This window comes from Enterobacter cloacae complex sp. 402C9 (assembly GCF_050030745.1).
Lineage (GTDB): Bacteria > Pseudomonadota > Gammaproteobacteria > Enterobacterales > Enterobacteriaceae > Enterobacter > Enterobacter intestinihominis.
Genome location: NZ_JBLGUW010000002.1, coordinates 1 through 57,671, shown reverse-complemented (window position 1 = coordinate 57,671; position 57,671 = coordinate 1). Strand labels below are relative to the sequence as shown.

Sequence of the window (57,671 nt, the reverse complement as noted above, 5' to 3'; positions counted from 1 at the left end):
TCCACACCGCTGCCAGTGAGAGTAACAACACGATGCACACCATAATGCCCAGTTCCATGATCCTCACTCCCCGTCGTTTTTATATTTTGTGTTTCTGATTTGCCTGCTTTGGTTTTGTTTTTCGCCTTCTTTTTGGGTTTGATATGGTGGAACAGGAAACAATCCACCAGCACCCAGCCATTGGCATACCGGGCCAACAGCAATTTCTGCCCCGGATAATGAGCATGAAAAAGCATTTTCACATCGGCGGTATTCATGATCTGTTGCTTACGCTTCAGCTCCTCCTCAGGCATCTCATATTCCTGAATAAATGGTGATGACAACCGCTGGCGAAGCATACGAATAGCGCTGGCATTTTCATCGTGTTTAGCCAGACGGCCAAAACGCACAAGCGCCTTATGAGACACCTGGACAGGTCCCAGATGGGAATCAACCAGTTCATACTGCCAGAAATATCGCAGATCCACTTTCACCCAGCTGATACTGTCTTCCTGTGCAGCTTTCATTATGGTTCCCGACATCGGGACCATTGTCAGTTTGGTCAGACGTATGTGAATATAATCAGCCAGGGTCCTGAGGGACTCCGGTACATTATTGTTCAGCAGAAGCTGCTGAAGCCCCGGGGTCGACGTCTGCCAGCTCAGGTTGCGGCCGTCAGGTAAAAATTCAAAGTTTTGATCCGCTGGCGCCGATTTCGCATTGTTTTCCTTCCTCATGAGAAAGTAATGGCCACACAGTAACTCGGACCGTACCTTATCCTCTCCCGGGTCATGTCGGGCTTTACTGAGATCCACCGTCAATACAACACGGTTAATAGCGTCCTCGTGGTATTTTTTCACCCAGACACAGACACGATAAAGTCTCTCATCGAGCTTCTGGCTGGTAGTGGAGATCCATTGCATGCTTTTCTCCTCAGACCTTACTCATAATGAAAATGCCAAGATCCGCACCGGGTACAAGCTCCGTGTAGCTATGGTTGATCCTTCGTGCATTTGACGGTGCGTCATCCGACGCAGGCACCCAGTTCTGAAGACCTTTAAATGCTGGCTTTTGTCCAACAGCGAAAATGGGCAGTGAGGCTTTCACCACCTTGTAATCCGTCTCGGCGTATTTGCTACTTCCACGCTCCGTGCCTTCAGGACGGTATGAGAACAGATGCGCGATCGGAACCGGGAAGGTATTGGTCCGACAAAGACGTAACGCATCCCCGTCTTGTAGGACCTTTCTTTCAAGTAATGCCTTCGCCCTATCGATGTTCGCAACCACTGTCAGGTCAGTGGTCGCTGGCGATTTGACCGCTGCCGTACGACGCTTATCCAGCATCGCGATGAGCTCACTGGCGTTGGTTTTTACCTGGTTCCGGTTTAGTCGCCAGCAAAAAGTAACTTTTTTAAGCCGTGCCTCCACAAACATAATTTTGCGAGTAGACGCCACTGTCACAAGGCCGGGAAGTTTACGGTGAACTTCCTCAAAGCGGATGTGTTTCTGATCATTTACCCTTTTCATAGCTGAGGCAAAGTCAGTTTTGGCGTCGTTGATATCGCGAATAATTCTGCTCAGCAGTTCGGCACCCTCAGGAACAATAATCAGCCCCGGATATTTGGTCGTTACTTTCGTTGAATTCCTGCTGAGTACATCGATGTCATCGATACAAAAATCCTGAAATACACGGATAATGTCATCTACAGAGGCATCAGAAATAGTACTCACCTCAATTGGGGTAACCTCTTTCAGCCGCTCTTCGTGGCGCGTGACGGCCCCCACAGTCATCAGTTCCGCCATCACCGGCTGATGGTTATTCAGAAAGGCTCTGAGCTGTTCAATTCGCTCCAGAATCCGATCACGGTAGAAAGGTAAATTTTCACTGGACATTCATCACTCCGGTTTCAATAAAACAGCGCAACACCGTTACATCCTCAACCACTTCTGAAGATGCGATACGCAGCCGGTAGCTGTACTTTTCCAACACCTTCCGCAGTTCATCGGAATTGCCTGTTGTATAAAGGGGCAGAGGTTCAGCCTGCTGGCCGTCATGCCTGAAACAACGATTAAGGTCGGACAAAAGGCCAAAACTGACAGGCCTGTGTTGCAGATTGATACGCTGCCAGTCCAGCGGTACACCGAACTTCACCCACCAGCCCAGTCCAATAAGTTCATTTCGTATACTCTGCACATTACCCAAATCCGATACTGTAACATCCGGGATAACGCCATTACCTTCCACCAGCAAATGCATCACGCTCTTAAAATCAGGCTGACGACACTTTCTGGCTTGCTTCAGAATGGTTCGGATCGAACGCAAACACTGACGAGAATGCAAATTACGACGTTCAGCCGAACTAAGCCATCTGTTGATGAGTTCATTCGAATACGCCACCGGGCATTCCCCGAGGCCTGACCTTCCGTTTTCACGGACATACAACAGACAGGAGGTAGCTGCACTCACTACAGCGTCATATTTTTCATTCATGTTTACCCCCGTTAATATCAGAAATCTGGTTATCCGGAGTCAGGAACAAAGGCTGATAATGCAAGCGCCACGGATAATGTACCGTTAGGCCATCCGTGCCAATACGGTTCAGCCTGTAGCGGCCGTTCATTCGATCAACAGACCAAATGCCGGGAACTACAGGACGGCTCCACCGACAAACCGGTAAACCTCCGAGCTGAAGGGTATTCACCAGCCCTTTATCAATCTCGGTCACGCGTACCTTCAACAAGAAGCATAACCAGGGAGAGCACCAGATAAACAGCCAGACGGGCGCTAGGACAAACTTGTTTAGCAAATGCCCTGTCATCAACATCGCAGATAACAGCATAAAACTGATGATCAACCAAAAAACCATCCATCCTAACCAGGCTCGTGTCTCACAAAGTTTCCATTCCAACAGGTAAAGTCGCTTTTTCATCCAGAGCCCCCGGAACTCAGTGAATGACTGAGGTGTGCTGCATCAAAATAGGTGTGCGTGGCAAGATCTCGTTTCGCCACAGCTCTTGCGCTGACGTCCATCCATGGAGAATTCCGTTGCCACAGTGTGAATTGAACGCCATTACCTCATCATTTAGCTGATAGACAAGCCTGTCTGGCATCTCAAGGTACTCAGGCAGAGAAAGCAGTACGCCGTGGATCATTTCGCCAGTCAGCCTGGATAACGTCTCTTCTTCGTCGAGATTTACTGTTGGCATTGCAGATAGTGGGATAGAGAAACAGCAGAGATCCATACCCACAGCGTCATAACCAACATCAAAACCATCATCATTAAGCACAAATCGAAAGATAGCCTCAGGTGCCTGACCCAACTCGGGCATCGGTGCTTCAGGCACCTCTGTGCCGGTAAAATATTTTTCGGTCCAGTTGCTAAAGGGACTGGTAAACATCCAACAGAGCAGCGACAACGCAATGTCCGTTTTGAGTACTCGTTTCGTGCCAGACGCTCCAAAAGGATGAAGATTGCTTTTCATGATTTACCTGTAGATTGCTTTATTTACAGCTATTTAAACACATTCCGGATTTTCCCCAATAGGTTGCAAAACGCTAAAATTCGCAGATGCTGGTCCCCTTCTGTTTTAGTCGATGCTCAAGATAGATGCTGGCCAGATCGAGAGGATGATTTTCTTCGAGGCATGCCCGAACGAGATCTTCAGTTGATACAGATTCCAGTCCCCGGGTTTCAAGAATTTCTTTCGCCGTCGTCAGCGCCCGGGAGGCACTTCGACTTAACTGAATTTTCACCTGAGAACTGCTTTCACACAGGGTGTCAGCTGGTACGGTCTGTGAATCGGTATTGTACATAGGGGTATCACTCCATATCAGGGATCGAATGAAAATTGACTGCAAGAGACGTCTCTGGTTCACCGTTTTCCACAGTGCTTAGCCAGGTTCGGGCAGGAAGTTGTTGCTCACAGAGAAGCAGGTAACCTTCGCCCATAAGATGCTTTTGTCCCAATGCATGCAGTAGATCCCCTGAATATGGACCCAGAGCAGTTTGGGTATAAAACAACGCGCCTGCGGGTATTTTTTTAGACAACATGCTCATTAATACGATCTTCTCGTCCTCATTTTCGGGTAAAACGAGGATTATCCTGAACCCCTTGTTAACGTGTGATTGCAGACCTGCAACCAGCGACCGAAACCTGAGCGCATAAATGACCATCCTGAATCGGGTCATTAACAGTGTTGTAGCAGCAAAAATAACGACGACTGAGCCGAATTTTGACCGGTAAAACCACCAGTTCAGGCCACCGGCCACAATCAAAACAACCAGAAGCACAATGCTTCCGTAAAAAAATGCAGCCGGGAAACGGGTTCTTTTTCCTTCGAGGAGCGCCGACGCCATTATTACGCCCGTGATGCAGTACACAACCCAGTCATAGAACGATTCAGTCATCATTAGGTGCTTGTGTCTCGTATTGTTATAAAATCGGACGCCTGCCTTTATAAAGCCCTCAGCAATCGTGTCCCATACAGCCATAGACTTCGCTAAAATTGTCGCAACTGTCTGTTGTCACAAAGAGTTCCCCACGGCCTAAACGACGCTGTAGATCGGCCTTTACTTCAGCTGCCGGTTTGAGAAAAAGATACTCCAGCTGTGAGTCACTTCCCGAAGAAAGCAGCAACTCAATACTGAAATCAACATGCCGATAAGAGAACTGGCTTTGGTCGTGGGAAAAGACCGAGTTCACAGGGATATTGCTCAGACTTATGGTGGCAGGCATAGTCACTCCTTTGTTTTAAACAGTATACAAATCTCTATCGTTCCATTTTTCGGATAAGAGACCTATTTTCGCGAAACTAAAACAAAGTAAGTAAATTTTATTTATGCAGTCTCCAGCATGTAGACTGATTGCGGCCGGAAACGGAAACACGTGTCAAAAAATTGAAACTAACCGGAGCAGGAAAGGAAGCAGCAGAAAGAGTGTCATTTTGGATTGGAGTTGATGCGGAAGGTAACGGATGGTTTATGAAGAGCTGTGACCGGAGAGCAATGCAGTTAATCATATCGGTCAATGAGTACGTTGAAATATAGCGGATTAAAGAACAGATTTGAGGAATAAAAAAAGGCACGGATAACCGTGCCTTCTTGGGAGTATAAAAAACTGAAGATATAAAACTATCTTCAGCACTCATGCCGCAACGGAGACTTTAACCTCTGTAGCGGGGATGAGTTTACGTAATGTGGAGAATACTTCATAAATTAGATCCTGACGGTCATGGATTTTAACCCGGCCACCAGTCAATTCAGATACATTCACCCCTTGGTAAAGTTCATTAACGACTTCACCATCTTGATCAAGGACTCGAACATGAGCAACCATATGAAAGTAAGATTTTGCAGCATAACTTTCATAAATATCAATAATCGATTCATTATTACGACGTAAAACTACTTTGCCGGACGGCAGCGTTGTTTCATCCATATAACAATCGGTTAATTGATCGTCGAAATCGTCCTCTTGAAGTGAAATATGCAGACTCAGTTCGTCGGTAATTCGACGTGAATATGAATACTCACTAAATGTATAAGCGGCCATGCTTATATCACTGAAAGTGCGATAAGCATCATGAAGACCGGATGTTATTTCATCTGATACATAGTTGATAAGCCCAATAAAATGCGTATTCCAGAATTGTTCCAGTGCAAAACGGGCGATTAAAACCTGTCCATCAACTTCCATCAGTTTTTTGTATTCTTCACGATCATAGCCACCAGGTTGTGTGCTATCCGCAGAAAGACTTAGGATATCACAACAGACATCATCGTATTCAAAGCGGCTAGTCGCGTAGTGTTTACCAGAGATATCCAGATACTGACCGGAAACTTGGTCGAAGACCTCAAGGAAGTAAACCAGGCGCTTCTTGAGGGTATTAGCATCCAGTCCATCCAGTTGAGTAGCATTAAGCGTTTCCGCATAATGGTCCACAGACTGTCTTAATTCACTGGCTGATATACTGCAAGAAAAAGAAACCTCGTCGCCCTGGCAGTGAGAGACATTGATATGAATCTCTGTCTCATCAAAATCAATGCCAATGTCTGCCAGTACTGCACGAACGTAGTTTTGATTATCAGTATAATTAGTCATTTTCACTTCCTCAGGAAAATTGAAAGGAAGTGCCCCATAGGGGAGCAACTTCCCCAGTGGGTGGATAAAAATATGTTTTTCTAAATCATTCTATCCTGCCAGTTAAACAGGAAAGTGAACGCAATCATTTAGTCGAACAAAGTTACTTTTTACGATGAGGTGAGAATGAGGACCGGTTAAACACCGTCCCGAAACTCTTCAATCGCTTCATGGATCAACGCTGCTCTGTCACAGATTTGTACTCGGCCACAAGGTCCCACAGAAGAGAAGGTTCCGTGCGAGGATTCACACTTAACACTCCCATCACTGCCAGTGAAACGAACGTTCATCATAACCGGCACATCGTGTCCGGAACTTACGCAGGTATAAAGACGAATGAGTTTTTCATCATCGCAATACGCCCCCGTCGTGCCTTCAGACTCATTGAAACCAATGTAAAGATCAGGCATGCAAGCCGGGTATTCATCAGTGTTCAGCTCAAGATGCAACATCAGTTCATGATTTACACGACGGTGATATTGATATTGACCTAAACTATGAAATGAATTTTTAACAGACTTGATAACCTGAAGAGAATTAAATAGACACTCTGTTATTTTTTTCTCAAACTCATAGATAAAGTCGCCAAAATCAGAATGGAAAAATTGCTTCAGTGCATACCGGGCAATAAGAACTTTCCCGTCAACACTCATTCTATTCTGATAAATTTCCTTTCTGAGACCTTTCTGAAATTCATCATATTCAGGCAACGATTCTGAGGCCGCCAATATTGATGTTGCTATATCGAAAAATTTCATAGTGCTATGCGCATTATGATAACCACGAATTGTTATTTTCTGAAACCCAGACTTTTCATATACTTTAAAAAGGTATTTGATTTTATTCCGGAGAACTTCGGTTTCAGAATACGGCGCTTTATGTTTTATCAACTCTTCGATATATGAATCAAGATAGAATAACAAATCATCAGTCGCCACTTCTGCTTTGAATGAGAGTTGTTCAAAGAAATTAGACTTATCAAACAGTTTAATATCCTGTTGAATTACTGTCAGACCAAGTTGTTTTTTAAGCATGGCGCTAACAAAATTTATATCATCGTTTTCATTAAACATATCTACTTCCTCTTGAAAGAATAAAGGAAGCATCCCCTAAAGGGATTGAGCTTCCCTTAGGGTTATTTATTAATTACATGTAAAGCAGATCATCCGAATGCTCTGGAGCATACGAATTGATTTGCTTAAGCGAGTTATTTATAGCCTTTCTGTACAGCGATGAAGAATGCGATTGAACCATTTTGTACTCAGTGACGAGAAGAGGTGAAGTAAAGCAACCTAGATTCGCGTCGAGAGTTAAAGGGCCATCGTTGCAAGATTCAATAACAGCGTAAATGCGCCGCTTCATCACCCTACCCGACAGGTAACGATTAACATGGTTCAGGAACTTGTCAGCCCCAGAAATACTACTCACATCCCAGTTGGCAGAAATTATCTGGTCTGCAACTGAAACGGGTACCGGTTCAACTACTATCTGAGTATTGATTTGATGGTCAACACTGAAGAACCTGGTTAACACTTGTGGAACTGAACTTTCCGCAACCTTTTCTGTAACTGCGAAAATAAGCGGAAGAACCTGAGATAAGCGTGACCGTAACTGGCCATGAAGATGGCTGATGAAATTGTGACCGTTTTCAACCATACCAAGGATTAAATCCTTGTCTGCATTGCTGGAACGATAATAGACATAGTCCAGTTTTTCACGGTTCACACCTTCATTCAGCCAGTCTGGCTCAACATCAACAAGACGCAGGTGAGCTGCTGACACTGAAACCTCAAACTGCAAGGTTTCAAGAGTGACCGGCCCAGCCTTCAACAACGCAGCTCCTGAGCAATATTGTGCAACAGGATGGTTATCCACGTCAGGGCCCCATAAAGGCTCCCAGTCGCGCAGATAACGCATTAAATGCGGTTTTAAAGTCCGGACTGGAATATCAACCTTCACAACAAGACTCTGAATGACTCCGGTTTCCAGATTGACACTTTGGATCGCAGCACCTTCAAAACCCATCTTCACCAGCATCGCTTCAATTAATTTATAAATAGCTTTCATTTTATTGCCCTCGGTTAAGAGGGAATTCTCCCCAAGGGAAGAGTTCCCTCAGGGATTAGATAAGTTGAAAATAAGTTTTAATACCCGTAACGAATAGCGTGTTGTCTTTCTTGAAGGTAGGCTTCGTATTCATCTTTTCCGGATGCGAAGCACTCTTTAACAAAGACACCGCAAAACATTTTAAGATCATCTCTGGCATGCATTTCTTTATCTGACATGACTTTAGCATAATCAGACGTGTCGATATCCGCTAAGCGCCAACCGTACTTCATGTAAACACGATTACTGTGGGCAAAGCCTTTAAGATAGCGGCGTGCATTTTTGATGATCTGACGACTACCAGACATGTCGGATGACAAAAAGTCAGGTGCGATCATCGTTTCCAGAATATCAACTGGCAACCCCTTACAAAATATTTGAACATTATAACTATTGTAACAGTCATGATATTTAAAGTCCTTTATAAGACGGTCAGGTTGGTCAGTTGTTATCTTATTTAAAACATCAAGTGCTAAACGAATACCTTCCTTCATAGTTTCATGTAATTCTACATTCACAAATGAAAAGAAGGGACTCAGTCCTTCTTTGTACGTGAGATAGTCTTCACCAAAACGTCCATGTCGAGTTAAATGCAGCAATCGTTGCTTGTTATATTCACTATCAGTCACGTCGTAACTACCACCGCGCTGTAGAGTGAATCCTTCCTTGACAGTAACCGGGAATCTAATATGGTCAATAAAGAAAGACCGATTCTGCTTATTTTTCACTACATCTAACTGACGTTTAACACAATCCGTAATGTTCTGGTCTTCGAACCCAGGGAACGGGATATCTAAAAATATTGAACTGTATGCGTTAGCATACGAATGAAGAAAATCAAATGAAACATCGGCGTCACAGCGTATACCAGTAAATTTACCGTCACAACCAGTTAAGCAGATAACATTGCTGACCTTCACAGCGTGATTGCGTGACATCAGAAATGCATTAATGATTTTCTCGATAATTTTCATGTAATCCTCTCGTTATAAAAAGGGATTACGCCCATCAGGGGAGTAATCCCCAGATGGGTAGTGTTAATCAGAAATCAGAAAGACCTAAATCTTTATTTCGCCCTGATATCGTGGAAGATATAAGACGATTTACTCGTTTCTGTATACTGTATTCAGACGTCTCACTTATAAAAAGTGGTAATGACTTACCAAGAGACTGTCCATTTCGATAATAGTGACAGACTATATAACCATGTCTCCACCCTGTACTGATATAAGACTTAACACATTTGATAAAACCCGAAGCTGCCGCTTCTGTTCGTAAAGAGGTAAATGATTTCAGATACCGGTCCATTGAACATAGTGCAATAGCTTTAAGAGTTACCTCCAGCATTTCATTCCCGTACTTCACTCTCTTAATTAACTGATCTTCATTACGGTGCAAGAATGCATTCCGCAGTCCGGCAATCAGTATTAAAACTTCTCTGAGTAAAGTACAGAGTCTATTACGCACATATCTCATGAAGTCATCAAAATATAAAAGCCAGAAACAAGCAGCCTGGCTAATCAAGAGATCATGGGAACAAGCTAGCATCTTAGCCAGCTCGATATCTTCGGAACGAAGAGAAAAGTTACTTTCCTCAAACCGTTGTTGCTTTGAATTACACGTATAGAGTTCTATCCATACAGAGATAAATTCAAGCGATTCCATGTCTTCGCAGAGCAATTCAGCACTGCTGATACACTGCTGAAGTTCAAGGCCGATATCATACGATACCGGACAATCTTTCAGAGTCTCGACATAGTCAGGGACGAACCGCGATAAATGCGTTGTTTTCAGGTACAGGCTGAGATGCACTTGTGTCAAAGGATTTACAAGAGACTGTACAGGCATCTCAGTAATGGAAACCGGTACAACACCATCCTTTATCAGAACTGCATTGACAAGATCTGTAGCTAATTTCATAAGGCCTCCAGGTTAAATGCTGAGGGCCCCCCCGATGGGATTGGCCATCAGGGATGTAGTTAAAATATGTGATATGTTTATGCGCAAAGAGCTATGACATTGTCGATATAACTGACAAGAGATGGTCGCTCATCCTTTACTGCAAAATGACGAAGTCCATCCAGATTATATGCCGGTAGAAAATCGGCATAACCACGGGTACGAAGATCATCAACCACAAGTTTTAAATAATCAAATCTTCCAAGAGAACCTCTCAATGGGGGCCTTCCCGGTTTGGACAAAACTTCTAAAGCTTGTTGCCACGTGATATCTTCCGCTTTTCCTGTAGCAAGATTAAAATGCACATAAATGAATGCTTTATAATCTCCACGACAGGTAAGATAGTAATTCGGAAAAAAATATTTATCACAGCGTAACAAACATGTACCTGAAGGGCGAATTACATACAACAGGTTTTTGTCCTTATCTATTATGCTGTGTTTTAAAATCGTAAGGTCAACTTCACTATCATGAAGATAATAGCATGATGATGGTTGCTCAACGATACGAGATGAAATCACAGCAGCAAACTTATTAAATAAGTCTTGATTTTCAGTTTTCATAACAATGCTCTCTTATATTAAACGATGAGCATCACCCTAACGGTAATACTCCCGTCAGGGGTTTTGAGTTATATGGATATACCACGTCATACAACCGACCGTAGCCAGATGTACCGCACATTTATTTAACTGAGCAAGCATCTCAGCCGTAAAAAAAACCTGAATAACAGGTGATTTTCACGAAGGAAATCTAATTATCTGTTTAGTATTTATGAAATTAAACACTAAAGAGATAACCCCCCCCGACCTAAAAAGGCGGGGGAGTTATCGGGTTTAAAGCTGAGCAAGACATTCAGGAGCCCATTTTACTGGGAAGCCATCAGGTCCTGTTAATTTCAATACTTCGTTCCAGTCGATTCCTTTCGTCCCTTCAGGAATATCGAAATCTGGTTCAAAGACTTTAATTGTCAGCTCTGAAGTGGGATATCGCTTTGCAAAAAACTCTTCCATTCGGGCCTGAAGTCGTATTGCTGACTCCATACCCGGGCAAGCGCCTCTTGAATTCACAACATCCTTATCCGCCCAGACGTAAAACTGTATTTCTTTCACATCCGGAGGAGGCAGTAGACTATCCGGCACTTCAACGTTTTCAAGACACCAGGCAGAGCTCGCAGCCCAACACGGTGTTGAAGTCGCTTCAGTTACTGACAGCGCGTTTTCTATGCCTTCAGCCACACCTAACGTCCAGGTACGGGTACCTGAGTTGTAGTGTGGGTCGTACAGCTGAATTGAGCCGCCGGTCATATCGGCAGGCGGTTTCATCATCAGTTTCGGATTCTCTACCCGAGCCTTATCACCATTTTTCTCTACGAACGTTCTATGGATTGTCAGAGGACGTCCCCGTGTATCACGATAAATTGCGATCATTCCCGGGTAAGTTGACGGTTTCTCTAGTGACTTATCCATATAGTAAAGTCGGTTGTTCAGACCAAGATCCTTAGGCAGATTACTCAGAATTCGTTTAAGACCACGATTTCGGAGATACATGCCCACAGGACTCCCTGGCTTGATTTCACCTGTATAGTGATATAACACTTCAAGTTTACGCAGCCGTTTTTCAACTTCATCGCTATCAAGCGTTTCGGTTGCACGAACTGTTGATTTATAACGCCGTTCACTTTCGAGATCCGCATCAGTTAACGGAGCGTACAGATCCATACCAAAGAAATCAGTCAAGATCTTCTTACAAGTCTGGGTTTTGCTCAACTTGTAATACTCTGCCAGCACATCAATACCGTCACAAAATGCATTCACAGGGAAATCATTGTGAATAGCACAACCGGTATAGAGGTCTTTTTTTCGGAAACGGAACTTTGATTTCCCGTCCCCGGTGAAGGGGCAAGGAACCTGGCTAGGTGCTTTATCACAAGCATCTTTAAATGCCGGTATTCTATCGAATACATAGCGCCAGCCAGAGGCTTCCGCAACACGAGCGTGAACCATTTTAATAAAGTGCTCAGATACTTCATGTGGTGTACGCTTAACAGCCGGTGATGCATAAGTCATTTTGTTCTCTCTTATCTGGCATTGTGGGTTTCTCAATGCCCTCTGCGATGCAGAAAACAGGGAGAAACCCACAACGCAGAATCTAAGAATAAGGGCCATAATGGCCCTTAACAATTACGCTTCAGACTTGAAGCCATTATTTTCAAGACGCTGGATAAAACCATCAACCATTGATGTTGCCATTTTTACATTACCCTCCGGTATAGATACATCCCGGAGAATTACTTCTTTTGGCAATTCACTTTTGACAACTTCACCCATGCGACCAAAAATACGGACACGATGCATCATCCCGACTTTTTCATACTCGACACGGTAAGTCTTTATCTGAGTCATATATTGCTCCTTAATCCTTCAGGGAGCAAAACGACCCAACCGGGCGTCATTTTGCCCCGATTGGGTAGAGTTAATTAGATAGAATTTGATGTACTAATTTACTGACCACATTCGGCAGTAAAGAAATATCATCAACATTTACGAAGGTGCCCTCATCAAAACCAATTAACTCATCAGTTTTAATGCCTACACCAGCGATTTCAATACCGTTACTTTCAGCTACCGTAAGAACATCACTAATGGTGTAATCAGACTCTGTCGGATAACCATCAGTAATAAGGAAAACAATTTTCCTGTCAAACTGGCTTTCAAGTAACAATTCTACAGCAGCCATTAAGGCGGAACCCGTTGGGGTATTATTCCCTTTACAGCCGAGTGAAAATTTTGAAAGCGTCTCTTCCGCGTTTTCATCAAACATTTTGATAACTTCAAAGTCTTTGTCGACAAACGGATAAATCACATTAGCAACGTGCATTTTTGAATTAGCTTCAATCGCCAAAGTTAATGCAAGGTCAGTCTTAATTGCGTGGATATAACGGTGATCCAGAATCATAGAACCTGAAATATCACGAACAATAACCAAGCCGACGTGGCCCCGGTTTTTAGATTCGCTTTGCGACCGGAATACATCCCTCACACCCATCGGAGACTGGATCAATCGATTAATGTCGAATGACAAGCCTCTATCACGGGTTTTAAATTGACCACGCATTTTTACCTGCTGTAAAACAGATAAGTCTGCCCCAAGAGTCTGACTGATATTTAATGCTTCATTGTAGACATTCAGATCAATAAGCAAATCTGGAAGATCCCACTCATTTGCACCAAATTCAGCTTTAACCTCATCCGACACACTGGCAGCAATTACGGAGATTTCATTTGCAAGAGCCTCATGAAAATCTTCACTTTCCTCATCGCTGTTAAGAAAATCATCCAGCAATTTGGCAAGGATACTCCACTGCTCAGGAGAAAAGTTACTTTCCCCATCGGAAGGATTTCCATTGGAACTGTCGATTTGGGAAGGAGTTCCGTCAGCATCATACGAGTCAGGGTTAGCCGATTCATCGGTTTCGGGCTCTCCATCAGGTTCACCGTTACCGCTCTCAGCACTTTCTTCATCCCCTTTAGATTGCTCTGACGGCTCATTATCTTCCATAGGTGCTTTACCATTACCAGCATCATCGTCTTGCTCTTCGGAATCTCCATCCCCTTCACCCTGGTTGTCACCATTGGTTTCGGAATCAGGTTCATTCTCAGAGCCAGATGAATTGTCTGTGTCGTTTTGCGGGTCTTTATTCTGATCCTCTTCTTGCTGTTTCTCTTTGGCTTCATCCCGTAAACGCTCTAAAAGAGCCAAGGTTTTACGCGCCAGAGAATCGCAATTTTGCGTACTTTTGCAACTTAGAGCCTGATGAATAATCTCATCAACTTCTAAAATTACAGGCTCAAGGATTTTCTTTGCATAATCGAAAAATGGATCAAGCGTTTCTTTATGCCCTTCTTGCTGGAGAACGTTAACCCGCAATGTATTAAGCAGGAACATTTCAATAAACTGAACAGGGTTTTGAGGGCTTGAAGAAACATCAACCGTCATTCGCCCAGCTTCAACCATCAAGGCATAACTTACCGCGAGGCGCTTTTTTGCCTCCTGATAGTTAATACCCGTTTTCTCTTCCATCTGGACATCATCAAAGAGATTAATAAGTCCATGTAGACGGTAAGCCCGGGCATATGCGATTTTCTTTTGTTTAAGGGTTTGAAATTCAGCGTTCAGCTTATCATCTATACTGATGAAGCCATCTGCATTAATCAGTTCCCCAACAAAAGCTTCACGGTATACTTCATGTTCTGTATAGCGACCGTGTCCAGCTTCATGACATATAAACCCTTCAATTAGCTTGACGAATTTCTCATCGCTATAATCACCATTAGGTAATACACAAACGTTCTTTTCGCTGTTGAAATAAGGTGTATGTACCTTATTGTCTATTACAACATTAAGACCACTTATACCGCTTATCACGCTGGCTATATTCGTCAGGCGTTGAATATGGCGGGGTGAAGATTTCAAATCAAATTTCATTTGAGTACCTTTAATTAATAAAGGGTACTCACCCAGATGGTGAAGTACCCATCTGGGGTTATTTTTACAAGACTAAATCACCAGCCGTTCAGTTCGAGTTCGCTGTTAAAAGCACTATTACTACCACTGGCCTGAAGGGAAACATCTTCTTCAGGGACAACAGCAGACAAAGGTGCAGTTACTGCGTTTTTCTCAACTTCTTCAAGCGGATCTTCTCTGAACACATTTGCTGAAGAAAAAACATCATCCTCAAAAGCATTCTGAGAGTTAGCCGTATTATCCTGTGAATCAATATTGAATGACCGGGTAATGGAATCCAGCCAATCTGTTACTTTCTGCTCACCAGAAATAATACGTTTCAGCATTGACGCATCACTCATGAAATAGAACCATTGCTTTAACACCGCAACATCACGGGGAGAAGAAATGGCGCCTTTGGGTAAATTATTCATGACGTGCTTGATAGCTTCTGCAAGAACAACCGCCTCTTTATGAATGAACATAAAGCTAATGATTTTATCTTGCATCTGTTTTAATCGGTCAATCGTGCTGGAACGCAAATTATCATTTTTACTGATTTTTGCATAAACCTTCATAGCTTCATCGGCCAAATCGATTATCAGTTGTTCCTGATAAAAGTCCTGTGTTTCATCCCCCTCCACACTAATCGGTGAAAACGGAATGAAATGCGCCAGATTAAACCGGAATGATTTAATAAAATCATCTTTCGTTAATTTCAACTGGTCGATTAAATCTGACATCAACGGACTGCGATCTTTCTCAGCCTGAATATGAGTGTCATAGTTATCAACCACATTCTGGATACCGGCTTGAAATTCACGTTCAATTTCTTGTGCCTCTTCCAGAAACTCCTCCATTCTTTCGACAGGCAAAATCCACATATTGCTATAGCGGATACACAACCGTGAACAGAGTGTTGAAATTCGACTAGTGATAGTGCTTTTGAAACTCAGTGCCTTTATGTCTATCCAGCGAACTTCACTTTTAGACACGCTCTTCTGGTCCGTTATATCATCGCCGCCATAGGACAGTTCGATTTTATCGGTACGCCGAGAGCCCTGACAACCACTGATTTCGATTTTTGTTATAACAGCACCTTCCAACAAATCAGGATGTGCTTTTACAAAGTTATCACAGATTTGCTTAGCGGAAACTTTATTAAGTTTAGAAGTATTGAAAGTCATAGGTTTTCTCCAGATTAAAAAAATGGGAAAACCTCCCTGTCGGGAAAGATTTCCCGATAGGGTTAAGATTATTACTTCTCAAGTGTTGTTAAAAGAATTCCAGGAAATTCACTCTCGACAGACGTCGATTGAATACTTCCTTGATACATGAATCCTTTTGATTCAAGGCCCTTAATCATGGCTTCCATATCTTTGTCACAATCTTGATAACAAATAAATGAATAGTCATTATTGTGCTGCTTAAGACCTATATATTGATTTCCTTCCTGTGCAATCGCGAAAGTTTCATCCCCGTCTGCACTCAAAAAACCGTAAAACGAAAGATGAGCAAAGTCTGTCACAAGGCATTCAGCCTTCTGATAACTCGTCCCATCTATAACTACTTTTTTGCAGTGTAATACTCCATTGTACGGTTCTTATCGTCACCGAGTTTTAAATCGATGGCTTCCAGCACCATACCACTGGCATGTGCAGGCAGAGCCGACGCAAAAGCAATTTTAAACGTATCCAGTAAGGACATGGTCTTTAACGTCATCGACGTTCCAACCCATGCCACAAGCTGACGAATATCCATTACACTGTCTTCAGTTCCTATGTTGTTTACTGCAACGGCTACCGAAACGAATTTTTCAATTACCAGCATAGGCAGGCTATTGTAGCGTTTAAGCAAAACGTTGGTTAATGCAACCTCTGAAGGCCTTTCCATCTCCACAATCAGGAAGCGTTTAATAAACGCTGCATCCTGCCGCTGTGATGAAACGAACTTACGAGATCCCCCACTCATGTTTGTGTTTGCTGTACCCATAAACCGCGTAAACTTATTGGCATTAACCACTTCGCCACCGTTGGCGGCTAGTGACCAGGGCTTACGCTCTATAGGCATATGCAGCTTCGCGGCGGTATCAGGGTCAATCTTGTCCACTTCATCCAGAAGAATGAGGTGGCCTTCCTGAAACGCCGTTACAAGCTCGCTGGGCACAAAACTGGTGTTTCCGTTAATGAGACTACGCTCACCTTCAAGTTCATCAGCACGAATATTACTGTTGATTTGCTTTATGGTTAGCGGCCAATTCAGCATATGGCTAATGTACATTGCCATTTCAGTCTTACCAGAACCAGACTCCCCTTTCAGGCATACACTTAAATCTATATCGTTACTTACGAGCAATTGTACTACTTGCTCAAGTATACGAGCATTCGGTATATAATCCTTATTCAGGTTTGCACGATGTGGAGATAAACGTTTAAATACTGGAACTATCATATCCTCGGACATTTCAGGAATACCAAACAAATCTTTGGCCTTAACCAGGTAATATTGTTCCTTATTCGCATATGCTTTTGTAGATATAACATTTGCGGGTAACAGATTACCAATATTTTCTTCCAGTAATGAATTTTCGGTTTCTAATATAGTTGCGGCGTTAGTCATTTTTAAAACTCCGGTAAAATGCAAACACCGCCCGCTGGCAGATGTTTGCCAGTGGCATATTAGTTGAAGGTCATCTTACACGCTGTAACCATCTGTTTTCTGATAGCATCAACGTTGTAACCAAGATGAGTCCCTACAATTTCGAATACTTCAGATTCAATCCATTCGAACTGGCGCTCAAATGTAGGGTTTACGATAACCCAACCTGATGTATCCCTTAATGTTAACTTGTTATTTACGACAAGTTTTTCAAACAAATTAATTGTTGATTTAAATGCTTTAGAATAGACATCCATTATATCCCGATCAGTCCATTTTACTGCCAGTTTATTTTCTGCCAATAAATAGTCACGGTCGAAAAAGATATCCCATCCCATATCTTCCTTACAATCATGCAAAATAATCTCTTTATCCTGATGATATTGAGATAATTTAACATTTTCACTTTCAAAACTGTGCGTGTATTCATACAAGCTTTTTTTAAGCTCTGACCTAAACTCAATAGCATCTATACCATGAGTGGCACATGTAAGCTCAAATGACTGCGACATATACCAACGTGTTTCTGCTTCAAGAAGCGGATTCACTTTGATATTTCCGAATTCATCAGTTGTATAGAGTGATTTTGTAAAGACAAGATATTTAACGTTTTCCAACGACTCTTCCATTGCGACGACGTATAACTGATATACATCTTCAGGAGCCCAGTCGATAACCAGACCACCTAATTCTGCATTGTATTCTTCTAAAGTGAAGAGATAATCAGTTTCAGAAGCAAAACTAATTCCATGCAGAATTTGATTGTTGAGTAATTTGGAACAATGACCTAGCAATGCAACATCATCCGACACATGAGGCACCAGTTCCGGGCCAGAATGTTTTTCTTCTGATTGCATGCTTTGCTTTTGGGCTATTGCATTATTTATATATTCAAGCGGAGACTCAACTATGGGTATTATTTCATTTTCCTCTTCTTCAAAATCGAATATAGAGAAAAAATCCATTTGTTTACCAATAAATGATGTCGAGCTAATTTTTTGTTTCATGGGGCCTCCAAAGGGAGATCTCCCATGAAGGGATTTCTCCCCTTTAGGGTGGTTTAAATGTCAGATCTGTCTAAAGCTACTTTGCCCAAAACCCTTGGGGGGTTTAGGTATGTGAGCTAACTTACTTGTTGCAACGACTCTCATGTAGTCAAGAGGGTGCTCTCTCCCTTCCAACGTGACAATATCCACAACAAGATAACCGGAGACCATTAACTCATCACCTTGATTTATACCAGTGAAACAGCCTGAATACATTTCTGGTGACACTTTGATTTGAATAGAAAATTCTCTCTCAGCGATTTCACCATTAATTTCAGTCTTCATTCTGTTTTTGAGCTTTATTAATAACCCAACGTTACCGTCAGTCATTTCTTTCTCCATTGCACTGATAACTATCCCGGACACTTTAACTTCATTAACATATTCAAGATGTGACATTTCTTCTCTCCTCATTTTAATCAAAGAGAAGCCCTGTCAGGGTTCCCCCTTAACAGGATTAAATAAATTTATTTACAATGAACATCAATGACATCATGCCAAGAACAGCAAAACAAAACGTCTGACCAAAAGGTCTTGGTTCTTTAGCTGTTTTAGCGCTATTGACTTGAGTCAAAAGTTCATCAATTGTTAACTGCCGTTTTTCTGCCTTCATTTTGTCATCTAAATATTGCGCTTCTCGTTTTGTGAGAAATTCAATTTTAGATTTGATAGCATGGTCCCAGCCTTTGGAATCGAAAACGCTCAATTCACTAAAGGTATGTAGCATGAGTTCATCAGGAAAACCTAATTCTTTCATTAAGGGACGGACGGCTGCATACAATGCATCTACAGTTTCATAATGTGCCTTTGTCACTTCATTAAAGCGATTACGCAATGCTAATTTATCGCGCTTCACAATAATTTCAGAAACCCAGGCAATCAACTGATCATTTTTTAACTCTCTGGATTTATCGAGTGAATAATCTAGGTCATCCACATCAAGGAATGTGTTCAACCCATACTTTTCAAACTCTTCATTTAAAAACTTATCCAGTTCAGCTAAAGTTTTAAACATGGGAATTGCAGGTGCTTCTTTGAGTAGCTTATAAGCCTTCTCAAAGTCAATTGGATTGACATGAATTTGCTGCATTTCTACATGATAATAAGTTGAAAAAGCTGAAAGCTTTTGGGCCAGCATAGAAACCGATTTTAAAGAGTTCAGTTCAATTATAGTTGGTCCGTCTTCATTCAAAATAACAATAAGGTCATTATCATGCCCTGAGTAAATAATCAGAGATTCCAATAACTTCTTGTTAACTGCCTTGTCCATATCCGGAATCAGATCGGCGAAGGCCAGAAGAAGGGCTTTACTGCGTGCTTTGCTTTTAGACATTTGGGGTCACCTATATATAGTAAGAAGGAAGGAATAATGGAATATTCCAACACAAAGGCAAAGCCTGTCATTCATCTCCCGTAAGCTATGAACCGCCTGATTTATACTTTCTGGCATTAGAAGTACGCAACGAAAATAGCTCAATCAAGAGCTAAATTAGTTACGATTTGGTAAATTCGGTTTGCCTTTTTACGGGCATAGGAAAGGCACCAGCGACAAAGGTGACATTTTGCCGGTGGTGCCTTGCAGCTTAAGTAAGCTGGCCGCTTTTCACGGCTGAATCCGCGCTTAATGCGCAAAGTAACTTTTGTCAGTTACTTGAAATGTGGGAGCGATAATACAAAGCTCAATATTCTTATACAACATAGAGTCATTATTGTAAATACTGATTGGAAAATTCTTCTGTTAAATTTGATTCTATTCTCATATTCGCTGCCTCTTTCAATTTTTCTTCGGCGCATTCGCTTAAAAAGAAGGACGGATCACCGTACCACATTACATGCAGCTGTTGTTCTGCTCGTGTAAATCCTACAAATAGAAGTCTTCTCTCTTCTTCAATCGCTTCCTGCCCCACTGATCTCTTGCTTGGGATCTGGTCAGCATTGCAACTCATAATAATGACTTTTTTCCATTCTAGCCCCTTCGAACCATGCAATGTCGATAAAACTACTTTATCCGGCGTATATTCCTCATCCTTCTTTTTAGGCCCCAAACACATCGCCGCAGCTCGATTTATCATGTTTTGCCAGCCATTTTTCTCAGCCCATTGCTTACAGGTATCTAACGCAATTCGTGTCAGTGAAGGTGAACCTTTCTGAGTCCTCATTTTTATTGATGACAATTCCATCCATTTAATCAGATTTGCGAAGCGCTTTTCGATTTCAACTTTATCCCGAGTCTCCTGTGTAAACCGGGTGAAGTTTGAGTGAAGTGTTCTTGTTTCCAGGGAACTTGCATCTGGGATGCTCAGTTCACCAAAAGTTACTTTTCTCCCTTTCATGCTAAATGCTGTTTGATCCAAAACTTCTTCATTTTCACCGAAAAGCGCCAGCACCCTCTTCATTAATCGAACATCGTTGGACTGCCGAAAGAAAGCCATCAGATGCAGTACGTCGCTCGTCTCTTTCTCATCCCAAAAGGACTTGCCTCCATAACGAAGAACCGGCTGCTCTATGAGGCTTTCAAGCTGATCAAGATGTGCATTACCTCTGCTAAGGATTGCCCAGCCATTTGGGTCTTGGTTAATTAGATTGAGGATGCCTTGAATCTGTTCATCCATATCAACATATGAGCGGAAATTAACTTTTCCACCACCACTTTTAGCTGAACGCAGATCCTTAACGTATCTGTAAACATTTTTTTCAATCAATGCCCCTGCAACCTTAAGAATTTCTGGTTCACACCTGAAACAGGTATTTAGATAAAATATGTTTGGCCTGAATTGTTTTTCAAATTGCTGGAATATTTTTACCCCGCCGGAGGCCCTGAAAGAATAGATTGCCTGATCATCATCCCCTACGATGCTCGTGTTAACACCACCCCTTGTATGTAGTGCGATCCAGGCATACTGAATCGAGTCGGTGTCTTGCACCTCATCTACAACTAAATGCGTCAAATTTAGTGGCTGCATTTTTCCTGAGTGCATCTGGCCCACGACAAAACGTGAGAGTGCATTTAAGTCAGCTACGTGGTCTTTCTGACATATTGCCTGGTATGTGTTGAACAAGTGGATTTGTTGACGCGTATGGCGAACTGAAATGATGTCTGTATCCATTTCCCTTCCAATCGCATCAATAGCAAATTCAGCTTCCGGGTAACGGAAAGGCGCGCCTGACTCCTTTAACGCACGATGAATTACAGAACGCTGTGCCGAGCTAATCAGCATCTTGCCCTTCCAGTTGACCATGTCCAGTTGCATCCGGATAAAGCCGTGGAAAGTATTTACCAGCACCCTATCCTGGTCTTTTTTACTTAACCGACTTTTCAGCTTTTCAGCCAATGAATTTGTTGCAGCGCGAGTAAATGTGACCATTCCAACCTTGGCATATGGGAACTGCCTGAGGATTGAGATCACAGCCTCGATCATCGTAAATGACTTCCCAGACCCTGGTGCTGCAATAACCATATTATTTGCGTTTGCATTTTCAATGATGACCCTTTGCTCATCTGTTGGTTTACCCATAAAAGCCTCTGAATATTTAGTCCCACTGATTATACGATTTAATTTAGAGGGATTTTTCTTTACAAGGCTGGTTTTTGTTCGCTTCACATTTTTTCATTTTTTCTGCATTTTGGTTGTTTGAGAAACTGACGAGTATGAAATAATGCTTCTAGACAAAAAAATCATTCAAAGAAGGGTCTCAAATGAAAACTAAACGTTTTGTATCTCTGGTTTCTGCTTTTGTTGCCAGTGCATCGCTGGTTGGTTGTGCCCGGGATGCTGGTAAAACCCCGAATTCTGCACAGCACAGCGACACTCATGGGCTCTACTGGCATGCTAATTCTAAAGACTCGGTAGCCAAAAATGCTTACTCTTTGGCCGGTTTTGACGTTACTTTTAATGAAGAAACAGTCCAGCCGGGTGGCGATGCAGATAACTTGCTTTCCAAACTGCTAATTAGTGGCTCTATGGGCTATGTTACAGGAGGGCTCAGTGGATTAAGTATTATGAGTTTGGGATCAATGTACAGCTCCTCTGACGCTGAATATATCCAGGTTAACCAATACGTCGTCTTTGTCCCGAACCCTAAAAAACTTCCTTATAACGATGAAAGCTTAGTACGTGCCGGTGCTGCATATGTTTATAATCACACCAAAGAGTCACAGGTGGCACTCGGGTTCAATCCTTCGAAGCAAAGTGCGGCTCTGGCTTCATGCAAGATTGATATGGCAGTGATGAATAAATGGAGTACCTGCGACCTCCCTTCAAAGCCAGCTGCCGACGTAATGCCGACTAAGTCCATGTACAGCTTCCAGGTTATTCGCCCAGCGTCTGGATCTGAAATCCCTCAACTTAATCTACCTGCCGGTGATTATTCAGTAGTTCGTTACGTATTCATTCCATTTAAAGGCAATGAATCTAGTACTAACTTCTCAGGTATTATTTTCCGTTCTGACAGTCCAAAATTCACTACCCCAGGTGGCGTTGCTGCATCTATTAACGGTAAAGATTATTATCTTTTCGCAGGAGAATATGGTCAGAAGGGTTTCCCTGAAAAAACTCTTAAAGCAAAATAAAAATAAAGGGGCTTTACAGCCCCTACATTTAGTATTTTGGTAATTCCTTCCCAGTAATTGGGTCTACATAAGTTGACCCAACTTCACAAATCGCGGGCCGTGGTAGATAGCTACAGTCCACATTCTCCTCTTTAATTGCCTGATTATTTTCCTGTCTAGCTTTTATCATATTATCCTCACCACCCATTGATTCTTTCGTTCTTTGGGATGGAAGTTGGTAATTTTCATTTTTAAATGGCAAATTTTCTGTTATCGATGACTCGGAGAATGTAGCGTACTGATCAGGAACTTCTCCGACCTGGACGGCATCGTTAATCCATTCAGTTAAATCGATCTTATCAAAATCTAATCTCTGTATTTGACTAATTGATAATCCAACGCAACTCGAAGCAACCGGATCTATTCCAAGTTGAGGATACGCCTGCTGCATAATCACGCGAGATAACATTGAATTGTAGCAGCACATGTCTGTTGCTTTTTTAACACACTTCTTTGTAAATCCCATATTGAGATATTTAACACAGCGTTCAGTATCCAGTGTGAAACAGGATTTCTGATTTTTATGAATAGACGCTTCCATTTCTTTTTGATCACAGGCCACAAGCATTTCAAGCAACATTTTTGTTATTTGATATGCGGTATAAATCCAGCCAATGACATTTAATGCAAGCATAAAGTTTTGAATTGCTGCTGAAAAGACTACTTCGCCACCCGTTGTCGCTACATTTTTAAAAACGAAGTCCCTTACTGTATCGGGAAGCAAGTCATATGCTTTTTCCATGGCCATCTTCTTAAGGGTACCAAGCCCGAAAGAGCTCATTGTCTCCTTAGCAAGTTGACCACTTCCACCAGCAGTGGATGAACCTACTGTTCGCCCAAGGTTACCGGCCACATTTTCGTAGACGCTGGTTAGCGAACTGGTGACATTGTTCCACATCTGACCAACAGTTTTACCTGCCGATGCTGTCCATTCACCAACCGAGTTAGCCATTGAAGCCCAGGTTCCACTCTCCCCACCGGTCCAGCTTACCAGCTGAGCATTCACTCGTGTCCAGTTCGTGTTTCGGATCATCGACCCAGCCAGCATAATCGCCTCTAGTGAGCCAGCGGTACCCTGTGGCTGTTCGCAGCAATCTGTTTTGGCCAGCCCGTTCACAAAACCAACGGACCTGCCGCACCATTCTGCTTTCCCCTCAAAGACGGAGCAGGAATTAGGGTCGTTGGGATCTTCGCATTTTGCCTCACCCTGCATGTACTGAACCATGTTTGAGTACGCGGCCACTTTCCCAAAATCATTGTTTTCCTCTTTTGGGCCGGTTTCGCATGTTCCACCAGAACATGGGATCATACCTACACAGGCGTTAGTCTGTGACTCTACCTCTCTGACGACGTCCTTACCTCTGTCACACGTATATTTCTGCTCATACATGTAGCATGTATTTGTGCCTTCATCGAACCAACCTTCTGCACAAGTCTGTGTATCGAGCACACACGCAGCATCATTTTTATATGTGCCGCAAGCGTCAGGCATATTTTTAATGTCGTCGTAGTTGTAGCAGAGGTCTTTTCCTGCGGCGTCTTTCATGATGTTTCCCTTCGCATCATATGAGCACAGCTTTTCCTTCGCCAGGGGATCACAGAAGTAACCTTCAAGGTTTGTTTTCCAGGTTAAGAACCCGGTATCGCCTTTATAAAGCGGTGTGGCCATTTTAAGCACAGTTTCCGGGAGCCGCTTTGTACCGACATCCATGTTCACAAACCGGTCAAACCGACAGAATGAATTCGGCGTTTGTACTGCATCAAAACAACCTGCGGGTTCCTGTATATGTTTATCCTCCAGCTTCATATTTTCAAAAGTCAGCTCAACTTCAAAATAGCCTTCCCCACCGCCACCTACCCAAACGCGTGACGCCATTGTCACTTCACGGTCCACCTCCTGATATACAGAGTTTCTTACCTGGTCGGTAATATCGTAGACTTTGTCAAGCTTCCATGATTTTTTCAGCTCCCATGGCCCTTGTGGTGATGGATAATTGCTACTTCTATATTCTCCATCTATGTGAGCAAAAATCTGCGTTCCATCAAGCGTGACCCTCATATGATCATCCCACTCTGCATTAATTATTTTCGCAGTTGCAAGCTTTGCATCAGGATGAAATTTTAAGGTTAATGAGTTGTCATATACTCCATCGTTCCAATAGTTGTCGTCTCTTCTGCCGAACCAGACCCTCACACAATTATCCCCGCACATAGACATATCACCATTACCACCTGAGATATAAACAGGTACGGAAAAATCACGAGTTATTGTGCAACTATTAAAGTTATCTTTCTTGGGTGAGTTGCAGTAAAACTCTTTATAATCTGGATAGTGTGTAGTAATAGTTTGTTTTTTTGTTTCCGTATTGCAACTCTGTAGCCAGTTGCCTGTACCGGCTACAGCATTACCAATTTCATTTCGGCCAGCATTGAACATAGGGTCGTTAGGTTTAATATTAGATGCTGGGTTGTCTTTATTTGCATTCACCAGTGTACGGTAGGCAACCCCATCGTAACTCTGCGCTTCAAACAGCTGACTTTTTCGATTTTTGATGTCATTGATGAATCCATCCTCATCTCCATACCGGCCACCGGAATTAAACTGAATATCACTGTGCTTCTGCTCTGAGCTGAATAGCTCTCCTGTACTGGTTTTGGTTCCTGCCGTTGTATTCGTGTTGTTACTTATACCAATGTTACCGCTACTGTCTCTGGAAAGTAACTTTGCCCCCTCTTTCGTATAATTAGAGTTGATCGTACCGCCCGTCATGCTCGGTAACTGTACGGTCTTACCGATCGACTTGCCGTCAGATGCAGCATTACTCATAACACTTTCGTTTGAGTTCAGCGCCCCGTACTTCCCAACGTCTAAGTTTATTGAATCTGCTTTACCTACATATTTATCTGATATTTTTCCGCTCAGGTTTTCCCCGGAATCAGCATTCTTGTACTTCTCTACAATATCCTGAGCACTTGTTGTTGCATTTCGATTTGCGTTGGGGTTCGCAAGGTCAAAATTGTTTTCCAACTGATCAAATATCGCATCAGCTGCGTATATTTTTGGTGTCATAACCATGTTAATGAGCGAAACGTAAAATGCCCAACTCATAGTATTTGCGAGCATAGACGCAATAATTGTTGAAGCAATTAATTTCCTAGTTTTCATATTAAAAGCCTCCTGCAATTAAGCGCCGGGATTAAAACGCACGCAACAGTCATTATATCTCCATAGCATATAGACATAATTATCTATGCCTATTTTCTTTCGTCCACCTTTCAGCGTTGACCAATCATGTACGGAGTCACCAAGCCTATGGCAGCAATCAGGCCCTTTAGCTTCTGGCGTTGGGTAAAGCATTGAAAGTCTATATTGTGAACGAGGAGTGAAGTATTCCCATGTTTTCTCACACATTGCATCTGCTCCCATTGTTCTCATTAGCATTCCTTGCCGATGTAACTTAGTTAGTAGTCGTTGTGTAATAAGGGAACTGGTTCTGACGGCATCATCATTCGCATAGACGTGCCCTGTAAGCGGGTACAAGTTACCATCACAACCGGCACAAAAATAGGCAGCCAAATTATCCTTTCCGGCAGTCACTGCCACGCAGTCAGCAGCACATACCATTGAGGCAATAGGGTTTGCAAATACCACAGCTTCGGGGTTCAGCACGAGCGTCAACAGATCACTTTCCCACATTGGATCAACTTCGCTGATATACGTCAGACTGGCATCAATATAAGGTTCTGCTGTACATTCACCGATTATCAGCAATTTCAACATTGTCATGATCGGGAATTCCCAGAGATGTACGTCGTAGAATCCGGCTTCTGTAGCAGTCATAGGCTGGTTAGTATTGCTCTTGCCAATATCGAACTGTGATTTTTGCAACATGGTTCCCTCCAAAAATGGGCTGCACCATGGGCTTTTCACTACTTCTACGATTTTAACTGGCTGGAAAAAACTTAACTGCCATCCGATTTCTGGTATCCCATTTTGGTCTGTGCAATAGCAGCCGGGGCGTGAGGGTGCGGCACCTTCAGGTGCCGCACCAATTCCCATGATCCGCATCGGGAAGATGCAACTCCAGCAGATATTTTTGATTAGTCCCTGCCACACACCAGCTGACTGGCACATTGCTCCCGGGACGCCGGTATCTGCGGCCATGGTCATTGCAGGCAGGGAAAATGACAGCATGACAGCAACCAAAATTTCCAAAAGTAACTTTTTTAGCTTCTTCACCGGCACGCTCACTATTTAGTAATGAATGTTGTCACGCTTTCCATATACGTAACCACTTTGTTGAAATACTCTCTCATCAGGTCCGGGTAATTCAGAGTCAGCCATGTGGCCAGCAGCGCCCCTAAAATAAATCCGATCTTCATATCAGTTCTCCTCTGCCGAGATTTTTTCTCCAACACCACGTATTTCAGCTTCACTGAATTGCGTTATCCGGAATTTATCTTTTTCAGTTGAAATCAACACTGGAGTGTTTTTAATCTGGAAGCGGGAAATAATTTGCTCATTGACTTTGAATACTTTCCCGTTAAATTTCTCGCGCAGATCATTCAGATGGTCCCAACCATTTTCCTGTTTAATTCGCGTAAACATCGGCATAACCTGTCCGCTGCCAAGAAGTTGGCGATATTGCTTCTCAGCCCAATCAAGCTGCCCCGGATTCAATGGGTCAAAAATTATCATGGTGAGGTTCTGCGGGAACCTGCTCAGCGGGTTAATCAGCTCGCCCGCAGAAGCAATGACGCGGCCCTGCTTATCTTTCACGTCCTGAGTGACCCTGATAGTCGGGTCAATTAACCATTCCTTGTGCTCCTGAGCCGGAGGCAGATTAACCATGAATTGGTTCTTCCATGTGTCTGCAACAGCTCGCTTCTTGGCGCCCTCCCAGTCATACTTTTGTGCTCGCTCTTCGAGCTCTTTAATAATGCTTTTCTCTTCGACCGGATAGGTCGTACCAGCATTAGGTAAAATATCCTGATCGGGATTTCTGGCCAGTTCTCGCTGGAAGAAATCAACGTTAAACGAACCGACCATTTTAGCGAATCGGGATTCCTCACGGGAGATAATTGTCGGGACCTGCGTGACCTGGTACTGGTCAAACGCATCAGGGTCAATCGTAATCAGTGGAGAGTCAAACTTCCCCTTCACCACCAACTGATTGATTGCAGCCTGAGTCTCCGGAAGACGCGTCGTGCCTTTCTTCAGACCATTAAAAACCACTCTCGCCTTATTTTGTGACGCGGTACGGAGTAGATCTTCTAGGACGTAATCAGGCAGGCTAAATGACGCAAAGATAGTGATACCGTTTTCTGTCGAAAGCACCTCTTCCCGTCTGCTATCTATTTTTCGTTCGAAGTCAGCGGCGGTGATCCCTGAGGTACCAAACATTTTTTCGATATTCGTCGACTGGCTGCGCATTACTTCTGGTTTATTTTCGACAGACTTCAGTGCTGAGTCGTTCAGCTGAATATTTCCCTGAATTTCATCACGTCTGCGAATAATGTCATTAACTGCTTCAGAATTATTATTCTGAGCGCGTATAGCCTGAGTATGATCGATAACCGCCTGCACACTGTCAGCATTCATACCCGGTACATAGCCCCGATTCGTTGGCTGACTGATGTCCCTGTTTTGCTTCAAAGCTTCAGCCTGGCGGACGTACTTCTGGACATCCGGAGAATCCAGAGAGCCTGACGAGAGCGGGCCTTCTGCTGTTTCCGGCGGCGTTGACTGAGCGCCCAATACTTGAGCTTGCCTAGCAATGTCGTCAGCAACCTGTTGATACTGGGGGCTAGCCGTAGCGGTGGACATCAAGGCGTAAAACGCCAGGCAGGTGGCCAGAGGCTTAATCGTTGTTTTTAATTCAATAGATCGCATATGTTTTCCCAATAACTGAAGTCAACTTAACCGGCCCCCAAAATCGTGAGTCCCATGAGTGATCCGTTTGGCCAATTAAAAAAACTTCTCCTTTCGGAATAGTTAATTCTCTTTCAATAGACTCAGCAGGTATGTTGTATTTCATTGAAATACGTCTGGCATTAGCTTTATAAAACTTGCTCCCGTTATAAACGCCATCCATTGTGACTCTTAGGCGATCTCCGCCTACCCCCGCCACAATTTTAATAACCTTCTCATTTTCACGTATAAATCGGACTGATTTTGGCATATGAAATGCAATGATGTTTCCTGCCTTGACAGATTTATCCTTCAAGTCAATCATGTAAAAATCAGCAGGTAAACAACCATTTAATAGCCCATGTCCAAATGTAAATCGAGTAAAGAAGATGGCCAGTACCAGTATCAGAATTGCCAAATTGATCGGCACGTACCAATCAAAACTCAGTAACCCACGCTTCTTAGGTATGTATTCGCTCATAACCTGCTTCTCTCAGATACCGGAACCAAAGGACTAATTTTTACATTACCTTAATACCTATTATCCATGTTTTGGACCGTCATTATTTCTACAAAGCCAGTTATTTCTGATAATTTACGCCCCTCTTTTTCTTTCATTATTGCCATTGATTGGTGATTCATGAGACTTGTATCACCGTTCATGCAAAGTAACTTTTCCGACGAAATCAATTCAAAAGACCAAAGACAAAAAGCCGGGACATTACTGTCCCGGCTTCTATTTCAGTACATAAATTTGTCTTACTGCGATGTACCAGTTGTTTCTACAGCCTTTGATTTTTCCTCATCTGGGCCATATACGACCGTGCGCTGTGTTGCTGAATCTCCACTATCATCATATGCGACTACACGGATATCTTGCTTCCCACGATTAAGATTTTTCGATAGTGTCGCAGTGCTGCCAAAAACATTCCTTAGTTCATCATTGATATACCATTCATAACGAACCAGTTTGCCATCAGTATCGACACATTTATTTGTGAAACTCCAGCTCATATTGGATTCTGTATGGCTTAGCACACATTGCGGAGCGGCGTTTTTTACAACATCAAAATCTACTGATGCTGTACCACGCTGTCCCATTTTACTGACAACATCCAGCGTGATTTCATATTTTTTCTCAGTAAGACCGGGAATTCCCTGAGCCCAATAGTTTTTACTACCCTGGACAACCTCTCCATTTACTTTATACGTCACCGTATCAATACTGTCAGCAGAGTGCGCCAGTTTAATATTAGATCTTAGTGTGACATCAAGAGGAGCCCTCATGAACTTATTAGAGAATTTTGGGGTCATTTCAACAGTCATCGGAGTTTGCTCATCGACGACGAAGGTATTTTCAATACGCTGTTCGTTATTACGGTTATCGCGGAAAACGATCATCAACGTATATTTACCCGGCTTCGCAATTGCAAACTCTTTCGTATCTCCTTCATCTTTTGAAATGGAGATATTTTCCTTATCGTAGATCCACTCCCGTGAATAAGTTACTCCCGGATAGTCACCGTCTTTTATTCCGGTCAGGGCGACGTGTAAGGTCGACGGGGCCATAGTGTATTTTAGCTTCGTACTGACTTTCATTTCAGGGAACTTATACACCCAGGACTTAATCGATACTTTCCGCGTGGAAATGGTACTTTCCTTGCTGTCAGCGAGCCATGCACTGTATGTAAATGCCGCATAGCCTTGCTTATCCAGCATCTCCTCTGTCAGCGTCATCGACAACTTAGGCCCTCTGATTTTCTGTCCGTCAGGGGCAGTCCATTCTTCAATGACGTCATTTCCGTTCTGGTACCGACTGTTCGGGTTGGAGTATTTACCATCTAAAGTAACTTTACTTCCCACCTCTACCTTTGAAATGCTGCTCACTGAAACGGAAAGGCGCTTGGGTTTAGCGACCGTTAACCGCGCAGACGTCTCTTTCCAGGAGGACTCTTCAGCCAGGTCGTCTGAATCCAGATAGCGCATCCGGGCGTAGATAGTTGGCGGAAGCTTCTCAGCGGCAGTCACGGTATAGGTAGTGTCACCCGCGACCCAATTAATTTTATCTTCCGACCACATTACTTCAGCCGTACCCTGCGGAATCGGCTCATCATTATCCAGCAACGAGACTGGTAAATCATCGCCTTCAAGAATTTCCGCAACATCAATACTTAGCTTAGGCTGTTTGTACGTTACAACTGTCAGCACGTCGCTATAAGACACTTTTGACGTAAACTTGTTGGTCATCTTGGCCCTGTAGAGCCACTTACCGACGTCAGTTTTTCTGATTGAAATACTTCTCTTCCCAGTCATGTCCGAAAGCATCGTCCATGTCTGCCCATTGTCTGACGACTCCTGCCACTCGGTAGGAGCAAGCGCATCAGAGTTAGCTGTGCTGGCCGATTTGAAGTTCACAAGCGTACTGAGCGGGATACGGCCGATAATCAGGCTCTTTGAGAGATTACCCTCCAGCTCTTCACCCTTATACACACGTATGCCGACCGCACTTGTTTCCCGGGTCAATTCAAAATCAGCGAAAGGCGAACGGACTTTAGCTATCCCGACAAGACGCATGTTCCCAAGGTCCATATTCTCGATTTTGATTTTTGTTTCGACTACCCCGGCATCATTCACCGGCAATGCCTCGGTTAATGGGGTACGTTCATACGTCGTTTTAAAACGGCCTGTTTCTGGATCTTTACCATAGATACTTTTCTGAGCGTAAATGGTTACATCCCAGTCACCCATTGTCGTCCGGCTAAATGAGCTTTTGCGAGTTGAATTGTTATAGCGCCCAACTGACACCTTCAACGGTAATTCCATTGTAGTAGCCGTCTTTTTGTCTTCGACTTCCATCGTAGCCCGAATGCTGAAGTCGGGGACCGTATACACGTTAAGTGTATCGGCGGTCCGCATTGTCGGGTCCTTCGAGTACTCTACAGCAATGTCGAATACATTTTTCGTCCACAGTGGGGCTGCGGCTACTTTCAGACGCTGAACGAATGTAGTTGCATCGTTGTTTGATGAACGGTTTTTAAACGTCGTTTTTGTGTTCTCACCCCCGTTTTGCGAAACATAGACTGTCACATCAGCAGGTACCACTTTTGCCAAGAGGCGAGCAGCTTCCCCACCTGTCGTGTACGCTAGTGCAGTGTTAGGGTTGATCCCAGTTACCAACTTATTTTTCTTGTAAGTAAGGATTGGGTTATATGGCAGTTGAGTTGTCAATACGCGGCGGTATTTGGCCGACACAGCTTTAGAGCCTCTACCGTTTATCATATAGACTTGGTAATCGAGCAGGTTTTCGCCAGTTTTATTGAAGAACCCCGTAAGTCCTGGCGTCCTGCCTTTAAAGTAAAATTCAAGCCCGTCCGGTACATTGTTCCACTGAGGGTAACAGGCAGTGATATCAGATTTGCCGCCATACCACTCAAGATAAGCCTGCGCGTTCTCTTCCGTAGTAAAGAGAGTGCATTTATCACCGGCTGTCTGACTCATCAGATCGGTATATTGCCGAACGCGAGAATACAAGGTGACGTCTTTTTCTAAGTTTTTAAGCGCAAACCCTGTCGGTTGATACGTGAAAGTGGTATTGAATGTCACAATCTTGCCATACAGGTTTTCCGCCACGACTGTGATTTCGTGGTCAGCATTCACATCTAGATCATCCCCCACCGGCAGATAATAAATGCCTTTGTAGTTCGTTGGGGTGAGTTCAACAACTTTGTTATCGATAGTAACGGCTTTAATATCCGCAACCCCGGCCTGCCCCTGGAATGCGGCAACAATAATTTCATTTAAGAAATAAACAGGTGCTCGTTTTGCCAGCGCTGCCCCATCCTTAAGTACCATGAGTGTGGGGTTATCAGAAAGCATCAGTTTGCTTTCGGGCTCATTGTACGTAGACGTATTCTTGCTAGTATTCTCTATAGTGAACGTGGCGGCATAAGAGCCATTCGTCAGGTCTGTTAAGTCAAAGATATACAGATACTCATCGCCGACCTTCTGGGGTCCGCTCACGGGCTGGAGGGTACGCCGTATCGGTGTTACCCAGGATTGCTTAAAGTCGATAACCGTACCGTCATCCAAAGTTACTTTTGTTGTCGGCTTGAAAACCCCGTCCGGCACCATCGTCAGCGTCATAGCTGTTGGTAGCCACCACTCGCCTTCAGTCTCTTCCTGGGGCACTTTGACGGCTACAGCTACCGTTTTAGCGCCGGTATAGATTTGCTGACCGCCAATACTGATAGTTTTAGCTTCATCAGTGAAATTCCAGAGAGTATGGTCAACAACAGGAGGACGGTAGTCCCAGGTCAGCGTAAGCTTTTGCGCTTCAGGAGGGGCAAAGTAATTATTTTTCGAATTAGCGGTGACAGTTATTTCCCGTGAACCTATCAATAAATCCGAATCACTTACTTTAATACTTCCTACATCGATCGTGCAACTGGTCCCACCAATAGGGACTTCACAGGCAGAACCCGATCCGATAGAAATATATTGCACAAAATTGCGGGGTTCTACTGAGACGGCAAAACTCCTGATCACTTCATCCTTAATATAAGATTTAAGTGTGTAACCCTCTTGAACCAGCCCATTCATAGACGACTTTAGGCCGGTGATCGTCGGTTTAACCGGTACGAGAGCATTAACTGTATACTCCCCTTTCACTACTTCTACTTTTTGCCTTTCTGTACCGGAAAAATAGGAAATTTTGTAAGGGAGTTTTAGGTCTCCTGAGCTGTTTGGAATCCCGGTTAACGTGAACCCGTTAGCAGTAAATCCAGAGCTATTTGGAAGCCACTCAAAGAAGCAGACAAGATTATCCACCGTTGATGTCGCACGATCATCAACCGTCACATTACATGCGGTTCCAGAGCCTGAGGCAGTAATTATATTATTGTTTACGAATGCAACAAAATCGCCCGGGCCGGGATTAAACGTGACGGCAGGCATATCAGCCTGGAGTTTTCCGGAAATCATAATTGCCTCGGCATGTACCGACTTAATCGAGGCAATTAAAGAAAACAACAGGGTTAAACATAAACCTGATTTTCTCATGACGAACACCTGTTTTTTTTACGCAGAATTAAAATTACTCTACGATAAAAAAATCTGAAATCTTGTTCGTTAAGAGGAAAAAAAAATATTAATTTTTTGCTAAAAATTGAAGATTTTTAACTCACTGACAGCTTTTCGACTCCGAAAGGCGCAGAGCAGTTATTATCGATTCTGAGGATACCCATGGCATCTTAAGCGTCAAGAATCCAAGCAAAAAAAGTCCTGTTGAAACACAATCCATTTGCGTTACGGGAAGATTATAATTTATGGGTTTAAATGAACCCCTTTCGACCGGAACAATGCCTGACGTGACTAACAAGCCCCCACGGTCATTTGGGCCGATAGTGATATTTTTGTAAGCCTGGTGTGTGCGATGCGTGGTTTTTCTCTTTTCAATTTTAAGTGTAGGTTTAATTCTCAGGAAGACAGAAGCCAGCGCCATGGCTTCGTTTTGGGATAGTTTCATGAGAATACTTCCCTCTGAATTCCACCCATATTCTCTATTGTCAGCCGGAGGGGCGAATTGGAGAGTAAGGTAATATTTTTCAGCCTCGCTTATGAAGGCTGAATTATCAGCAGACCGACTTATGTCGACGTTCACTTCAAATGCCATCGCCACTGACTGGCTGAAGACCCTAGCCCGTAGAGCCTTCGTTCCAATAGCTTCCAGTTCTTTCATTGCTATGCTCTCTTCTTAAAGAACCATATACCGGAGATGACTTCATTATCCTGGATGCGTATCAAATCCGAAATAACAAAACCACCTTTTCCTTCCGAAATTATCATGGTGTAAGAGCTCGTATGCACAAGCCGAGCATTTTTGATTGGTAACCCAGCACACTTAACAGAAATTTCATCAGGCGAAACTTTTTCAACAAAAGTAACTTTTGATGCAACACCATTGATATGTATGTTTCCGTTATCTGCAATTTTAACGTTTAACGAAGGTGTGGATTCTTTATCACAGGGTTGGAAAACAGACGTGGCTTTAAGAACTTTGCCAGTAAAATCGTACAAGTCGGGCTCCGCCGGTCTTGCGTTGAAAAGCGAGTAAGCCCCCGCAATTGTTAAACCGAGCACTACAAGAGGTAATAGTTTCTTGTAATTAACTTTCATCCTCCAGTTCCTCTCCAATCAGGTGTAAAGCACTCACGCACATAAGCCTAAGCTGATACAGCAAATTGTCGGCGGTGATACCACCAACAAATGTCACTGTACGGCGTATCGATACACCACCAGGCTCGCATTGAATATGGCCAATACCCGCATCGCGAAGAAAATCATTCTCGGCGCTTACGAGGTCTGCTTCCGCAGGTGGAATGACCACTTCGATGAGTATTGTATCAATTGGAGCCCATTCCCAGTCGTACTTAAGGGAGGAAATTGGAGCGATAGAAACATGAAATTCATCAATATTAAAAATTACAGGTTTTTTGCCCGTTGATTCAGGCTGAATGAAGGGATTCTCGACCAGGACAACTGGGAATTCAGAAATAGACAGAACTTCGATTAACTGATCTCGACGTAAACCATGTATTAGTGAGTTGCGTGATAACATTCAGTCAGCCTTCATTATAATAATCAAACAGTTACACATGATGCCGTTAGTTTCTTTACGCTCATCCAGATTGCACGGCAGAAACTCTTAGGATCATAGGGTGCTAGGGTAACAAAAAAACCTAACTTGACCAGTAAAGCATAGAGATTTTTTACATAAAATAATAAATAAGTACCAATTTTAGTAAGATATTTCTTACTTCAACCAATACTTTAGGACAAATCTGTACCCGTTTTAACACCTGTTCTTAAATCGTGCAAACGAACAACCATAAACAGGAGCTAAACCACCTTTTTTTTAGTAGTATACATAACTAAAATTAGGTTTCATAAAACAAACTGGTTAGACCTGAAACAACCAAAGAGGTTCATAATGAGTTTTTGAGTTGGATCTATAATTCTACGAAATTATTTAACTTGCTATGCAGCATTGAGTGTTCCATTAACTACATGTAACCGGTTCACCATCCAACCTCATCTACTAATAATATACCAACAAAAAAGCCAGCTGGTAAGCTGACTTTTTTGAGAGATTACAAATTTTAATCAATTGATACTTCTATATTTACTTTGCAAGATTTGCGAGGTTTGCATTTGCCCTTTTCTTCTGCTTTGTTGTCACACCCTGCACTTGCGCTTGTTCACTGAGCGCCATGGTTTCGGTTTGAGCTAAGTTAACGTCCGGAGAACCATGATTAGTTTTTAGAACTGAATCATTCTGATTTGCGATCGCAACAGGCGGCAAGGTCTCTACAGTCACAGGCATGGAGTTTTTGGCCAGTTCTGTAGACATTAATTCCAACCGCTGTTCCTTTGCTGTCTCAGGCTTTACTGCATCACTGACATCAGTTTGACAATTAGTTGAAAATACAGCAGCAGGATTCTTGCAATTATTAATCTTTAAAATTAAATCGTTGAATTTCGAATCAAGCATAAGACTTATTTGTTCTTTCAACTGTTCATTACTTAAATCACTCTTTTTAAATTCATCATTAAAAAACCGATTTAGATCAGCAGCCGTTAATCTCTCATTCAGTCCATTAATAAAACTTGATAGCTCGGGGAAGAGGTTATTTAGCACTAACCCCGTAGTGATTGCAGACCTTATTATGGAAAGCTGTTCGCCACGATGTGTTAAGTCACTTTTTTTTAGAAAATTATAGGCATACGGAGATTGCCTTTCCGATAACCAAAACGCGCTAATCTGGATGCGATCGTTTTCCTTCTCAGTTTTTTTTGTCATACCCCCCCCCCTTTACAAAACCATCATCACGCAAAAACAGTATCTGCAATAGCCAGTGAGAGAGCGAATTGCGGATTATCTACCATGATGATTTTCGATTTATCAAAATGTTCACGCACTGCCGGTTCAATCAGGTAAGAACCCCCACCGACTAGGAATACATTGTGCGGACGTTCTTCCACCTGAGTGACTGCTTTGATCACTTTTTCTTGAAGTTGCGCTACGGCACTATTTACGGCTTGGAAGACACCATCAAGATCATCGGAAGAAACCTTTAGTGAGGCTTTGTTATCACGATTGTCGACCAAGTGTTGAATATACGCGTAGCTTGCGTTCAGCTTTGAAGAATCCAGATAACGACGGACTTCATCATATACGATAGAACAACCAATACGGTCAAAACCCTTGACTCGGGAGATCTGTTCCAGCTGACCAGTAATGCTTGCTACATCAAGTGTTGTCCCACCTAAATCGATAACCAGGCTTGATTCAAAAGATTCAATTAACTCAATTTCATCTGCACGAGTTACCGCCGGAAGTGACTCAGGAAACACGGTAACTGAAACAACATTAAATGAAACACGCTTACCATCAATATAACGTTCAACCGGCTTCATCAGGTTGTCTTTTTTCCGTTGGATGTTTTCGTCATTGGTTTCACCCAAAGCGGTATAAAACTGACTAAGTGGCAATGTTACATAGAGATGAACATCCTGCGGCTCTAAACCAGAGGAATGAAGAGCATGGTGAACATTCAGACGACTGATCTCATCGTACTGATGCGCAACGTCGGTAGTTTCAAGGGCATTACTAGATTCACTGTGATGAGAGAATCGTTGAAGGCCATCAATAAGGTAATTAAACGGAATAAGCCCGTCATGGCTTACCCGGAAATCTGCAACGAAACTATTTTGAGTCAATAAGGGAACAAGGTCACCTTGATTGTTAACACAAACCAGTTTTGCCGCTTTACTACCATCATCAATAACAACTTTAAGTGTCTCTAATTCAGTAGAGTTTGATTCAGCTACAGCCAGTTTTGTTTTTACTAATTCAGTCATGCAGAACCCCTCGAATTGGTTTAATTAACCCACCACTTTTGATATGGGATTTATACACTAATGGTTGCTTTAGGTCAACAAAAACGAGGCAAGAAACACACGTAAGTTATTGTTAAAAAAGAATCCTTCGTTTTTAAAAATTGTCTTGCTCTACTTTATGTACACTTGATAAAAACACACATAAATGACGTTTTCTTCAGCTTTACGACACTAAAAAATCCTATCCAAAGACGGCACTTAAAAGTCTCTCTGTGCGGATACTACAGATGAATTCAACTTCTATTTTGCCTAAGCGCAGAAATTAGCCCTCTTAACGAAAATATTGCCGACACTCATCCGGTATTATTACTGTACTTTCTAGAAGAGGCATTTATGGCATCTGAGCACGTCCAGACAATTGACCTGACTAATTATTCCGGAAGGGTTTTCTTTCTGGCAGACCCCCATGGACATTATTCGACGCTTTGTAATCTTATCCATTCGATATCGAGCCCAGATGAGGAACTAATCATTTTCCCTACCGGGAATCTCTTTGATTATGGTCCTGAGCCCATGGAGTTAATGACAGCGATAAACACTGGTATTTTTGATGGACGTTCTGTGCGAGTGTTCTCAGCAGCCGGGGCTGGTGAAGAGATGATGAAGAAGCTCTTACCCACAAATAATGATCGTAGGACTTATTACCCAAGCACATTTCTTAACGAACGGTGGTGTGCAAGAGGCGGACGTTGGCATAAACAAATTAACCGCAGTTATCTTGAAGAGGAGATCAGCAAACTGCTCTCCACCCAGCTGGCCACGGTGATGAAGGTGCTTTTTAAAGGAAATATTACTATCGGTGTTTGTCCATCCGACTACACGGACATACGACAGGGTTTCGACAATACCTATAACGCTCTCCTCGCGTTTAATCAGGCAAACGTGAATATCTTTCAGAGTCAGTTTCTTTTTGGTATGGATCACGCAGTCAGCCCAATGAATATTAGCGATGTCAACCTCGTTGTACTGGGTCGGAATCCGGTCAATAGCATCAGAAAGGCTCATGGGTTACCTTTGACTAACTTACCTGTACTCGTCGGCAACTGTCTCCATATCAATACTGGCTCGCTGTTCATGTCAGCAATTAGCGATCCAGCACTACTAGCCCCAGGTATACCTCGTACTACAGTTCCGGCAATAACGCTGGTCGAGTTGATACTGGCCTCAACACCAACCCTAATTTGCCACCAAATGATCCTTAATAAGAACGGCATTTACACACAAAACACAACACCACTTGACCTGGATTTAAAAGATAACAACATAGAGGCTGCTTTATAATGCAGAAATTAAAACTGATAATTTTACCGGTGCTGGCATTTGTGTGGCCATCAATCAATGCAACCGCATCGACTAAAACACCAATGCCTACTTCTCAGCAGTCAGTTGCTAAATCTGAGGCTAACTATGAATTTATTTCTATTTCTGCAAAATATGTCGACGGTATGTGGCTTGTTAATGGTCAACAAAGACCTGTAATTAAAACAAGCATGACTAAGCGTAACTATCTCCAGATCGCAAATCAGTCAACACTTACGCCTTTGAACCTTGTGATACCCAAAATTGCATTTGACGTTATAGCCAAAAATGGCGTTTTGTTATCAAATATTGTATCCCTGGATGAAGATGCAGCCGGTAAAAAAATTCTATGGTTAGAGCCGGGTTCCAGCCTGACAATCTCTTTCGTCAATGACCTATCCAGTACCCCATTACAGGCGATAGTGTCCGTAAGTAAATTGAATAAAAGCGTTATTGCGATTTTTGGACCAGACCAGGGTAAAAAATTCACCCTCCCCCAAACTTCAAAATCACAGGATTTTTCAAAGGAGTATGACCCTTCACCAGAAGTCGCACTACGTCTCAATGTGCCCAAAAAAATTCACTCTTCCGTCACAATCCCAGATGTCGCGACTGCATCATTACCGTCCTCACATACCTACGAGATTATAGCGACTGATAAACTCAGGTCTTTTATGTTTTCAGAGTTTGTTTGGGTTGGTAAACGTAACAGCTTCCTCGTTGGTTCTAATTATTTCTCCAAAAATTTGACGGTTTACCCAGGTGAAGAATTCGATATCAGCACCATACAGAAAACGATTATGAGGGCTAGTAATGATTAAAGCAGCCGGAGTGATTTTTATCTGTCTTTTGACTGGCTGTCAGTCGGTTGGAAGCAAAATTGCAGACCTCCCCTCAGTAGGTTTCGACCCTGTGATGAGCAACAAAAGTGAATCCTATACCGACGGAAAAGTTACTTTTCTGATTGAGAGTTCAGGCACTGATGTCTGGCTGCTCGCCAAGAATGGTACCAAGGAATTTATTGAGTTATCGGATCTAAATCTAGCCGGAAGCCGTTGCACCTATTCATCGCGTGGGAAACTGTTATTAACACCTGGTTCAGTTTCATTGTTTACTGTTCCGACTGTTGGTTTACTCGGCCTTTGCTACGACAACACTGACCAATTAACGTTTATTAATAACGCATTTACCAAAATTTCACAAAAGTCGAGTGATGGACCCACATTGCCATTGTTGTTCAGTATTAGATATGAATTTCCCGGCTCGGGTGAAACAAACACAACGCTAGTTACGCAATCATTAAGTCTTGCATTTTTGGAACAGGAGCAATCATGAAATCTATATTGGCCGTCATCTGTATTTGCTGCTGCGAGGTGGCTTTTGCTTATCCTTATCGCATCTACACAGCACCTGATGGTGCCATTGTGAAAAATATACTGACCAATGAAGTGATCGGTAGGACACCGGTTGAAGTTGATGTCAGTAATACTGAAGCAGGCTCCACGTTCGGGATATCTATGTATCGGCATGAGAATGTTGCAATAAAAATATTCACAGTAATGCCAAGCGCGGAAAATAACTTTACTGTTTCAGGTCCCGACGTTGCAACAATGTCTTTACCAGGTAAAGCCCCTTTAAACGTAATTAATGACAGTAATGCAGCAGCAGTTCACATAGATCTCAGGCCTTTTCTTTCTGAACCTGTACATCAACCCATTCAATAGTTAATTTAGGTCCCTGTCATGGGGACCTGCAATCTCATTTATAAGGATATTTGTTCTAAAGATCATGCAGTTACACGCATCTAGAATGATTAAGGCTTTACAGTATTGATAATGGAGGGAATGAAATTAAGGTCAACATAGTAATAAATCCGCATCCTTGCGATGCGGATTAATGCAAAATTTAATTATTCTTTTTCTTTCAACTTCGATTTTATAAACTCCTCAATTTCTGCGATCAATTCGCTATTAATTCTATTAAATTCAAACCTAATTTTTCTTCCAGACGCATTTTTGCTAATCCTTGCATATTTATCTTTATTATCAAACACGGCTAATTCACGAGTTTCCCACCCCTTGCTAGGAGGTTTTATGTCAAGCTGTTCAACTACTGTAGTAATTTTATCTATTACTGTCTTCTGTGCTTCGGAAATATCGGTTACATCCAAGCTCCTTATTTCCTCCCGAACATTATCTACAACTTCCTCAAGAGAGAATAAATTCTTTTCGACGTACTTCTGTAGTCGGGATAAGCGATTGTAATACGAGTTAGGAATACCTTCATAGTCAGGAAAGAGAGCAATAAGAGAATTATCTATCTTCGCCGCCTGGATACGCTTAGAAACAGATACATGGCTGATTCCGAGATAATTAGCAAGCTCTTCATTAGTTGCAAATCCAAGGTCTTTCATTTTCTGTAAATACTGGAATCCAACTTCACGGTAAGAAAATCTCCGTGATGTCTGTGCTGCTGTAATGATGGAATTAATATCTTCCGGGGATAATTCATCCGGCAACACCCATAGTGGCAAATCCTTCGCAGATTGAATACAACAGAAACGCCTACGACTGCCCTCTATAAGCAGATACACCCCATTTCGTTTGACAGCAACGCCTTCTGTATCAACACCACGTACCTTAATTTGTTCCAGGATATCTCGAACTGCATTTACAGTGAGAGCTTCCTGGTTTCGTGGGTTCATAGGGTGTACTGCGGTTTCCAGTTCCACCTTCTCAGCCGGTACAATGATGTGTTCAGCTTCCAGCTTACGTCCATTATGTAAAGCAAACAGCTTCCTCAGTCGAGGCTGTGATTTCAGGCCTGGAAGCCCGGAGCGATGGCTGACTTCAGTACGCTTAGGTGCATTAATATAACGGGATTTGTCATTCCCGATATGCTGCTCATCACTCATGCGTTACTCCTTTCTTTCACAGAAAAACTCTTAATCTCATTTATAAATTGCTGGTAGACCGCCATTACAGATTCTTCAGCCACATCAAGCTGCTTAGGTGAGCAAAGCTCTTCAGACTTTTTAATATCCAATACGGTTCTGCCCCTTGATGCTGCGGCTTTAAACGCTTCGGAATTTTTAATATTTGCAGACATAAAGAGTTCCTGCACTGTTCTTACCAGTTTATCCAGAACAATTTTTTCATATGGACTCTTATCGTCTACGTTAACAGCCAGCACTTTGAACCACCTCAGATTTTCGCCCTTGCTCGGCGATTGTTTGAAACGCTCGCTGATGGTCAACATGAAATCAGTTGTGGAAGCATAATCGTATTCACGAGGTGATACGGCAACAAGAATGCCATCAGCGGCTTCATCAGCTGCCCAAGTGATTGGCGAATCCTCTGGTGGAGTATCGATGATAATCAGGCCGTATTTTTTCTTCAAAACAGGCAGAATAACTTCTTTGAATCGAAGTAATAGCTCTGTTCGTTCTTCTCTGGAACACTGCCAGTATTTATCTTTAAATCGCGCATCTGTAGGAAATGCTGTAATAACATCAAGATTCGGTAGGTGTGTCGAAAAAGGCATACTCTCAATGATTTCTTCTTCCGAATACCCTAAATCAAGGTATTTTTTGTAATCTGAGTCCTCTTCATAAACCCCTAAGATGGCGTCAATAGCAGTGAGGAAAACATCATCTTCCGCTACACTTTGTATCATCCCGCTACCAATTGAGCCTTGTGGGTCCCATTCGATCAAAAGTGTCCTTGCGTTTAGATGCATATCAAGCGCTGCGGCTACAGCAAGAGCCCCTGAAGTTGTACTCTTACCCGTGCCGCCCTTATGGTTCTGCGTTACGATTGCACGGCTATGGTAATAGTCGCTGTACCGAGGACAGCCCAGAGCATCCATGATTTTTTGGACGTCCCACCTGGTATAGAGATGGTTTTTGTTCTGAAAGATAGGAGCACCAACCAGACCTCTATCTTCAAGATCGGCAAGGATTTTATTAAAGGTGACGCGTGACTTGCCAAAAAAATCTGACAGATTTTTTTTATTCAAACAATGGTTATAGATGAGGCGATCTACACCTTCAACACTATCATCCGAGACCGAAACCCTTGAAGAGACCAATAATGACTCCTTCAGGGAAATCTGCTCGCTCTTCATTCGTTGACCGACAAGGGCGATCTTATCAATTAGATTCATTCTCTTCCGATCCCTTTTAACCTAAATAATGAAATTAAACGCATATATGTACACTTTACGCATAATGCGTACATTCGTGCCTTATGCGTTTAATTGTAACCGTAATTCTAACTATACGCTAACGTTCTGTTTCTTTTTCGTCGATTATGGGATATCAGCCTCATCGGTTTACTTTGTTATGTGTAAAAAGAGAGTTATAAGGAATGACTTTCAACATTGGCGATAGCAAACTACCGACTTAACAAGAGTCAGCTATGTGGCAACTAACGTCAATTCCCCTGTATTCAAAAGCATCTCTTTTTGGGCTGGCGATTAACGGGGTTAAATGTTCCGGCACTCAAACAGCATCCCGCCCTGGGCTGGCGATTAAGGGGGTTAAATGTTCCGACACCCGGACAGCGTCCCTCCCTTGGCTGGCGATTAAGGGGGTTAAATGTTCCGACACCCGGACAGCGTCCCTCCCTTGGCTGGCGATTAAGGGGGTTAAATGTTCCCGCACCCAAACAGCATCCCGCCCTGGGCTGGCGATTAAGGAGGTTGAATGCTCCGGCACCCGGACAGAATTCGGCCTTGAGCTGGCGATTAAGAGGGTTCAATGTACCGCCGCTCCGACAGTATCCCGCGCTGGGCTGGCGATTAAAGGGGTTAAATGTTCCGGCACCTGGACAGTATCCGCCTTGAGCTGGCGATTAAGGGGGTTAAATATTCAGGCACCCGAACAGTATCCCGCCCTGAGCTGGCGATTAAGGGGGTTAAATATACAGGCACCCGAACAGCATCCCGCCCTGGGCTGGCGATTAAGGGGGTTAAATGTGTTCCGGCACCCGGACAGTATCCCGCCTAGAGCTGGCGATTAAGGGGTTATATGAATCAGTTCCCGGGAGGGATCTATACATGACCTACGATAAAAGCAAAACAACATTAAAGTTTGGTTGTAAGAACTGAAAAGTACAAAGTTGAAATATGAAACGCGGGTTGGACCTCTCTAACGTTAGTGGTAATGACTTATGGTGCAAACATAAATCTACATATTTATGGGAAGCTGGTTAGACGACGTCCGGTCTGAAGCGCACAGACTGAAAGAGTACCGTGTGGTTCGGCGTGAACCCAGACAATAATGTTAATTCTTCGCAGCAAAATAAGAGGGCGTTCTCACAAAAGTTGTGGAGACTTGTGCAGATTACTTCTTCTGAAATCTCGTAGGCCGTTCTAATTATCTCTATGTTACTAACATTTAATTTCCTTTACCTTTTCTAGTGTTTTCGAAATAAGGTTTCGGTGTGCTAGAACTTTGTTGGAATTTAAAGCCTGGACTCTAATACCGGGCAAAAGAGTAGAATATGCCAGGCCCCCGCAAAATTTTCGACGGCTAAGGCGCCATTCAGGAATGAACTAAATCCTTCCTGCTTACCTCGTGATCCAAAAGATGGCATTCAGAATACTAAGAAAGCACGCCGAATCTGAGCCTATAACCCTTTGGCTAAATTATGCAAAGCAATGTTACTCAACACCCGGGATAAACTTTAAGGTGTTTATATACCAATTTTGGAGATTAAGGCGCACATACCCGGCGGAGCGAATTGGTTGGATCGTCAGTAAATTGTTTTATTAGGAATAAACTTCCCCAATTTCAAGATGCGAATTTCAGGTTTTTTGGTAAATGGCACTACGCTTGTTTTACAGATAGCAACCAGTTACAACATCTCGATTAACCATATTCTAGTAATCACTTGAAGCTGAAAATGGTTGACTATACCAACCTAAATAGAAGGCATTTCATTTTAGTTCAAAACAAAACTGCAACTTAATAGTTATGGTTGGTTTAGATAACCACAAATACGAAAATTGACTAACAAAACAAAAAGAAACCAACTCACAAATATTATCTCTAACTTGTTAAACAAACCAACAAGACATGAGTTATTGTTTGTTTTTCAATGCCTTACCAAACTTTAAATCGATACATAAGAAATTATGGGTTGCTTAGCTAACCATAAAGATAGTGTTTATATCTAATATACAGTAGCGCGACAAATTTGGTTATCACTTGCAACCACAACATCCGTATCCAAGGCAGGAAATTTAGCTCAGCACAGGCCGAGCATGATTAAACATCAGCCGTATAAAAGCTACATCACCAATCAACTTAAGTAGAAGCCCCAGAGAAGCCAATCAACAGTATCTACAAATAAAATTTAGGGATATTTAGGGATATTTAGGGGAGTTAATTCGATCCAGAAATTCTGAACCTGAACAATTGTTGCGGGGGAGGGCAGTGTAACACAGTTAAAAACCTGTATTTTGAGTAAAGTACGGATACCTCATCCAGTAAAGATGAGGTATCCAGTACTACTTAAACGTTATGCAGCTGCATTGCTAGCAACTTCCTGTTCATACAGTATCTCAATTGCTTCGCCGTAAGAGCAATCAAGACGGCTTTGTATTTCCCATAGCTTTCCACGGTCGGTACTGTCAGTCGTAAAACAAAGCTCCATTTTCCTGTCTACATAGAGGCGACATATCTCCTGGAAATTCTCGAATCGGACGAGCATCTCAGAAAATGCACGCTTTATCGTTCGTATGTTTTTCATACGCTCATATTCAGCATCAGTCGTGGAGAAGTAGTTATTAGCCTTCATGGCTTCTATGCTCTCCTTTTCCTGCTTCATGATGATCTTCCACGGCGAGTTGGCCGTCAGGGCTCGACCTACCGAGGAGGTGAAGTAATCTTCAAAGGACTGGGTAATACAAATACCAGCACAGTTCGTTTTCCTGAATCGGCGCCAGGCAGCTTCAAGGAAAGATGAGAAAAACTGATTTGACTGATTACTGGAGCCTGAAGCATTATCCGGGCGAATATACTCCCATGCCTCATCAAGGATGAACAACCGGCGGCGACCGTCCTTTTTGATAAACATTGCATGCTGAGCAGCTTGAATGATCGACATGAGCACGACTGTCTGGAGGTGAGGGGTACCCTTCAACTCTTCAAGCTCAAGAACTATAAACCGACTACCGAAGTTTATTGGCGGGAGCTTTTCGGTAAATCGATTTCCGTAAATGCCTCCTTCACACCATTGCCCTAATTGCTCACCGATATCTTTAATACGCTTATCTTCATGGGCAGAACAGCGGCGTGCAAATCCTGTAATAGAGCCTGTACTTCCGACTTTACGTGATTCGTTATATTCATCACCAATCAGTTGAAGCATGACCGATTGTTGAAAGTCGTCAATATTTCCTTTTTCAGATGCCATTATTTTTAACTGATTCAGGACCATAATGGTCTGTGCAACTTTATCCTTTTCTTCATCGTTATTATTTGAGTCGTCATTGAAAACAGGCGCTTCATCAAAAACTCGGTCTGCAACAGTGACATCGGTCAAAAATGCGAACGGATTCAGAGTAAAATCAGGCTTTTTACCAAAATCTATAAACTGACTATTTGTATATTGCTCCGAAATACCCTGATACGAGCGACCAACGTCAACTACAAAAATCTGGGCTCCATCAGGGTCAAATGCATCATAAGCATTGTTTTTGAAACCTTCAAAAGTATCACGATAATGGATCAGATTATTAGAACGCGGCCCTGCACCAAGATAGTTATTAATGATGTATGCAACCCAGAACGATTTGCCTGCACCAGAAGTCGCCCCAACAACCATATTATAGCTGGCAGAAGTCTTGAAGATATCAAGCCCCAACAGCTGGCCCTCTCGTGAGACGAGGTTAAGTACAGGTCTGTCAGTATTACCTTTCCATGGGCCGAATAGAGGGGTCATATGCGCTGCACCAGTATTACTGACTACCTCAAAACGGTCCAGATCTAGTATCGTCTTGGGGTCATTACACATTGGAAGGCAAGAGACAAAAGATGGAAAGATGATGTATGAATCATCAGCCACTTTAACGCGACTTTCCAGATAAAATGATTTTAACTGGTCTGCGGCAGACTGGACATCTAATGCTGAATTCCCCATGACGGTAAATGTCAGATAACTGTGTAAAAGACGGGCCCCATCTTCCAGTTCACGTGTTACCGCCATGTAATCATTATCCATGTCCTTCAGTCTTGGACAAAACGTTAAGACGGTTGGGATACTAGCTTGTTTGTTAGTAATTGCCTTATATCTGACGTTATCTCTAGCTAATTTTAAGGGATCGGCGAAATGGACTGTTTGAGTTATCATAAATGGGCTAAATATAGTTTTACGCCCATTCATCCAATTCACTACAAGTTCATACATGCTTCCAAAATTTACATGTTCTGGGAACTTGACCACAGATAATTGTTTGAAATAACGATGTTCAGAAACATCAGTACTCTGCGTTGTAGATGAAAAATTATTTTCAGTTACTGTATATTTTCGCCCCGGAACATTTAGCTGTTCGTTAAGACGCCTCATAGTGTTGACTTCAACATGACCTTCAGCCCAACGTGATGTTTTTCCCGGATGCATTAATTTATCCATGCAATAAAGCCAGTTTTCGGCGCTAACTTTATGTGGAAAAAGGCCCAGTGTGTTCAACTTACTGATTAGGTCAGAGTACAGTGCATCGATGCGATTAATTTCAATTTCAGTAGGAAGCGCAGATTTCAACGGAATAGAAAATGACATCCAGATCTGAAAGTCACGAAGCATTAATTTATCATGATCCGGTTTTAAGGGTTCATTTAGACTTCTATCATAATAATCCAGCTGGTAGGCCGTGAGTAAGTCCCCCTTAAGCTTATCATGTCCTTCCATTCGACCACCACGAACTGCCGACCAGGCACTTAAATGCAAGGTCAGGTCCGGCAGTGCTGTTAATGAGGTCTGACAGATAGTGTCAGTAGGAAAATCCATTTTAAATAATTCAGCTAACACATCCTGCTGATTATCAAAAACACCAGGTGAGGGGTTACAAATAAACATAAACCCAAGCCGATTACCGTCTATTAGAAAATAATTCGTGCCAGGAATCTGGTCGTATACAGGAATAAACCCACCAAACTGGTGGCGACTTAATTCTTTATTATAGATGTTAGCAGATTTCATTCGCGACCTCAGAGTTGTCTGATAATACCGTTAGACGAAACTGCTTTCGTTGCTCGCTGTTGCTGTTGCATATTTTCACGAGCGGCATCCTGAACTTGCAAAGGAACTATTCGCGCCGGATTTGATGTCGAATTTTTACCCGCAATCCAAGTTTGGGGTTTGACATTCACATAGACAAAGCCAGGCAGGTTTAAAGCGTCATTATCGTCCGTGTATGGTGCAAAGGTGATTCTCATGACGCGGCCTTGCTGAAGTACAGCAAGCGGTTCTGGAGCTACCACAGCCTGTTTATACCCTTGTGTACGGTATTGCTGGATCTGGCCAGAGCTGAGCGTAGGGTTTACAGGCTGTCCATTATTAACGGAGTAAAGGTCTTTACTAGCACTGATATCGGAATTTGGCGCAACGTAGCGCGGTACAGGTGCCGGAGATACAACCTGTGTTGTTTGCTTCATGACATCAGCAGTCGGATGGATAAAAGGGTTACCGGATGCACCTGTTGAGCTGTAGCTCGTTGTCATCCTTACATTAGAATTAACTGGAACGCCGCTTATCGGCCGTGGCCCGATTGTTGATGTTGGCGCGCCCATTTTTAATGTCTCATCGTACATAACGGGGACTTGGCCAGCAGGTTTAATTTGCGTCGTCTTGTATGTCACAGGCTTATTTACCAAGACGGCAGACTTAGGGTATTGCACAGCGCCAGGCGGCGAAATTTGGGCAGGGTACTGGCTGTCATTGACAGCCGATTTCTCCTTTCCCGAATTAGCTTCTTCCTCCGCAAGGCCGGAAAGATCATCACGGTTATTCGTTAGTTCCATAACTTCACGAGGGCCTTTACAAACGACCCCTTTTTCAATTCCCGGACATTCTGATTCTGAGCTGCCGATAGTACAACCCGCTAGGTATGAAGATGAACCAACAACCAGAGCGCTGAAAATAACTTTTTTAATGTTCATTTCATTACCTTAATTAGTAGCAAATGGGTTTTTGAGTAAGGGTTCGACACTTTGTTTTAACCATGAATCAAAATCTTTCGGTATGCCATTACCGGCAAGTCCGTCTTGTCTCACAACTGAAGGTACGCCCTGTAATTTATAAATACCTGCCAGCATCAGAGATCCTACCAATGGCTCAGCCGGACATGTTTCTGCCTCTTTTTTTGTCAGGAGCCTTTGTTCTATATCGGTCTTATTTCCCATAAGCCAACGCAAGATATCAAGGTCATTCACTTTGCCTTTTTCTTTACTGCACCATAGTTGACGTAATTCTTGCTTTGGCTCACCGGGGGAGGGGATTAAAATGATGTCAACCCGGTATTTTTCTCTTTCGTCATAGAATTTTTTTATTAAATCTTGGCAACCATCACAATCAAGCGTGATAAAAATAGCGGCTTGTCTTTTTAGTTTTGGGTTTCCTAAAGGGATCAATGCCACAGTATCAAGAGGAAAGGGGGCGTCGTCTAAATTAATAAAGTAGGATTTTCGTACATCTTCTACGGATAAGACTGACTTTCTCTGAAGAATGTCCATGACGCTACCACCCGTTATTGTATAACGTCCATCAGTGGTCACAGCCATCAACTGCGAACGTTCATCCTGGAACAGATAAAGACCTCCAGTCGGGATGTAAATAACATCTTTAGGCTTATAGCTTTGCATTTTCGCCAGTACGCCCTCTAAAGGTTTCGTGGACACTCCACCTTCTTTTGCTTTTTCCATTAATGCAGCTGCATCAGTGTTGTTTAATACATTTTCAGCAGCATTTGTAAGGGGTGGACACACTGTGATCATAGAGACCAGCAGAGATAAAAGTAACTTTTTCAATTATCGTATCTCACTTTCTTTTGTTTCGCCTTGTAGAGATTGTACCTCACCAAAACTTCCACCAAGGTCGATATAAGAGACTATTTGAACATTATCTGGAATTGTTACTGCTAATGATGCATCAATAACCAAATAGCCACGAGAACGGTAAACTTTCATTAATGCTTTAAAGTAATTTTCAAAGTTTTTTTTAGACTGTACCAAATCCGGCTCAGGATTCTGCTTATTAAATTCTTTCCTTAAAGTTTGCATATCAAGTACTGCAATTTGGTAGGACGGATTCGACATTGCTTTGACGCTTTCATAAACAAAACTCGCCCCCTTGTATCCATAGATCACGAAAAGCACAGCTAGGCCAGCTAGCATCAAATACTTGAGGGTTTTCTCGATATCTATTTCCAAAGTTACTTTTTTGGTTGTACGTATACCCCCAACAGGTTTAGCCGCCTCAAGCTTCACGTTTTCAGCAGAATCACTTTTTGTTCCTGGTTCAATGTTATTTTCCATAATTAACCTCAGCGACTCGTCAGGTTTGTAGGTATTGTTGCGCCTGATTGAACGATAAACGTAATTGGGCGCCCTGGGCTAACTTCGACTATTGGCCACTGCTGCTCAGCAATTGATGTGTAGTAGTCCACAAGACGGTTTAGACCGCCCTGAGCTGCTCCGGCTCCGGCCAACGCTCCTAATGCCCCGATGTTCGGCGATTGGTATTCAGCCGTTGAGTTAGGATCGATATTTAACGAAGACACCTTAGATGGGCTCAGACTACCAGCCAGTGCTGACAGGCCTCCTGCAAAAGCAGAACCTGCGATCGCATTTCCATTTCTACTTATCAGATTTCCACGAATACCATTTTTCCCGTCATTTTCACTAACTGCGTATGCTTCCAGTTTGACGTCGAAAGCTTTTCCTTTCGAGTTCACACAAGATATTGATGTTGCCCGAATGTATGCTCGCTGTGACGCCAGATCACCCACAGCTGAACCCAACAAATTACAATCCCGCAAATCCATCGTGAAATTGTTTGGCATGATGATGTCTTTTTTAATACGCATAGTGACTGGCATGGGTTCAGCTTTAGACGACAGACTCGTTGGGGCTTCCAGACCATTAATTAGCACCCCTGTGATAATTGACGTCGCTGGGAGAAACATTTCGTCTTTACGTGCCGCATGCCGAGCTTTACTGTCTACAGGAGCGGTCCCGTCGCCGCGAATAGTTCGTGTCGGGGCTTTGTCACCGCCAGCAACGACCTCACGCCCCTCTCTTATCCGGCTTTCGGATATCGGCATAACCTGAATGACACCATCAGAACCATTTGTCTTAATTGAACTCTGCGTGATAGTCCGCATTGGGCTATTTCGGGTCGGTGTGATCGGAGCGTATCCGGAACTAGCCCCATTCACCGCAGCATTTGGATTTAGCTGGTATGGCGTTGCTGGGGCCTGCTCATTGACGTTTTTGCGTGACCCACCTGCGTCGAGATTACGATTACCGTTTCGTGAGGTCTGCATGTCAGTCAACTGCGTCGAGAGCTGCTGGACTTGTGAAGCAAGGTTGGCAATCTGTACTTTGCTTTCTTGCTGGGCCTTTTCAGCTTTATCACGATCTGCCTTTGCCGCATTCTGATCAATGCGGTTCTGCCTGACCATTTCGTTATAAGTCTTCTGGCTTTCCTCGTTACTCAGCTTAGTCATTTGTGAATCATCAATCAGGAACCCAGTTTGCATATCTTTTTTCTGGGTTTTCTTCTCTTTTTTAACCGGAGTGGAAAAAATTGATTGACTAATAACGATAATCAATACAATCAACGCAGCACCAATTACTGAGATTCTGACAGTTTTATTTTCCCAGGCATTTTTAATGTCCATTATTAACTCCACTCTTTGGTTGCTGGAAGCGCTTAACTTTCAAATTTCGTTCGTTTTCTGTCATCTGAGGCACGATATAAGGTTCACCCGCCCTGGGCCATTTATCTTTAAAATTCAATCCTGAATTATCGGATTCAACAGGGGCAAAATCCTTACCATTATTAAGCGAACCAACTTCTTTAATTTCCTTAACTCCGCGCCGACTTTCAAACTCGGTTGAGCTTCCAACGAATTTTTGCGCAAGGGTAGGGTCGCTTATAATTATCGTATGTTCTTCAAACGCATCGTCAACTGTCTCACCCGGTCGGTGGTCATCGGGAACTATATTCACTGTTCCTTTTGGAATGTACTCAGTTTGGTAGTAATAACTGGTACCCAAAAAAACGACTAGTCCAAATGAGACCCCTGTAAGAAAAGTAGCTTTTCTCATTTTATCTTTTAATCAGGCTTGGTCGTGTGGTTACACGAGTCTGGCGCTCTTTAAATAATTTATCCCGCACAATGTAAAGCTCGGTTTCCTCTCCAGGCTGAAGAAATGCTTTATCGAACAAAGCACTTGCAATTACTCCTTCAGTTATACATTGCTGATCAGCGACAACTTGTCCGTAAGGCTTGTCATTTTTAACAAGAATGACATCTATCAATTCCCTAGATCCCACAAGTCTTTGCCCTAACTTTGAATACATATTGAAATTACACGGGGACTGCTCTGAGCTCGGTATACGTGACAAGCGGTCTTCTTGTAAACTAAAACCAGAAGGAACCTCACCTAGCGCAACCGGAGTCAGTAAATCAATGATCCGCTGTTTATGGTCATCCTGACGAGGGTCAGATGGTGCCAACTCTTCTGACTGGGATCGTGCCAGCATCTCATCATAATTATGTTTATCCAAAGATGTCTCACGTTTCGCCTGCATTGTCGGGCTCAAAGAAGTTGTGACCGAAATCATTGCACCAGGAACATCCAGTGGAACCAGTGTCAGGTTATAAGTCGATTCAGGCACTGAATCTTCTGAAAGCATTATTCCAATTGGCTTATCCGTGTTTGTTGAAATAAATACATCGCCGCCGTTAACGAAAATACTGGCTTCATCACCTGGCGTTGAAGTACTTACAGATGCGTTTTTAAATGAAGTTGAAATTCTGTTTTGCAGACCCCGTGAAACTGGCAGTACAATATTCCCACCCGGTGGGACGTTTACTCGCTGCACTTCTTTGTAGCGATTACGAGCCTCTACATATAACTCATCTGCTTTTGAAGGGGCCCCGGTGCTTTGTGCATTTTGTTGAGGCTCTTTCCCTGCCGGTCTTCCGTAACTATCAAAATTTCCGGATTTAACCTGTTGCTGATAACCGACAAGCGTAGGGTTTTTTGACAATGCGCCAGTTATCTCATTGACAGCTGGGGAGGCACTACTTGCAGGTGAAAGACTTGGTAGTTCAGTGGTCGGTTTTGTTGCTTGTGACGTCTCAGGCGCGGGGCCGGTGCCAGATTCTTTAATAATCGCATTTTTCACACCATTCTGAAATTCATCTGCCCCGACAGGCATAACAACCGGGTTATTTACTGTCGCCGGTAACTGATAGTCTTCAGCAAAGACTACATTCGAAGTTGCCAGCAAGATCATTGCTGTAATCGCGTGACAGCGAAAGCCCTTTTTAGAAGTCATAATTAGTTACCTGTAGACGGCGGGGGATTATCGAGTGTTGCCAGTTGTTCTTTGCCGTTGATTGTAATTTTCTTAATATTTGGTGTACCAGAATACTGATTTACATAGGCTATGCGTGGTCGTCCGTTTTTCATACCCAGCACCCATTCAAACGTCCATTTTGATGATTCTGTTTTGTCCGGAACATTAATCAAACGCGTTGATTTCGTTCCCCAGACATAGACCATGTCATTTTTGGTGTCATAATACATATCGATCGGTTTAAATGACTGTTCAACACCACGAGCTTGCATAATATTGGTCTGCTGCTGTAATGACTCACGGGTTTTCGCCTGTAAATCCGGAGAAAGCGCATCCAATATGGTTGTTGTTACAAAGCCTATGTTTGTTGGGTTTATGTTCCCAATTAAAGTACTGAAGAATAAGGCCCATTGAGTTTTATATGACTCTGAGGCTTTATTTCCCACAACTTTAACTTCTTCCGTCATATTAGGCGGAAGCACAATAGTCACAGGATCGGTAAGAAATTGATTTTTTACCACTAAAACTGCGATGACTAATATAGCAATTGAATTCACACGTAAGAGTTTTTCGTCACGTTTAATCAATGCACTATAAGTAATTCCAATTTCAGAAGCTTCAATCTCTTTACTAAAGCGAGCTTTAGAATCCCGAAAGCGTCCTTTTGAGTCTTCGCCTCCATTTTGCGAAGTCTCGTCCTTTTTATCAAAATCGCCATTACTGGCACTTTTAATGAATGGAATTTTAAGCTTGCTGAGAAGTTTCATTCTTAGCTCCATCAAGAATAGAGGTTTCTGATAAATGGATCGGTAAAGTAACGACTACTAAACACTGATTTCCCTGGAAACAAGCCGAACCACCACAGTTTGTGTTTGAGTTTTCCTCTAACTCCTTCTTCAGCTGCTTTTTTATATGCAAACCAAAACACAACCGCAACAACTACAGAAGTTATAAAGAAATCAAAAATATTACCACTCGCGATAGTCACGAATGTTATACCCAATTGCTTTGCATCCCAGAATAGAATCAACAAAGGCATATTAATTCTGTAAGGGAAACGATAGGTATGTGGAGGTACCTCGTACTGACTTGTCATAAAAACTCCAGAGAGGGGGAATATCCCCCTCATCGTTATTGTTCTAACAAATCACAGCGGGATACCAGCATCCAGGAACGTGCTGATAATTTTTTCACCGTTTGCCATAATCAGCATCATTAATGCTGAAACCAGCGCCAAACCAAGGTTAGGTTTTACAACGCCGAAATAAGCTACGGAGAACAACATGCCGCAAGCGATGATTTTACCCGGCGCACCAGTTAATGCTTCGCTCATGTAGGCCCAGATATCGCCGAAGGCTCCGTCGTCGGAACCCGCGTACGCTAAACCGCAACTTGCTAAAAACAGGAGAATAAACAAAGGCACTTTTGCATGTTTAGACTTCAGAAATGCAAAAGCGTTAGTTTGTTCTCTTTCAACGTTAGTATTCAATGTCAGTTCCATAATTACTCCGTGTTGATTTGAGTTCACGTAAACGCATTTGCATAATACTTTTTATTTTTCTTTCATTTTTCTGTTAACCACCCTTTTTTTCCCTTAATTGCGCCTGGTGTTTTTTTAGCCTATGAATGTCACATGTGAATACCGTGTGTATATCGGATTGAAGAAGGTGAGGCAGGTTATTTTTTCTTTATAGGGAAGAAGTTCATCGTCTATCTCTTCACCATTTTTGTGATAACCATCCAGTCCGATATTTGAGAAAGCTCTGTGTAAGGATGTCATTCTAAAAAAGTCACTTTTCCCATTGATACAAGTGCTTTTCAGCCACATCCTGTGTGTCGCCCCATTCATGCAAATGCTTTTCAAACAATGCGCCTTTTCCAGCCTCATTCATGCAAATGCCTTTGTAGCAAAGACACATATCCGAAACCCATTCATGCAAATGCTTTTCGACCAAAGGAACCTTTTCCGGGCTCATTCATGCAGTTGCTTTTCGACCAAGGGCAACTTTTACTATTCCATTCATGTAAATGCTTTTTGGTGAAATTCAGCTATCGAATCCCATTAAGAGAGGTACTTTCAGTCCAAAGGCACCTTTTCAGGTCGATTCATCCAAATGCTTTCCGGTCAAAGACACCGTTACGGCGCCATTCATGCAAATGCCTGTCAACCAAAAGCACCTTTTACTATCCCATTCATGCAAATGCTTTTCGACCAATGCCCCGTTTGCTGCACCATTCATGCAAATGCTTTTCGACCAATGCCACCGTTTGCGGCCCCATTCATGCAAATGCTTTCAGCTAAAGGCACCTTTTTACTGTCCCATTCATGCAAATGCTTTTCAGCTAAAGGCATCTTCCCGCCTCATTCATGCCAGGGGTTTCCAACGTAGGCACCTTACACAAACTCATTCAAGCAAATGCTTTTATACAAAAGGCACTTTTCTGTCGCCATTGAAGCAAGTGCTTTTCACAAAGGTCACTTTTCTCCCCCCATTGAAGCAAATGCTTTTCACCACCACTATGGGATTTTTAAACGATTTGCTTTTATTTTCATGAGGTTATGTTTACTTATGGGACCTCTGTTTTGAACTGGATATTTATCAAAACGCCTCTGTTCTAATCATGTCCCAGACAATTACAGGCTTTAATTTTCTGTGCAAATCTCAGTGTGACATGAGAAGGACAGGGATTTTTCACGTATAGCCACTATGCACAAACGTTGATGGGTAGTTTTATCTAAAGGCATCTGGATGAATGACTTCTGATTAAATCATTCAAAATCAATTGCTTAGTATTCGTTATCTAACTCAGTGAAAATTAGTTAAATAAAGCATTCGATCGAATGCTCAAAATTCCCAGGGTGCTTAAGCAAAAGTAAGAAAGGAAGCAGGGAAGCAGGGAAGCAGGGAAGCAGGGAAGCAGGGAAGGGTATTCATATCAGCAGAGGCGTCCAAAAAAGCATTTGGATGAATGCCCGTACGCCTCATTACATCCAAAGTTACTTTTCTGCGAACTGAACCAGAGGATCAGCTTTGTTTTGCCAGAGCAAGCTTTGGACTTCTCTTAAAAATCTGGAACTGAATATCTCTACCTTTCTTAACCTCTTGATATTCAAGGTATCCTATTGATTTTAACTCCAGCATAGCCTTTCTGATGATCTGGTTTTGAGTACGTACTGGAGTCGTCAAAAGAAGCCGCTCACGCAAACGCTTCATGTTAACGAATAACGTTCCGGCAGGCATTGCCTCAAAATAGATGTACAGGCTCTGTGCAGCTTCTTTTTTGGCGAGAACCGACAGTACCTGTAAGCTTAATAGGGTTTTATGATCATACCGGTAAAGCTCCCACATCGAGGGATCACCCACGAGCTCTACTGTGTCCTTCTTAGGGTCAATCATAGCTTTCTGCACAAGGTGTGTGACAGTGAAGCGTTCAGTTTTAGAATCACGGAAAGAAATAACAACGGACGCGAGGTTTGCCAGCGCTTCCTGAAATCGTGAACGGGTTCGCTTGTTGATATTTGTAGAACTGATACCACACATTTTTGCAAACTCATTGAACGACAATGTTATTTTCTCGGAGGCGAATCCATATTTACTGAACGCCATAATGCACCCAAGCCAACACTTGAAGTCCGTGGACATCGAAAGCTTAAGGCCAGTGATCCGGATGTCATCGTATCCTTCTGACCGGGCCAGTTCCATGCTCGACAACTCATCAGAAGCATCAACCTCAAAATTTCTGAATCGCTTCTCTTTAGTTCCCACCGGGGTAAAAACACTTAAGCGCAGTAAAGCAATGGGTTGGACCGATTTCGAAGAGTTTGGACTCAGTTGATAAGTCCTCCCTGTATCCGTGTTGGTCACATCAAACGGATGTGCTAACTCATTGTTATCACTCAT

Annotated in this window: 55 protein-coding genes (2 of these 55 only partly in view); 5 read left to right on the top strand and 50 right to left on the bottom strand. The window is 42.8% G+C overall.

Going from position 1 to position 57,671, the window contains the following annotated elements; all coding sequences use genetic code 11:
- Nucleotides 1-58, bottom strand: the 5' end (the start) of a protein-coding gene (locus tag ACQG1K_RS22875; protein ID WP_015063150.1) for a hypothetical protein. It extends 287 nt beyond the left edge of the window; only the first 58 of its 345 coding nucleotides appear in the window; its start codon is at nt 56-58; the stop codon falls past the left edge of the window.
- Nucleotides 1-902, bottom strand: partial view of a hypothetical protein gene (locus ACQG1K_RS22870; RefSeq protein WP_022652181.1) — the 5' portion only. It extends 7 nt beyond the left edge of the window; only the first 902 of its 909 coding nucleotides appear in the window; it begins with the start codon at nt 900-902; its stop codon lies off the left edge, out of view. The genes ACQG1K_RS22875 and ACQG1K_RS22870 overlap by 65 nt, the downstream gene beginning before the upstream one ends.
- A 10-nt stretch (nt 903-912) precedes the next feature.
- Entirely contained in the window at nt 913-1,872 is a 960-nt protein-coding gene (locus tag ACQG1K_RS22865) for a DNA replication terminus site-binding protein (RefSeq protein WP_022652180.1), read from the bottom strand.
- Entirely contained in the window at nt 1,862-2,470 is a 609-nt protein-coding gene (locus tag ACQG1K_RS22860) for a hypothetical protein (RefSeq protein WP_015063147.1), read from the bottom strand. Before ACQG1K_RS22860 ends, ACQG1K_RS22865 begins: the two co-directional genes overlap by 11 nt.
- Nucleotides 2,463-2,909, bottom strand: a complete 447-nt coding sequence (locus ACQG1K_RS22855) for a hypothetical protein (RefSeq protein WP_015063146.1) — start codon at nt 2,907-2,909, stop codon at nt 2,463-2,465. The genes ACQG1K_RS22860 and ACQG1K_RS22855 overlap by 8 nt, the downstream gene beginning before the upstream one ends.
- A gap of 16 nt (nt 2,910-2,925) precedes the next feature.
- The gene (locus tag ACQG1K_RS22850) at nt 2,926-3,462 is read right to left on the bottom strand and encodes a hypothetical protein (RefSeq protein ID WP_015063145.1); all 537 of its coding nucleotides are present in this window, start codon (nt 3,460-3,462) and stop codon (nt 2,926-2,928) included.
- 73 nt (nt 3,463-3,535) lie between these two features.
- Nucleotides 3,536-3,793 (bottom strand): hypothetical protein, encoded by a 258-nt coding sequence (locus tag ACQG1K_RS22845; RefSeq protein WP_015063144.1) that lies wholly within the window; start codon nt 3,791-3,793, stop codon nt 3,536-3,538.
- Nucleotides 3,794-3,800: 7 nt separating this feature from the next.
- Nucleotides 3,801-4,337, bottom strand: a complete 537-nt coding sequence (locus tag ACQG1K_RS22840; protein ID WP_223203164.1) for a hypothetical protein — start codon at nt 4,335-4,337, stop codon at nt 3,801-3,803.
- Between the two features lie 109 nt (nt 4,338-4,446).
- Nucleotides 4,447-4,716 (bottom strand): hypothetical protein, encoded by a 270-nt coding sequence (locus ACQG1K_RS22835; protein ID WP_015063142.1) that lies wholly within the window; start codon nt 4,714-4,716, stop codon nt 4,447-4,449.
- A gap of 408 nt (nt 4,717-5,124) precedes the next feature.
- A complete protein-coding gene (locus ACQG1K_RS22830) occupies nt 5,125-6,081 on the bottom strand; it encodes a hypothetical protein (protein WP_022652178.1) in 957 nt (318 codons plus the stop codon).
- Nucleotides 6,082-6,257: 176 nt separating this feature from the next.
- Complete coding sequence (locus ACQG1K_RS22825) at nt 6,258-7,193, bottom strand: hypothetical protein (protein WP_022652177.1); 936 nt, start codon at nt 7,191-7,193, stop codon at nt 6,258-6,260.
- Between the two features lie 73 nt (nt 7,194-7,266).
- Nucleotides 7,267-8,187 carry a hypothetical protein gene (locus tag ACQG1K_RS22820; RefSeq protein ID WP_022652176.1) on the bottom strand — a complete coding sequence of 307 codons (921 nt, stop codon included), beginning with the start codon at nt 8,185-8,187 and terminating at the stop codon, nt 7,267-7,269.
- Nucleotides 8,188-8,264: 77 nt separating this feature from the next.
- Nucleotides 8,265-9,200 (bottom strand): hypothetical protein, encoded by a 936-nt coding sequence (locus ACQG1K_RS22815; RefSeq protein WP_015063138.1) that lies wholly within the window; start codon nt 9,198-9,200, stop codon nt 8,265-8,267.
- Nucleotides 9,201-9,267: 67 nt separating this feature from the next.
- Nucleotides 9,268-10,146 carry a hypothetical protein gene (locus ACQG1K_RS22810; RefSeq protein ID WP_015063137.1) on the bottom strand — a complete coding sequence of 293 codons (879 nt, stop codon included), beginning with the start codon at nt 10,144-10,146 and terminating at the stop codon, nt 9,268-9,270.
- A gap of 77 nt (nt 10,147-10,223) precedes the next feature.
- Nucleotides 10,224-10,748 (bottom strand): hypothetical protein, encoded by a 525-nt coding sequence (locus ACQG1K_RS22805; RefSeq protein WP_022652175.1) that lies wholly within the window; start codon nt 10,746-10,748, stop codon nt 10,224-10,226.
- 273 nt (nt 10,749-11,021) lie between these two features.
- Entirely contained in the window at nt 11,022-12,254 is a 1,233-nt protein-coding gene (locus ACQG1K_RS22800) for a DUF7146 domain-containing protein (RefSeq protein WP_032610499.1), read from the bottom strand.
- Nucleotides 12,255-12,368: 114 nt separating this feature from the next.
- The gene (locus ACQG1K_RS22795; protein ID WP_015063134.1) at nt 12,369-12,590 is read right to left on the bottom strand and encodes a hypothetical protein; all 222 of its coding nucleotides are present in this window, start codon (nt 12,588-12,590) and stop codon (nt 12,369-12,371) included.
- Nucleotides 12,591-12,660: 70 nt separating this feature from the next.
- Nucleotides 12,661-14,673, bottom strand: coding sequence for a VWA domain-containing protein (locus ACQG1K_RS22790; RefSeq protein WP_134390574.1), 2,013 nt, complete (start codon nt 14,671-14,673; stop codon nt 12,661-12,663).
- A 77-nt stretch (nt 14,674-14,750) separates the two neighbouring features.
- Nucleotides 14,751-15,878 (bottom strand): DUF3150 domain-containing protein, encoded by a 1,128-nt coding sequence (locus tag ACQG1K_RS22785; RefSeq protein ID WP_015063132.1) that lies wholly within the window; start codon nt 15,876-15,878, stop codon nt 14,751-14,753.
- A 71-nt stretch (nt 15,879-15,949) separates the two neighbouring features.
- Nucleotides 15,950-16,219: a hypothetical protein gene (locus ACQG1K_RS22780; RefSeq protein WP_032610391.1), complete on the bottom strand. Its 270-nt coding sequence runs from the start codon at nt 16,217-16,219 to the stop codon at nt 15,950-15,952.
- Between the two features lie 38 nt (nt 16,220-16,257).
- Nucleotides 16,258-17,310, bottom strand: a complete 1,053-nt coding sequence (locus ACQG1K_RS22775) for an ATP-binding protein (protein WP_022652173.1) — start codon at nt 17,308-17,310, stop codon at nt 16,258-16,260.
- A gap of 59 nt (nt 17,311-17,369) precedes the next feature.
- Nucleotides 17,370-18,356 carry a hypothetical protein gene (locus tag ACQG1K_RS22770; protein WP_022652172.1) on the bottom strand — a complete coding sequence of 329 codons (987 nt, stop codon included), beginning with the start codon at nt 18,354-18,356 and terminating at the stop codon, nt 17,370-17,372.
- A gap of 60 nt (nt 18,357-18,416) precedes the next feature.
- A complete protein-coding gene (locus tag ACQG1K_RS22765; RefSeq protein ID WP_022652171.1) occupies nt 18,417-18,794 on the bottom strand; it encodes a hypothetical protein in 378 nt (125 codons plus the stop codon).
- Nucleotides 18,795-18,852: 58 nt separating this feature from the next.
- Complete coding sequence (locus ACQG1K_RS22760; protein ID WP_015063128.1) at nt 18,853-19,728, bottom strand: hypothetical protein; 876 nt, start codon at nt 19,726-19,728, stop codon at nt 18,853-18,855.
- Between the two features lie 373 nt (nt 19,729-20,101).
- Nucleotides 20,102-21,910, bottom strand: coding sequence for an IncHI-type conjugal transfer helicase TrhI (gene trhI, locus ACQG1K_RS22755; RefSeq protein ID WP_015063127.1), 1,809 nt, complete (start codon nt 21,908-21,910; stop codon nt 20,102-20,104).
- 182 nt (nt 21,911-22,092) lie between these two features.
- Between trhI and ACQG1K_RS22750 the strand changes: the two genes are divergently transcribed.
- Nucleotides 22,093-22,965 carry a hypothetical protein gene (locus ACQG1K_RS22750; RefSeq protein ID WP_015063126.1) on the top strand — a complete coding sequence of 291 codons (873 nt, stop codon included), beginning with the start codon at nt 22,093-22,095 and terminating at the stop codon, nt 22,963-22,965.
- Nucleotides 22,966-22,993: 28 nt separating this feature from the next.
- Here the strand turns inward: ACQG1K_RS22750 and trhN are convergent, their stop codons facing one another.
- The 11 genes from trhN to parM all read right to left on the bottom strand — a co-directional run bounded on the left by trhN (nt 22,994) and on the right by parM (nt 37,834).
- The gene (gene trhN, locus ACQG1K_RS22745) at nt 22,994-26,170 is read right to left on the bottom strand and encodes an IncHI-type conjugal transfer protein TrhN (RefSeq protein WP_015063125.1); all 3,177 of its coding nucleotides are present in this window, start codon (nt 26,168-26,170) and stop codon (nt 22,994-22,996) included.
- Nucleotides 26,171-26,188: 18 nt separating this feature from the next.
- The gene (trhU, locus tag ACQG1K_RS22740; protein WP_022652170.1) at nt 26,189-27,244 is read right to left on the bottom strand and encodes an IncHI-type conjugal transfer protein TrhU; all 1,056 of its coding nucleotides are present in this window, start codon (nt 27,242-27,244) and stop codon (nt 26,189-26,191) included.
- Between the two features lie 11 nt (nt 27,245-27,255).
- Entirely contained in the window at nt 27,256-27,387 is a 132-nt protein-coding gene (locus ACQG1K_RS22735) for a hypothetical protein (RefSeq protein WP_022652169.1), read from the bottom strand.
- A gap of 1 nt (nt 27,388) precedes the next feature.
- Complete coding sequence (gene trhW / locus ACQG1K_RS22730; protein ID WP_015063123.1) at nt 27,389-28,897, bottom strand: IncHI-type conjugal transfer protein TrhW; 1,509 nt, start codon at nt 28,895-28,897, stop codon at nt 27,389-27,391.
- Nucleotides 28,884-29,396, bottom strand: a complete 513-nt coding sequence (gene trhF / locus ACQG1K_RS22725; protein ID WP_015063122.1) for an IncHI-type conjugal transfer protein TrhF — start codon at nt 29,394-29,396, stop codon at nt 28,884-28,886. Before trhF ends, trhW begins: the two co-directional genes overlap by 14 nt.
- A gap of 278 nt (nt 29,397-29,674) precedes the next feature.
- Nucleotides 29,675-33,973, bottom strand: coding sequence for an IncHI-type conjugal transfer protein RSP (gene rsp, locus ACQG1K_RS22720; RefSeq protein ID WP_040113304.1), 4,299 nt, complete (start codon nt 33,971-33,973; stop codon nt 29,675-29,677).
- 121 nt (nt 33,974-34,094) lie between these two features.
- Nucleotides 34,095-34,652, bottom strand: coding sequence for a hypothetical protein (locus ACQG1K_RS22715; RefSeq protein WP_022652167.1), 558 nt, complete (start codon nt 34,650-34,652; stop codon nt 34,095-34,097).
- 2 nt (nt 34,653-34,654) lie between these two features.
- Nucleotides 34,655-35,089, bottom strand: coding sequence for a hypothetical protein (locus ACQG1K_RS22710; protein ID WP_022652166.1), 435 nt, complete (start codon nt 35,087-35,089; stop codon nt 34,655-34,657).
- Complete coding sequence (locus tag ACQG1K_RS22705) at nt 35,079-35,531, bottom strand: hypothetical protein (RefSeq protein WP_015063118.1); 453 nt, start codon at nt 35,529-35,531, stop codon at nt 35,079-35,081. Before ACQG1K_RS22705 ends, ACQG1K_RS22710 begins: the two co-directional genes overlap by 11 nt.
- A 564-nt stretch (nt 35,532-36,095) precedes the next feature.
- Nucleotides 36,096-36,773 (bottom strand): hypothetical protein, encoded by a 678-nt coding sequence (locus tag ACQG1K_RS22700; protein ID WP_015063117.1) that lies wholly within the window; start codon nt 36,771-36,773, stop codon nt 36,096-36,098.
- A 26-nt stretch (nt 36,774-36,799) separates the two neighbouring features.
- On the bottom strand, nt 36,800-37,834 hold the full coding sequence (gene parM, locus ACQG1K_RS22695; RefSeq protein WP_015063116.1) for a plasmid segregation protein ParM domain-containing protein: 1,035 nt from the start codon (nt 37,832-37,834) through the stop codon (nt 36,800-36,802).
- 372 nt (nt 37,835-38,206) lie between these two features.
- On the opposite strand from parM, the gene ACQG1K_RS22690 reads away from it, so the two are divergent.
- The 4 genes from ACQG1K_RS22690 to ACQG1K_RS22675 are packed head-to-tail and all read left to right on the top strand — an operon-like array spanning nt 38,207 to nt 40,896.
- Nucleotides 38,207-39,154: a metallophosphoesterase gene (locus tag ACQG1K_RS22690; RefSeq protein WP_015063115.1), complete on the top strand. Its 948-nt coding sequence runs from the start codon at nt 38,207-38,209 to the stop codon at nt 39,152-39,154.
- Nucleotides 39,154-39,993 carry a hypothetical protein gene (locus ACQG1K_RS22685; protein WP_015063114.1) on the top strand — a complete coding sequence of 280 codons (840 nt, stop codon included), beginning with the start codon at nt 39,154-39,156 and terminating at the stop codon, nt 39,991-39,993. Before ACQG1K_RS22690 ends, ACQG1K_RS22685 begins: the two co-directional genes overlap by 1 nt.
- Nucleotides 39,986-40,507: a hypothetical protein gene (locus ACQG1K_RS22680; protein WP_015063113.1), complete on the top strand. Its 522-nt coding sequence runs from the start codon at nt 39,986-39,988 to the stop codon at nt 40,505-40,507. Before ACQG1K_RS22685 ends, ACQG1K_RS22680 begins: the two co-directional genes overlap by 8 nt.
- Nucleotides 40,504-40,896 (top strand): hypothetical protein, encoded by a 393-nt coding sequence (locus tag ACQG1K_RS22675; protein ID WP_022652165.1) that lies wholly within the window; start codon nt 40,504-40,506, stop codon nt 40,894-40,896. The genes ACQG1K_RS22680 and ACQG1K_RS22675 overlap by 4 nt, the downstream gene beginning before the upstream one ends.
- Before the next feature lie 185 nt (nt 40,897-41,081).
- On the opposite strand, the gene ACQG1K_RS22670 is transcribed toward ACQG1K_RS22675, so the two are convergent.
- From ACQG1K_RS22670 to ACQG1K_RS22605, 14 genes are all read right to left on the bottom strand, one after another.
- Nucleotides 41,082-42,086 carry a ParB family protein gene (locus ACQG1K_RS22670; protein WP_022652164.1) on the bottom strand — a complete coding sequence of 335 codons (1,005 nt, stop codon included), beginning with the start codon at nt 42,084-42,086 and terminating at the stop codon, nt 41,082-41,084.
- Complete coding sequence (locus ACQG1K_RS22665; protein WP_015063110.1) at nt 42,083-43,336, bottom strand: ParA family protein; 1,254 nt, start codon at nt 43,334-43,336, stop codon at nt 42,083-42,085. Before ACQG1K_RS22665 ends, ACQG1K_RS22670 begins: the two co-directional genes overlap by 4 nt.
- 2,360 nt (nt 43,337-45,696) lie before the next feature.
- A complete protein-coding gene (gene trhC / locus ACQG1K_RS22660) occupies nt 45,697-48,378 on the bottom strand; it encodes an IncHI-type conjugal transfer ATPase TrhC (RefSeq protein ID WP_015063109.1) in 2,682 nt (893 codons plus the stop codon).
- Between the two features lie 8 nt (nt 48,379-48,386).
- Nucleotides 48,387-49,337: a TraV family lipoprotein gene (locus tag ACQG1K_RS22655; RefSeq protein ID WP_015063108.1), complete on the bottom strand. Its 951-nt coding sequence runs from the start codon at nt 49,335-49,337 to the stop codon at nt 48,387-48,389.
- A gap of 9 nt (nt 49,338-49,346) precedes the next feature.
- Nucleotides 49,347-50,099, bottom strand: a complete 753-nt coding sequence (gene htdT / locus ACQG1K_RS22650) for a protein-disulfide isomerase HtdT (protein WP_185757620.1) — start codon at nt 50,097-50,099, stop codon at nt 49,347-49,349.
- 105 nt (nt 50,100-50,204) lie between these two features.
- On the bottom strand, nt 50,205-50,711 hold the full coding sequence (locus tag ACQG1K_RS22645; RefSeq protein WP_134390576.1) for a transcriptional regulator: 507 nt from the start codon (nt 50,709-50,711) through the stop codon (nt 50,205-50,207).
- 8 nt (nt 50,712-50,719) lie between these two features.
- On the bottom strand, nt 50,720-52,078 hold the full coding sequence (gene trhB / locus ACQG1K_RS22640; RefSeq protein WP_022652153.1) for an IncHI-type conjugal transfer protein TrhB: 1,359 nt from the start codon (nt 52,076-52,078) through the stop codon (nt 50,720-50,722).
- On the bottom strand, nt 52,068-52,508 hold the full coding sequence (gene htdO / locus ACQG1K_RS22635; protein ID WP_015063104.1) for a plasmid transfer protein HtdO: 441 nt from the start codon (nt 52,506-52,508) through the stop codon (nt 52,068-52,070). The genes trhB and htdO overlap by 11 nt, the downstream gene beginning before the upstream one ends.
- Before the next feature lies 1 nt (nt 52,509).
- Nucleotides 52,510-53,748, bottom strand: a complete 1,239-nt coding sequence (locus ACQG1K_RS22630) for a TraK domain-containing protein (RefSeq protein WP_015063103.1) — start codon at nt 53,746-53,748, stop codon at nt 52,510-52,512.
- 2 nt (nt 53,749-53,750) lie between these two features.
- On the bottom strand, nt 53,751-54,536 hold the full coding sequence (locus tag ACQG1K_RS22625) for a TraE/TraK family type IV conjugative transfer system protein (protein WP_022652152.1): 786 nt from the start codon (nt 54,534-54,536) through the stop codon (nt 53,751-53,753).
- 11 nt (nt 54,537-54,547) lie between these two features.
- Nucleotides 54,548-54,865 carry a type IV conjugative transfer system protein TraL gene (locus tag ACQG1K_RS22620; protein WP_022652151.1) on the bottom strand — a complete coding sequence of 106 codons (318 nt, stop codon included), beginning with the start codon at nt 54,863-54,865 and terminating at the stop codon, nt 54,548-54,550.
- A gap of 51 nt (nt 54,866-54,916) precedes the next feature.
- Nucleotides 54,917-55,270 carry a hypothetical protein gene (locus ACQG1K_RS22615; RefSeq protein ID WP_015063100.1) on the bottom strand — a complete coding sequence of 118 codons (354 nt, stop codon included), beginning with the start codon at nt 55,268-55,270 and terminating at the stop codon, nt 54,917-54,919.
- A gap of 289 nt (nt 55,271-55,559) precedes the next feature.
- Nucleotides 55,560-55,745 (bottom strand): hypothetical protein, encoded by a 186-nt coding sequence (locus ACQG1K_RS22610; protein WP_032610388.1) that lies wholly within the window; start codon nt 55,743-55,745, stop codon nt 55,560-55,562.
- A gap of 1,050 nt (nt 55,746-56,795) precedes the next feature.
- Nucleotides 56,796-57,671, bottom strand: an 876-nt coding sequence (locus ACQG1K_RS22605; protein WP_015063098.1) for a RepB family plasmid replication initiator protein, incomplete at its 5' end; no start/stop codon positions are given.

What these genes read in the sequence shown, in the direction of transcription:
- ACQG1K_RS22865 (WP_022652180.1), bottom strand. Translation starts at nt 1,872, where the DNA reads ATGTCCAGTGAAAATTTACCTTTCTACCGTGATCGGATTCTGGAGCGA.
- ACQG1K_RS22860 (WP_015063147.1), bottom strand. Translation starts at nt 2,470, where the DNA reads ATGAATGAAAAATATGACGCTGTAGTGAGTGCAGCTACCTCCTGTCTG.
- ACQG1K_RS22855 (WP_015063146.1), bottom strand. Translation starts at nt 2,909, where the DNA reads ATGAAAAAGCGACTTTACCTGTTGGAATGGAAACTTTGTGAGACACGA.
- ACQG1K_RS22850 (WP_015063145.1), bottom strand. Translation starts at nt 3,462, where the DNA reads ATGAAAAGCAATCTTCATCCTTTTGGAGCGTCTGGCACGAAACGAGTA.
- ACQG1K_RS22845 (WP_015063144.1), bottom strand. Translation starts at nt 3,793, where the DNA reads ATGTACAATACCGATTCACAGACCGTACCAGCTGACACCCTGTGTGAA.
- ACQG1K_RS22840 (WP_223203164.1), bottom strand. Translation starts at nt 4,337, where the DNA reads ATGGCGTCGGCGCTCCTCGAAGGAAAAAGAACCCGTTTCCCGGCTGCA.
- ACQG1K_RS22835 (WP_015063142.1), bottom strand. Translation starts at nt 4,716, where the DNA reads ATGCCTGCCACCATAAGTCTGAGCAATATCCCTGTGAACTCGGTCTTT.
- ACQG1K_RS22830 (WP_022652178.1), bottom strand. Translation starts at nt 6,081, where the DNA reads ATGACTAATTATACTGATAATCAAAACTACGTTCGTGCAGTACTGGCA.
- ACQG1K_RS22825 (WP_022652177.1), bottom strand. Translation starts at nt 7,193, where the DNA reads ATGTTTAATGAAAACGATGATATAAATTTTGTTAGCGCCATGCTTAAA.
- ACQG1K_RS22820 (WP_022652176.1), bottom strand. Translation starts at nt 8,187, where the DNA reads ATGAAAGCTATTTATAAATTAATTGAAGCGATGCTGGTGAAGATGGGT.
- ACQG1K_RS22815 (WP_015063138.1), bottom strand. Translation starts at nt 9,200, where the DNA reads ATGAAAATTATCGAGAAAATCATTAATGCATTTCTGATGTCACGCAAT.
- ACQG1K_RS22810 (WP_015063137.1), bottom strand. Translation starts at nt 10,146, where the DNA reads ATGAAATTAGCTACAGATCTTGTCAATGCAGTTCTGATAAAGGATGGT.
- ACQG1K_RS22805 (WP_022652175.1), bottom strand. Translation starts at nt 10,748, where the DNA reads ATGAAAACTGAAAATCAAGACTTATTTAATAAGTTTGCTGCTGTGATT.
- ACQG1K_RS22800 (WP_032610499.1), bottom strand. Translation starts at nt 12,254, where the DNA reads ATGACTTATGCATCACCGGCTGTTAAGCGTACACCACATGAAGTATCT.
- ACQG1K_RS22795 (WP_015063134.1), bottom strand. Translation starts at nt 12,590, where the DNA reads ATGACTCAGATAAAGACTTACCGTGTCGAGTATGAAAAAGTCGGGATG.
- ACQG1K_RS22790 (WP_134390574.1), bottom strand. Translation starts at nt 14,673, where the DNA reads ATGAAATTTGATTTGAAATCTTCACCCCGCCATATTCAACGCCTGACG.
- ACQG1K_RS22785 (WP_015063132.1), bottom strand. Translation starts at nt 15,878, where the DNA reads ATGACTTTCAATACTTCTAAACTTAATAAAGTTTCCGCTAAGCAAATC.
- ACQG1K_RS22775 (WP_022652173.1), bottom strand. Translation starts at nt 17,310, where the DNA reads ATGACTAACGCCGCAACTATATTAGAAACCGAAAATTCATTACTGGAA.
- ACQG1K_RS22770 (WP_022652172.1), bottom strand. Translation starts at nt 18,356, where the DNA reads ATGAAACAAAAAATTAGCTCGACATCATTTATTGGTAAACAAATGGAT.
- ACQG1K_RS22765 (WP_022652171.1), bottom strand. Translation starts at nt 18,794, where the DNA reads ATGTCACATCTTGAATATGTTAATGAAGTTAAAGTGTCCGGGATAGTT.
- ACQG1K_RS22760 (WP_015063128.1), bottom strand. Translation starts at nt 19,728, where the DNA reads ATGTCTAAAAGCAAAGCACGCAGTAAAGCCCTTCTTCTGGCCTTCGCC.
- trhI (WP_015063127.1), bottom strand. Translation starts at nt 21,910, where the DNA reads ATGGGTAAACCAACAGATGAGCAAAGGGTCATCATTGAAAATGCAAAC.
- ACQG1K_RS22750 (WP_015063126.1), top strand. Translation starts at nt 22,093, where the DNA reads ATGAAAACTAAACGTTTTGTATCTCTGGTTTCTGCTTTTGTTGCCAGT.
- trhN (WP_015063125.1), bottom strand. Translation starts at nt 26,170, where the DNA reads ATGAAAACTAGGAAATTAATTGCTTCAACAATTATTGCGTCTATGCTC.
- ACQG1K_RS22735 (WP_022652169.1), bottom strand. Translation starts at nt 27,387, where the DNA reads ATGAAGATCGGATTTATTTTAGGGGCGCTGCTGGCCACATGGCTGACT.
- trhW (WP_015063123.1), bottom strand. Translation starts at nt 28,897, where the DNA reads ATGCGATCTATTGAATTAAAAACAACGATTAAGCCTCTGGCCACCTGC.
- trhF (WP_015063122.1), bottom strand. Translation starts at nt 29,396, where the DNA reads ATGAGCGAATACATACCTAAGAAGCGTGGGTTACTGAGTTTTGATTGG.
- rsp (WP_040113304.1), bottom strand. Translation starts at nt 33,973, where the DNA reads ATGAGAAAATCAGGTTTATGTTTAACCCTGTTGTTTTCTTTAATTGCC.
- ACQG1K_RS22715 (WP_022652167.1), bottom strand. Translation starts at nt 34,652, where the DNA reads ATGAAAGAACTGGAAGCTATTGGAACGAAGGCTCTACGGGCTAGGGTC.
- ACQG1K_RS22710 (WP_022652166.1), bottom strand. Translation starts at nt 35,089, where the DNA reads ATGAAAGTTAATTACAAGAAACTATTACCTCTTGTAGTGCTCGGTTTA.
- ACQG1K_RS22705 (WP_015063118.1), bottom strand. Translation starts at nt 35,531, where the DNA reads ATGTTATCACGCAACTCACTAATACATGGTTTACGTCGAGATCAGTTA.
- ACQG1K_RS22700 (WP_015063117.1), bottom strand. Translation starts at nt 36,773, where the DNA reads ATGACAAAAAAAACTGAGAAGGAAAACGATCGCATCCAGATTAGCGCG.
- parM (WP_015063116.1), bottom strand. Translation starts at nt 37,834, where the DNA reads ATGACTGAATTAGTAAAAACAAAACTGGCTGTAGCTGAATCAAACTCT.
- ACQG1K_RS22690 (WP_015063115.1), top strand. Translation starts at nt 38,207, where the DNA reads ATGGCATCTGAGCACGTCCAGACAATTGACCTGACTAATTATTCCGGA.
- ACQG1K_RS22685 (WP_015063114.1), top strand. Translation starts at nt 39,154, where the DNA reads ATGCAGAAATTAAAACTGATAATTTTACCGGTGCTGGCATTTGTGTGG.
- ACQG1K_RS22680 (WP_015063113.1), top strand. Translation starts at nt 39,986, where the DNA reads ATGATTAAAGCAGCCGGAGTGATTTTTATCTGTCTTTTGACTGGCTGT.
- ACQG1K_RS22675 (WP_022652165.1), top strand. Translation starts at nt 40,504, where the DNA reads ATGAAATCTATATTGGCCGTCATCTGTATTTGCTGCTGCGAGGTGGCT.
- ACQG1K_RS22670 (WP_022652164.1), bottom strand. Translation starts at nt 42,086, where the DNA reads ATGAGTGATGAGCAGCATATCGGGAATGACAAATCCCGTTATATTAAT.
- ACQG1K_RS22665 (WP_015063110.1), bottom strand. Translation starts at nt 43,336, where the DNA reads ATGAATCTAATTGATAAGATCGCCCTTGTCGGTCAACGAATGAAGAGC.
- trhC (WP_015063109.1), bottom strand. Translation starts at nt 48,378, where the DNA reads ATGAAATCTGCTAACATCTATAATAAAGAATTAAGTCGCCACCAGTTT.
- ACQG1K_RS22655 (WP_015063108.1), bottom strand. Translation starts at nt 49,337, where the DNA reads ATGAACATTAAAAAAGTTATTTTCAGCGCTCTGGTTGTTGGTTCATCT.
- htdT (WP_185757620.1), bottom strand. Translation starts at nt 50,099, where the DNA reads ATGGAAAAAGCAAAAGAAGGTGGAGTGTCCACGAAACCTTTAGAGGGC.
- ACQG1K_RS22645 (WP_134390576.1), bottom strand. Translation starts at nt 50,711, where the DNA reads ATGGAAAATAACATTGAACCAGGAACAAAAAGTGATTCTGCTGAAAAC.
- trhB (WP_022652153.1), bottom strand. Translation starts at nt 52,078, where the DNA reads ATGGACATTAAAAATGCCTGGGAAAATAAAACTGTCAGAATCTCAGTA.
- htdO (WP_015063104.1), bottom strand. Translation starts at nt 52,508, where the DNA reads ATGAGAAAAGCTACTTTTCTTACAGGGGTCTCATTTGGACTAGTCGTT.
- ACQG1K_RS22630 (WP_015063103.1), bottom strand. Translation starts at nt 53,748, where the DNA reads ATGACTTCTAAAAAGGGCTTTCGCTGTCACGCGATTACAGCAATGATC.
- ACQG1K_RS22625 (WP_022652152.1), bottom strand. Translation starts at nt 54,536, where the DNA reads ATGAAACTTCTCAGCAAGCTTAAAATTCCATTCATTAAAAGTGCCAGT.
- ACQG1K_RS22620 (WP_022652151.1), bottom strand. Translation starts at nt 54,865, where the DNA reads ATGACAAGTCAGTACGAGGTACCTCCACATACCTATCGTTTCCCTTAC.
- ACQG1K_RS22615 (WP_015063100.1), bottom strand. Translation starts at nt 55,270, where the DNA reads ATGGAACTGACATTGAATACTAACGTTGAAAGAGAACAAACTAACGCT.
- ACQG1K_RS22610 (WP_032610388.1), bottom strand. Translation starts at nt 55,745, where the DNA reads ATGAGCCCGGAAAAGGTTCCTTTGGTCGAAAAGCATTTGCATGAATGG.